We start from the raw sequence: 53,965 nt of genomic DNA, 5'->3' as shown, positions 1-53,965 counted from the left end.
GGCGGCCAAGGCAGCGTTACACGGGCGATCACCACATTTGCTCCAGCTCCGCCGGGGGCGGCCGAAACCCCTTTGCCTTGAGCTCGGCCCGCACTGCCTGACGCATCCCCGCCCAGGCCCCGGCTGCTTGCGGGTCGTTCTCGAGCTGGGCGGCCTGCTCCCTGCTGTAGTGCCACCATCCCGGCGTCATGGCCAGCGTCACCAGCCAATCGCGTGTCTTCTGGAATTCGGTCATTTTTCTTATGCATCTGCTGCGTCCATCTGCGGAGTCATGCCGCGCGAAAATTTCAGGTTGCCGAGGCTGTTGCGTTCCAGGTAGCCGTGGCGTAGCAGCCAATCGATGTGGTACTGCGCGGCGTTGGGGGAGCGAAAGCCAAAGTGCTTGGCAATCAACGCCATTGGCGGGGTTTGGTCGTTGTCCTTAAAAAAGGCCTGCATGAAGGTCAGCACCTCCAACTGGCGGGGTGGAATCGTCTTCATGCCTTGCCTTCCTCTGCCAGGCGCTGCTGCACGCGCTGGTTCAGCTCGCGCTTGTAGCGGGCCTGCTTGATGCGCTCCAGGCGCTGCACGGCGCCGGTGCGGCTGCGGCGGTTGGCCAGGTCATCGCGCAAAGATTTGAGGCGGGCGCGCAGCTCCGGCGTCAGGCCTGCGCCCGGCGTCTCTTCAACACGGCCTGTCAGCAGGGCAACGGGGTTGAAGACGGGCGGCGGCAGCGTGATGGTCATTTCCTGCGCAGCGCGCTCAGGCGTGATGTAGCCCAGCTCCAGGGCCTTCTCGATTGCCGGGTTGCGCCCTTCGGCATCCCAGCCGATGGAAACGGTGACGGTGGGCATGGCCTTGGCCTCACGCGCGCCGCGCACGACCCGCTCGTAGGCGGTGATGAACGCCATGCGCGCGCCCACCATGTCACCAGCCTCGGCCACCGGGCGGGCCAGGCTCCAGGCGGCGGCCATTTCGTTGGTCCACACGACGGTGGCCCGTTCGTCCAGAGCAGTCGATGCAATGGCCCATGCCTCATTTGCGGCAGGCCGGCCGACAGCCTCATCGATGCGGTCCAGAATCGCCTTGGGCGTCAATCGCCCCGCGTGCTCGTTTCTCACCCGGCTCAATGCGCGGGCCAGGACCAGCTGAGGAAAGCTGCTCAGGTCTTCAGCCATCATGGCTGCAGCGGTGGGGCTCAAAGTCTGACCAAGCACCTCAGCGGTGCCCATCAGCTGCTTCACAAGCCATTGCATCTCTAGCTCGTTCATGCTCTTGCTCCCTGGTTTTCACGGTTTGCGCGGATGATGGCCATGGCCTCATCAGCAGCGTCGAAGTTGGATTGGGACTGGTCGATCTGCTTGGCGCGCGTGCTGGTGATGGTCGCGTTCGTCTTGAACTGCGTTGCCCACTTCTCGGCGTCGGCCAGCAGCAGCTTTACGGGGTGCATTTGCTTGACCACGAATTCCTCGTTCACGCGGCGCACGAAGTGGACAGCTACCCGGGGGGCCAGCTCTGCGCCAATGCGCTTGATGAGGTTGGTGATCTGCCCGCCGACAGTCGCATTCCAGATGGGCCAGGTGTTGTAGCGGCCGTGGTAAGCGATGGCGTAGGCGATCCAGGTCTTGTGCGATTGGGTCTTTTCGCCGGGGTAACGAAGCTCTCCGGGAATGGTGTGGATCGCCCCACCCGGTGCCACGATGACCATCGGGACGGCGGGTGCGTCAGCCCCGTCCGAACCTTCATTGGTGGTTCCTTTACGGTTCTTCTTACGGTTCAATGTAGATTTGGGTGCGCCATCTGCACCACCCGGGTGCGCCATTTGCACCCCAGGGGTGCGCGATTTGCGGGGGGGTGGTGCGCCATCTGCACCACCTGGTGCGCCATTTGCGGGGGGTGCGCCATTTGCACCAGGTGCGCCATCTGCACCGGTGAGTCGGGCACGCTTTGACGGTGCGTTTTCAGGCTTGTACCCATCCGGCGTGATGGTGTAGCTCGTACTGGTGTTGAGGCGGTACTCCCGGAAAACCAAGCCGACAGCCTGCAGCCACGCCAGTGCGTCTTGCACTGCACGCTCCGACAGACAGGTGCGCTTTGCAATCGTGGTGATACCTGGCCAGCAGACGCCATCGTCATTTGCTTGATCGGCCAGCGACACAAGCACTGCCTTCTGCGCCGGCGACATGCCCTGCAGTGGCCAACATGCTCCCATGAGAATCGTGCTCATTCGTGTCCCTGCTCCAAGGGCACCGAAACCCACACGATCGCATTGCGTCCACCCAGGGTCTTGCGGCGCTGGCCGCTGTCCACCACCAGCTTCTCCTCCACCAGCTTCACGCGGCGCGGACGCTGGGTGTTGGGGTCGAGCAGCAGTTGCCGTGCGCACTCTTCGTCGGTCATGCCATTGGCACCGGCCTTTTGGATGGCGTCCAGAACCTTGGCCTTGAACGTGTGCGCGACATCAACGATGGCCTCTGCCGCTGAGCGGGAGGTGTCGCTGTGGTTTTGGTAAGGGGTTTCGATCATCGCTGGCCGCTCCCCTCACCGGTCTGGCGCTTGTCAGACAAAGAGAAGACCCGGCCGTAGCGTTGCTGGATCAAACTGCGTACATGGTCAACACCACACACATCAACAGCGACGACGAATTCGAGGTACTCGGACTCGGACTGGAAACCCTCGTCCATCCATTTGCGGCGCGCAAGCTCCTTGAGCTCGTCGGAAATCCGAGACTCCAGCTTCTCAGTTTTCTTGCCGCCGATGAGAGAGCGAGAGAAGGGTATCGGGGTGAAATCGTCTGTCATAGCGTGATCCTTGTGGACAGCGCAGGCGTAGCCCGGCCCGCGTATCGGTTTGAATTTGTTGGTGAGAAGGTGTCTGCAAGCAGCGCTGCCCGTAGAGCGCTCTCACGGCGTATGCGCCGCCAAAGTGGCGCAGCAGGGGAAAAATGAGCCCCGGTTCTGAAGCTCTGTGTACTGTTCGCGGATGTCTCCGCTAGGCTTCAGCGGTTTCATCTTGGCTGGCAAGTTCTGGCCAGAAGCGAAGCCAGTCACTGGGCTTCAAATCCTTCCGCGTCACCACACCTGAAGTAGCAGCTTCAATGGCTACACAGCGTCCGATGGGTACGGGACGTTCTCCGGACACCCAACGCGACACGTCGGGGGTAGGTGCGCCGATCTGTTTAGCGAGGGCGGTAATTGCGCCCCGGCCCTGGGCGTTGATGTATTCGGATAGGGTCATTCACGAATTATTAGCCTTAGGCTAACCAAAGTCAATAGCCCTGCGCTCATTGCCAATGTTAGCTTCACGCTAAATACTGACGCCATGCAACCGATAGACGTAACTCGACGTGAAAAACTGGGCCTGCTCATCAAGGAGGCGGGGAGTCAAGCCGCTCTTTCCGACACCATCGGGAAAGCCCCGGCCCAAATCAGCCAATGGCTCAACGCGTCGTTAAACTCAAAAACTGGCAAGCCGCGAGTGATGAGCAATGCCGTCGCTCGAGAGATAGAGGCCAAGGCCGGTAAGCCTGAGGGCTGGATGGATGTTCCCGCCGAATCAGGTGATTTGTCCATGCCAGGCGGATCCAATGTGGAGTTCAAGTTACCCAAAGGCTCGCGCTTGATCCCTCATATTTCATACGTGCAAGCAGGAGCATGGACGGAAATTGCAAACAGCTTTCAGCTGTCGGATGCATACGACTGGCTCATCTCCAGTGATGCCCATTCTGTGGAGACCTTCGCTCTCACTGTGCGTGGCAATTCGATGGAGCCGGATTTCAGGGACGGTGATTTGATAATCATTGATCCCTCCGTGCGTCCTCGGCCAGGCTCGTTCGTTTTCGCAAAGAATGGTCGCGAGGAAGCTACTTTCAAAAAGTATCGCCACCGATCTGTTGATGTGCTCGGGAACGATATCTTTGAGTTGGTGCCACTGAACGATGACTATCCAACCATGCGCTCAGACGAGCAAGCTATAGAGATCATCGGAACGATGGTTGAACATCGCCGGACCTATAGGTAGGCCCTTGACCAGAGCCTCTCCCAACTTCATCACCAACGCCCGATCGGGCGTTTTTTTTGGCTCGAAAAAGCTCGACCGTGAAAAATTTCGAGAAAGTTAGCCTAGAGCTATTGACGAAAATATTAGCCTCAGGCTAAGATGCATCCTACCGAAGCTAATGAGCTTCGTAGGGAGCCAGGATCACCAGCCCCCGAAGACCCCGGGGGGATCGCCCGGGCTTCCAAGAGTCGGGCAAGAACCCGCAGGGGGGCGAAAGGATCACGCAGCTAAGGCTAGTAGGCTGGTGAGAAACCAGATAGGACCGTGGATACGGGGAAACAAACGAACGAGATGGCAGCTGCGGCACCAGCCCCTGGGTGTGTACGGGGTGAGGCAAACAGGGTTGCCAAGAACAGCAAAGCCCAGCGAGTAAACGCACCGCCCTTGGAGACAGGGGCATCACATTGATCAATTGGGGTAGTTGATCAATGTGATGGCGTGACAGGTATTGGCCTACCTGCAAGCAGTGAAAGTCTGCAACCTCCTGAAAAGCAACCTGGGGCGCACACAGGAAGCCATCAACCAACCTATTGCGCAATTTTTTGGAGCAAGAGTTCGTTTGGCAATAGAACTTTGATGACCAAGTAAGAAGAAATGCCGATAGCCAGTGCAGTGTTTATCCAAACCAATGCCAGCACTTCGATACGAGCAATAGGCCCAGGCCGCATGCCAATGGCGGTGCTTAGAAATACGCAAGCAATCAGTATGGCTAACATGCCCCAACCCGAGAACCCCATGAAGCTCAAGATCGAACCAGAAAACGCCAGCGCTACACCGACGTTTGCCAATCGAGTCTCTATAGGGGCTTTAACCCTGCTTTTATCAACATCCATCTTTTTGTATGCCATCCAGGCAATCCATGCGCTCAATGCTGATATGACTATCTGCACCCAAGAGATCAATGTTGTGTCGTTCATGATGCTCATACAAAGCCTCCTGAACGCGCTGCTTGGAATACTTTTCTACATGGCTGCACGCCAATGCAAGCAGAAAATTGACGAATTGACATAGAACCTCCTGAAAGCAGCTTTGTAACGTACTTTTCATCCAGACTATGGCTGCATCAAGGAATTTCTCCACGGTGCACTGTTTCGGAACATTCATCGCCTTTGCCCGCCCAGTGCGGGCTTTTTTATTTGGGGCTTCACATGACCTATGCACTCTCCCGCGCTCAAGACGACTACGACGGCATGCTGCCCGACGATCCACTGGCTGATCCAGTGCGTGAGCGACTTGAAGAGCAGAACGCCCAGCTGCTGGCAATCATCAAGGGCTATCAGGAAATTGTCACCGAAGCAGCGGACAAGCTGGACCGCGTGACTCCTGCCGGCGGCCACCGCGTGCGCCGCGTGCTGGGTGAGCTGCAGGAGGATCTTGCTTGCGTCATCCACTGAACCGCCCTACCCCTCGAACGATGGAAGAAGCATGGGGCCAGGGTGCCTACTTTGACCCGTTTGAACGCTACACCAGGCCGCTGCACAAGCGGCCTTTCATTTGGCTGGGCCTGGCCGTCGCGCTGGGCCTGATCGCAATTCTCTGGAGCCGCTATGCGTAAAAACGCAATCCACACAGCTTGGATGCTGGCCGCCCTGCTGGCAGTGATCTTCTTTTCCGACCCTGGTACCGACCTGGCCGTCGAGCAGGCTACCGCCGCTGATGTGCAGGACGCGATGCACGCCGCCCAGCAGGTGGCACTGAGCACCAAGAAAGGAACCGACCAATGAAGCTCCCCCTCTGGGTCTTGCTCTATATCGCGCTGAACGTGACGGCCATCGCGGCCGTGAACCTCATCGCCAAAACCAACATCGCATTCCTGTAACGCCATGAACGAAGTCACCACCCGCCCCCCTGCCCCTGCACTGCCGCTGCACGCGGACAACACCGAAGCCGCGAAGCTGACCCGGGCCATCATCGCCGCGGCGAAGAACCCAGAAATCCAGATGGACAAGATGGAGCGCCTGCTGGACCTGCATGAGCGCATCACGGCCAAGGAGGCCGAGCAGCAATTCAACATGGCCATGGTGGGCGCGCAGTCGCAGATGGGCCGGATCGCCGCAGATGCGGTGAACCCGCAGACGCGCAGCCAGTACGCCAGCTATGCGCAGCTGGACCGTCACCTCCGACCCCTCTACACCTCCTACGGCTTCTCCCTCAGCTTTGACGAAGGCGAAGGCGCTGCAGAAGGCTTTGTGCGCGTGGTCTGCTACGTCGCCCACATTGGCGGCCACACCCGCACCTACCACTGCGACATCCCGGCTGATGGCAAAGGCGCCAAGGGTGGCGATGTCATGACCCGCACGCACGCCGTGGGCTCGGGCAAGAGTTACGGAAAGCGCTACCTGCTCAAGGACATCTTCAACGTGGCCGTGGGCGAAGACGACGACGACGGCAACGCTGCTAGCCCGCCCGGCACCGCACCGCCCAAGCCCGTCTCGGAATTCACACAGGGCTGGATCGACTACGCGCTCAGCGTCAAGGGTACGCCAGAGTTCCAGGCCGCCTGCAAGCAAGCGCGCGCCGAAATCAGCAAGGCCCGCGACATCCAGGGCCTCAAGGACTTCAACGCAGCAATGGGGGTTGCCAATGCATAACACTCTCTTCCGGTGCCACAGCCTGGGCCGCATCATGACCGAGCCTAAGACCAAGGCCGAGGGCATCCTGTCGGTGGGCGCAAAGACCTACATCCGCAGCCTGGCCCAGCAGGAAATATTCGGCATCGACTTCGAGTTTTCCAGCAAGGAAACCCAGAAGGGCATCGAGGTCGAGCAGGAATGCATCGAGCTGCTCAACCGCGTGCGCGGCCTGGCCCTGGTGAAGAACACCGAGCGCCGCACCAACACCTGGCTGAGCGGCGAGTGCGACCTGTTCGACGCGGCCAACCGGCGCGGGCACGACATCAAAGCGTCCTGGTCGGCCAAGACCTTCCCCGGCTGGCTCAAGGACTGCATGGACCCCATCTACGAGTGGCAGATGCGCGCCTACATGATGCTTTGGGACGCTGACGAATGGCAGGTCGATTACTGCCTGGTCAACACCCCGGACAAGCTGATCGGCTATGAGCCCCTGCCCATGCACATCGTGGACCACATCGCCGAGCACCACCGCGTCACCAGCTGGACCATCAAGCGCGACCTTGCCAAGGAAGCACTGATCCAGCAACGCCTGGAAGCCGCGCAGGAATATTTCCGCCAAGCGCTGACCGAGTTCGACCAGACCCACTCCCACCACACGGACATGGCCGCTGTTTACCCGCAGGCCCAGGCCGCCGTCGCCCAGGCCATGGGCAACGCCGTGATCGCCGACCCCTTTGCCGCATGAGGACACCATGAGCAACGAATTGACAACCACCGCCCTGGGCACGCCCAGCATCAACGACGCCGCCCTGGCGCTGTTCACGCCCTTGGCGGCCCATATGACGGCGCTGGCCGCCAAGTACCACAATGTGGCCTACGACATGACCACCACAAAGGGCGCCAAGGCTGCGCGCGATGCGCGTCTGGAGCTGCGCGAGTCTGGCCGCTTCGCCATCCAGCGCCTGCGCGACCAGACCAAGGGGCAGCTGAACGACTGCAAGACGGTGATCGAGACTGAGGCTACCCGCCTGATCGCCATCGTGGAGCCCGCAGAGGTTGCGATCGACAAGCAGATCAAGGCCCATGAGCAGAAGCTGGCCGACGAGAAAGCCGCTAAGGAAAAGGCCGAAGCAGAGCGCGTACAGAAGCACACCGATGCCATTGCCACAATTGCGGGCTACTCGGACAAGGCGCGCGGCCTGGCGGTGGAGCGCATCGAGGCGGGCATTACCTACGTGCGCGGCATCGACGTGAGCGCGGCAATGTTCGAGGAATTCGCCGACCGCGCCGCCGCCGAGAAGGCCGCGACCATCAGCCGACTGGAGCAGATGGCCGCCGACCGCCGCAGGGTAGACGCGGCAGAGGCCCAGCGGCAGGAAAACGAGCGCGTAGCGGCCGAGCTGGCCGCGCAGCAGCTCAAGCTGGATGAGCAGGCCACCGAGCTGGCCCGCCAGCGTGAGGCCCTGGCGCCCTCGCCGCAAGCGGCACCAGTGGCAGCACCTGCAGCACCAGCGCCGGCGCCCGCCGCCGCTGCTGCGCGGCTAGCTACCGCCGTCATGCCCACACCTGCCGCGCGTGCCGCCGCCGGGGCCGCGCCTGCCGCCGAGGTGCATACAGATGCGCGCGTGTCTCTGGTCCAGATCAAGACCCTGATTGCCCCGCTGAGCATCGATGCCGCCGGCCTGGAGCAGCTGGGTTTTCCTCATGTCGCCACCGACAAGTCAAAGCGACTTTATCGCGCCTGCGATCTGCCGGCCATCCGTGAGGCCATGGTCCAGCACCTAGCTGGCCTGGGGCTTGAACTGCCATTGGCACCCTGACAATCCCCACCCTTTCCCAGGCCCGCCAACGTGTGGGCTCGATGCACTTCTGTAACACAAATGTTTAAAAATATGAACATCTATCGTATTTCCGAAAGCTGGGAGCCCGACCTGATGCAACTCGACCATGCGATGGCCAAGCAGAAATTTGAGGCGTGTTGCGCCACGCAAGAGCAGTCCACCGACTGGATGGCGCCGCGCTGCCAGTCTGCTGAAAGCCATGGAGCACCAGAGCATCGTTTCAAGGATGGTTAACTTGGGAAGGAGAGAAATAATCGTATGACACGGCCAGCCACTCCACCCAACCCTGCATCCAACAAGACTGCACGCAAAAGTTGGACAGATGAGGATCTCACTACGCTTCGCAGAATGTATGGCAATCACCCCGTAAAGGAGATTGCTGAGAGGATAGGTCACTCGTTCTTCAGCACTGAACGGAAAGCTGCAGATCTTCGGCTCTTCAAGCGTAATGATCTACGCGTATGGACCAACGCTGATGACGAATTTCTGAGTCGTCAATACAGCGAAGGAAAACGCCCAGTTGAAATTGGGCGTTATATGGGCCGAACCGCAAAGTCTGTATGCCAGCGTCTAGAGCGAATAGGAATTCGCCGTCCAAAAGACACAAGGCCAGTTGGTTATGAATATTCCGACCCAAAAACCGGTTTAACCCGGAGAAAAGTAGCAGATGCACCTTTGAGCCGCACAGCGAACTGGAAGCGTGTCGATGTTATTCAGTGGGAGGAAATCAACGGACCGGTGCCCGATGGCTACACGTTGATGATCGCTAACAAATATCTTCCCCGGGCGCCGAGCAATTTGCGGCTAATCAAAAAGGATGAACTATGGCCGACTCTGATAGGGGTGCACCTGCCGCCAGAGGTACAGGAGTTAGCGCAGTTAAAGCGCCAAATCGTAAGAGAAGCGAAGAAGCTAAAAGGGAAATGATGGCCACCCTGCGCGCTATACGGTCAGGTCGAGTTCCTGCCGAGCGCATTACAGCCGTGCTCGGCGCAGTCTCAACTATCGTGGATTCGTTTGTTTTGGACTACTTGGACGCTACAAAAAATGAACATCAGCAAAAACACCGGTGAACACCTCCGTCAAATGCTTTTCAAGCAACTCGAAGCGCTGACCGATCCAGCAAAGGACATAGACCTCAAGCGAGCAGAAATCGCCAATAACACGGCGCAGGTCATCATCAACAGCGCGAAGGTCGAAGTGGACTATGTGAAGGCCATCGACGGCGCTATCACGCTGCCCTACGTCGAAGGCCAGAACGGGGTCACTGAGCGCCCCTACCGCCCCGCTGTGCCGATGGCAGAGCCTGCCCCGCAGCTTCCCGATCCTGAGCCGCGCACGCCCGAAGAGCGAGAGCAGGCCATCTTGAACTCCGGCCCTCGGCCAGGCCACCCCTGGCACGGCCTCGGAAGTCGCAAGCACTTTATCAAAGGATAGGCATGACCCAAACACCCAGCCATTCAGCAGCCCCAGTGATCCTCAACGGTCACCAGCTGCTGGACGCACTCAATGCCATCGCTCCAGAGCGGACGGAAAAGCAGCTAAATGACCGGGTTTGCATCGGCCCTGATCCAACCATAGCCTATGTCGCACCTGGCGTCCACAGCCTGCACTGTTGGCTGGCTGACTATCCAGAGAGCGGCAGCATCCTGTTGCACCAAACCATCCCGGCAGGTGGCAAGGCGCCCTGCGACGTGGTGGGCATCGCCCTGCAGCTAATCGCCGCTGCACGCTGGGTAGGCATGCACGCACACGCACGTAGACAACCAGAAGCGAGGGCGCTAGCAAGGGCCATTCTTAAGCTCACTCGTCCAGTCATCGACGAGTATGTAGATTCCCGAGGTGGATATCCGTCTGATCCCAATCTAGTGACCATACCTGCCGACGCCGGTATCTTTTTCAGTCCAGCCAGCGATTAGATTTCTATAGAACTGGGATGCTTACTGAGCTCACGTCTTACTGTGAGCGAATCCCAACCGAACCCCGCCAAAAAGCGGGGTTCTTTTTTTTGCACAGAGGAATTTAAATGAACACGGCATTTCTGCTTATGGCTCAGTACAACGCCATGGCGGTGATTCCGCTCGATCAGGTGGTCAAGGACTACTTCCCGCATTTGGGAACGCAAAAGTTCCTGCGCAAGATCGCGACGGGCGAAATTCGCCTTCCCCTCACCCGCATCGAGCCCAACTCGCAAAAGGGGGCCAAAGGGGTCCATCTCACAGATTTGGCCACCTACATTGACGCTCAACGCGCAGCCGGCGTTAAGGAATCGAAGCAACTAAATGGCGAACGGGTGCAACAATAAAGCAACATGCAAAAAGAGAATCCCCATAAGTCTTTGTACTTATGGGGATTTTTTTCGTTCGTCTGTCCGATCCATCATCGGCGCGACGGACATGCGCCAAGGGCTGTGGGAGAGAAAATCAGTCATGGTGGTTGCGCGGCCAATGCATGGCCCAAGAAGGGGTGGCGTGCAGTTGAGGCAGGGACTCATGCAGGCAATGGTGTATTTTAAATGTTGCGCCACCCGGGCGCTGACCGGCCTCAAAAAGGCCTGCGCATGCGCCTTCTGCCACCCGGAGGCCCGGCTTTGTCAAACGCGGTGGCGCTGCATGTTGGACGCGCGCCGCAGGACGATGCAGATCTGTACGACGAAGACCTGCTGCGGGTCGTACACAAAAGCAAACCGCTGGCGGTGGCTGATCTGGAAGGCCTGGGCGCTTTGCGCGCTAGGGCTGGGCCGCCGCTGCCACGCGCGGCGGCCGGCCGGGTGATTCGCTAGTAGTAGTTCCCCAGCAGCGACCCGACCTCAATGAGCAGCAGCACCGCAAACATGCGCGCCAGACCGCTGAGGTCGGATGCGGGGCCCAGGGTTTCGTTGCGGTCCATGCCGTAAGGCCGGTACATGGCCGATGCAGTGGGAATCAACGCCACGGCCAGTCCGAACAGCACGGTCTTGAGCCCGAACAGCCAGGTCACCATCGGTGTGAATACACTGGCAAACATGCGCGTGTAGAGATCAAACCCGACCCAGCTGAGCCCATAAACGCTGAAATACACCATGACCAGCGACACCACGCACGACAAGGCCGCCAACGTGATCGAGGCATACATGCTGGCCACCACCAGCGGCAGCATCTCGGTGCGTACTGGGTCATAGCCGTGTTGGCGCAGACGCTCAAAATGCCCGTCCTCACGCATCTTGGCCAAGGAGGCCCCCGCAGGGATGGAGCAGCGCATCGCCACAAACAGCGCGGCCGTCAGCGGAATCAGCTCCAGCACCAGCACGCGGATGACCATCTCGACGGCCACGCGCGAGAGGCCATAGCTGGTCGCGGTAACAAAGACGATGCGCGCCACCACCAGGCACAGCAACGCGGCCAGCGCGGTAAAGCCCAGCAGGATGGGCGCCGTGTCGACATACATGCGGCGCATCAGGCGCGCGCGCGTCTGCGGGCCATAGCTGCTGGGTGACATCAGCATCACCAGCACCACGGCGCCCAGATAGAAAATGCGCCACCAGGCCACCGCCCAGCGGCGCGCGGTGCGCCAGGTCCGGTGGGGCCATTGGGGTTGGAGCAGACTTGCCAGCATCAGGCGATCATAGGCGATAGATGCCAGCATGGGCAGTGTTCAGCAGCATGCCGGCAGCGCCCAGCACGGCTGCCGCCCGCAGCCGCAGCAGCTCAGGACTTCTGGCGCGCCTTCCAGTCCTGCACCGCCTTCAAGGTCTGCTGCACGTGTTCGAGCGGATCGCTGCCCTCATGCGCATAGATCACCTTGCCGTCCGGAGCGATCACATAGGAAATGCGCGATGCTGTTCCGGGCCGTGCGGCCGAGCCCGCGTCATAGGCTTTGATGGCCTTGGCATCGGGATCGGACGCAACGCTGAACTGGTCGCGGCAGGCTTCGCTGGAGAAGCGCTGCATCGTCGCGATGTCATCGTGCGAGATGCCGACGACCTGGGCACCGGATGCCGCAAAAGCAGGCGTGGCTTCGGCAAACGCATGGGCCTCGATGGTGCAGCCCTGGCTGAAGGCCTTGGGGAAGAAGTACAGGACCACGGGGCCGCGCTTCAAGGCATCGGCCATGTCAAAACGCTGCACCTTGCCGGCCAATGCCGACTGGGTGCTGAAGAGCGGCGCCTGGGCGCCAACAGCCAGTGCCGCATGGCTGGGCAGGCTGACCAACGCCGCACAGCCCATGACTACCGAGGCCAGCGCCCCCACGAGTTTTGCTTTCATAGTCGATCCTTCTGTTGTCACTGTTGTCATCTGCATACGCCCAAGGCGGGGCTGTCAGCCGCTTGTCATGTTTTGCATGCTGCAACCTGCCTGCGCAACATCGCCCAACACCACAGCCCCTAGAATATGCCACCTGGCGTGATGGCATGCATCATCACCCCTTTGACCGTTTATGCAACTACCTCCTTGGCCGCCTCTGCGAAAGCCATGCGAAGGTGTCACTCTCAAGGAGACAACACAATGATGAAACAGATTCTGCAATGCGCCGCCGTGGCCCTTACGGTGGGTGCAGCATCGGGTGCCATGGCCCAGGGCCCGGGGGCAGACTACCCCGGCAGCAAGCCCGTACGCATGGTCGTGCCCTTTCCGCCAGGCGGCGGCACCGATATCCTCGCGCGCATCATTGCACAAAAGCTCAGCGAGCAGAACCACTGGACCGTGGTGGCGGACAACCGTGCGGGCGCCGGCGGCACCATCGGTATCAGCGAAGTGGCCAAGGCCCAGCCCAGCGGCTATGACATCGTCATGGGCCAGAAGGACAATGTGGTGCTGGGCTACTACCTGTACAAGGGCCTGCCCTGGAACCCCGGCAAGGACCTGACGCCCATTGCCCATGTGGCCTATTCGCCGGTGATCATCGCCACGTCGGAAAACAGCAAATTCAAGACCTTGAACGATGTGATCGCCGCAGCCAAGGCCGATCCCGGCAAGATCACCTACGGCTCTCCCGGCAATGGCACGAGCATCCACATCGCCGGCGTGCTGTTTGAGAAGGCGGCCGGCGTCAAGCTGACCCATGTGCCTTACAAGGGTTCCAACCCCGCGCTGCTCGACACCTTGTCCGGCAATGTCGACCTGCTGGTCTCTTCGGTGCCCTCGGCCATCGGTCAGATCAAGGCTGGCAAACTGCGTCCGCTGGCCGTCACCTCGGCCAAGCGCAGCACGTCGCTGCCGGATGTGCCCACCGTCGCCGAGCTGGGCATGAAAGGCTTTGATGTGAGCACCTGGTATGGGCTGTTTGGCCCCAAGAACCTGCCCGCCCCCATCGTCAGCAAGCTCAACACCGAGGTGAACAAGCTGCTGGGCCAGAAGGAAGTGCAGGATTCCATCCTGGCCCAGGGCGCCGAGCCGCAAGCCATGTCGGTGTCTGACTTCGACAAGTTCTTCCACAAGGACTTCCAGGATGCCAAGGCCATCGTCGAAGCCTCCGGCGCGACCATCCAGTAATCCGAAGGCTTCGGCACGACAAGGGCACCTTGCAGGTGCCCTTTTTTTGTGGCCACGCCCAGTGGCCCACGGCGCTGCAGGCGCTCAGGCGCCGTCGCCCTGGAATGCCTCGCGCCGCAGGGTCACCACCAGCGTGTCGCGGTGGCCGGCAGCCTCGCCCAGGGGCTGGATCGGCGTGCTCTCATGGATCATGCGGGCATCATCGAGCAGCATCAGCGACCAGGGCTCCGTCAACGTAAAGCGCAGGCCTTGCGGGCCCTGGGCATCAAACACCCGGGTCTCCCCGCCTTTGATGCCTTCGCGTGCCACCAGAAACACCGCCACCAGGTCCACGCCATCGCGGTGCGCGCCTTCAGGGGTGGGCCGGCCAATGCCCTCGGCGGTGTCGATGCGGAACTGGTGGGCCTCGGTGTACCAACGCGCGTGTTCAGCGCTGGGAAACAGCGCCTGCGCCGTGTGCCCCAGCGCCCGCATGATCTGGCTCCATGCCGGCAGCGCCTGCGTGGTGTCCGTCACCGGTTCAAACCAGCGCTGCATGCCGCCATGCAAGGCGTTGTATTCCACCGGCTGCCAGTGGGCACGGTGGGCCACCGCCTGCACCTGGTCATCCTGCACCACATAGCAGGAATGGCGGCGCTTGCGGTACCGGCCGCCATCCTTGAGGTACGCATCGTGGGGCATCGCCTCCCAGTGGCCGCTGAGCGCCGCCAGCTCCTCTGGCTGGCAGGCGGCCCACTGTGCAACCGCTGCGGGGCTCAGCACCGCATAGCCATAGGCGCGCAAGGTGCCGTCTACTGTGTCGGCATCGCAATAGGGAGGGGGAAAGGACTGCATGTAAAACTCCGTCAAGCGGGCGAGCTTACGGCGGTCTCAAAAGCATTGCGTGCTACACAACTTTGGGCAGCGCCGCAGCACTGCCCGCTGGCATGCCGTAGCACGCGCATGGGGCCCGGTTCGCGCCATCCCTGTCGCCGGGCGGCGCGCGCGGTCTTACTGGCGCACGACCAGCACCGGGATCAGGCTGTCGCTCAGCACCCGCTGGGTCACGCTGCCCAGCACCAGCTTTTCCAGGCCCTTGCGGCCATGCGACCCCATGACGATCAGGTCGGCACCGGTGGTTTTGACGGCTTCCATCACACCGTCGTGTACGGAGTGGCCTTCGCCCATCACGGTGTCGACGGGGATGCCCGCTTGCTCCATCGCGGATTTGACGGCGTCGAGCGCGGTGTGCGCATCGGCCGTGGCGGCCGACAGGTACTGCGCCTGGCCATAGGCAAAGTCGGCGCCCACGCCGGTAAAGGGATAAGGATCGATCACATAGACCGCCGTGACCTGGCTGCCAAAGGCCTTGGCAAGACCGGCGGCCTTGTTGACTGCGAGCATGGAGGTGGCAGACCCATCGACCGGCACCAGAATATGTTTGAACATAGTGTCACTCCTTTTAGTTGTTCCATGCATAACTTACTCTAAAACGCATGCCCCGGCAAACGGACGCGCACCGGTTGCGCGGCAGCGCCCTGCAGTGGTTGCGCGGGGTTTGTGCTGCATCAAAGGGTGGCCGGGCCCGCTGCCCGCGCCGCATAATGTCTTCTCCGCCCTGCTGGGCAGCTACGCCTCTTGAAACCATGACAACACCGCTGCGCTCTCTTGGTCGATCCCCGCTGCAGGTCTCTTCTCTGTGCCTGGGTGGCAATGTATTTGGCTGGACGGCCGACGAGGCCACCAGTTTCAGGCTGCTGGACGCCTGGCTGGATGCCGGCATGAACTTTGTCGATACCGCTGACGTGTACTCGCGCTGGGCGCCAGGCCACAGCGGCGGCGAGTCCGAACGCGTGCTGGGCAAATGGCTGCGCAGCTCGGGCAAGCGCGCGCAAGTGGTGCTGGCGACCAAGGTCGGCAAGGACATGGGCGATGGCAAGGTCGGCCTGCGCCCGGAGTACATTCGCCAGGCGGTCGATGCCTCACTGCAGCGCCTGCAGACCGACTACATCGACCTCTACCAATCGCATGACGACGACGCGCAGGTGCCGCTGGCCGATGTGATGGGCACCTTTGGCGAGCTGATCGCCGAGGGCAAGGTGCGGGCGGTAGGTGCCAGCAACTACAGCGCTGCACGGCTGGCAGAGGCGCTGCAGACCAGCGAGCAGCATGGTCTGGCACGTTATGAGAGTCTGCAGCCGCTCTACAACCTCTACGACCGTGCCGTGTTCGAGAAAGAGCTGCAGCCGCTGTGCGTTGCGCATGGCGTAGGCGTCATCAATTTCTACAGCCTGGCCGCCGGCTTTTTGACCGGCAAATACCGCAAGGCCGAAGATGCCAGCAAAAGCCCGCGCGGCGCCAAGACCACCCAGCTCTACCTCAATGACCGGGGCGTGCGCATTCTGGCCGCGCTGGAACAGGTCAGCGCCCGTGTCGCTGCACCGATGGGCGAAGTGGCTGTTGCCTGGGTCATGCGCCAGCCGGCCATTGCATCGCCGATTGCCAGTGCCAGCAACCTGGAGCAGCTGCAGTCGCTGATCCGCGCCAGCCAGTTGCAGCTGGATGCCGATGCCATGGCCACGCTCAACGCCGCCAGCGCCGAGGCTTGATGCCCCTGGGCTAGACAGGCTAGGCCAGCAGAGCCGGCAATATCTGCGCCGAAGGCAGGCGCCAGCACTGGTCAGCCACGCTGTCCAGTTCGGTGGGCTCTGGGTTGATGACCACCACATGGGCGCCACCCCGGGCCGCAATATGGGCCAGGCCAGCCGCAGGGTACACATGGCCAGAGGTGCCAATCACCAGCATCAGGTCACAGCCCTTGGCCGCATCTTGCGCCTGCTGCAGCTCGGCCTGTGGCAGAGCTTCGCCAAACCAGACGACACCCGGGCGCAGGTAGTTGCCGCAACCAGGGCACTGGGGCGGCGCATCGCCTTCGGTGAAACGGGCATCGCAACAGGCCTTGGGCGGCAGCAGCCAGCGGTTGTCCATCAGGTTGCCGTGCAGGCACAGCACCGGCCTGCTGCCGGCACGTTGGTGCAGGCCATCCACATTCTGTGTGACCAGGGTTATCCGATCAGGATGGCGCGCCTGCCATTGCGCCAGCGCCACATGGCCGGCATTGGGCATCACCCGGCCGATGAGATCACGGCGGTACTGGTACCAGTCCCAGACCCGCTGCGGATGAGCCAGAAAACCCGCCTCGCTGGCCATCTCCTCCGGGCTGAACTGGGCCCAGTAACCCGTCTGCGCATCCCGAAACGTGGGAACACCCGACTCGGCACTCGCCCCCGCGCCCGTCAGCACCAGCACATGCCGCGCGTTTTGCAAGCGCTGTCGCAGGCTGGCAATTTCTGTATCAGCAATAGGCGGGCCTGCGGGCGCATGCAAGGAGTCAAAAGTCATATATGCCAAGTCAAATTCGGAGTGCCCAGCATACGGCAAGCCGCAAGCACTGCCGCCGCACTGCGGCTTGGTGTTGGCTGCCACCGCAACGCGGCTTACATTCTGAAACGGCCGCTGCCATTTGGTGATGGACAGATGCCCGCGCTGGCGCCCAGAATGGCTGACCATAACAAGGAGACAAAGATGCAATTCATCCCCTATCTGAACTTCGATGGCCATTGTGCCGAGGCCATGGCTTTTTACGCCCAGCTGTTTGGCGGCCAGATCATGCACCAGATGCGCTTTAGCGACATGCCGCCCAGCGAGGGCATGCCGCCGCTTCCGCCTGAAGCGCAATCCCGGCTGATGCACGCGCATCTGCAGGTGGGCAGCCAGGCCATCATGGCCTCGGACACGATGCCTGCAGTGCCAGGCGGCGGTCCCGAGACCTGTGGTGGCGGCTATGTCAAACCCCAGGGCATGTGGGTGTCCATCGGTGTGGATTCCGCAGCCGATGGCCAGCGCATCTTCAACGGCCTGGCGGACGGTGGCCAGGTCGCGATGCCATTCTCCGCCACCTTCTGGTCACCGGGCTTCGGCATGGTGACCGACCTTTTTGGCACGCCGTGGATGGTGAACGTCCAAACGCAGCCCGCTGCCTGATCCCGCTGTCTGAGGCCCAACCACCGCACCGAGCCACCCACCATGTCTGTACAGCCCCATCTCCATGATCTGGTACTCAGCCGCCTGATCAACGCCCCTGCCGCCACCCTCTACCGCTGCTGGACCGAGCCTGCACTGCTTAGCCAATGGTTTGTGCCCAGGCCCTGGACGATTGCCAGCGCCGACATCGATGTGCGCGTCGGCGGCGGCAGCCAGATCGTCATGTGCGACCCGCAAGGCAACGAGTACCCCAATGCCGGCGTGTACCTGGAGGTGGTGCCGGACCGCATGCTGGTCTTTACCGATGCCTACACCGCTGGCTGGGTGCCCAGTACCAAACCTTTCATGACCGCCATCATCGAGTTTGAGCCCGATGGCGGCCAGACCCGCTACACCGCTACCGTGCGGCACTGGAGCGAAGAGACCCGCAAGCAGCATGAGGCCATGGGCTTTCACACCGGTTGGGGCTTGGCCACCGACCAGTTGGTGGCCCTGGCTGCCACGCTGTAGCCAAGGCGTGGCCGCTGCCGTTGCCATGTAGCGGCTATGCATCACAGCGCCGTTGGGCGCCAAGGAGACCCCCATGCCCTATGTCGATGGATTTGTAGTGCCGGTGCCCCGCGCCCAGCTGGATGCCTACCGCGCCATGGCCGAGGCAGCCGGCAAAGTCTGGATGGAACATGGCGCGCTGCAGTACTGGGAATGTGTGGGCGACGATGTGCCCGATGGCGAAGTCACCTCGTTCCCGATGGCCGTCAAGCTGCAGCCTGATGAGGTCGCCTGCTTTTCCTGGATCGTCTACACCTCACGCGCCGAGCGCGACCGCATCAATGCCGCGGTGATGGCCGACCCGCGCCTGGCCGACATGCAATCGGCGAACATGCCGTTCGATGCCAAGCGCATGATTTTTGGCGGCTTTACACCGGTCGTGCAGCTGGGAACCTGATAGGCCCGGCCCCGGCCCGGCCAAGCCAGGCTGAGCGCCGTCAGCCCAAAACCCCGGCCATCTCGGCCCGCACCAGCAGCCCTTTCAAGGCCTCGCTCTTGCGCAGCTGCAGCTGGCCCTCATAGCCCTGCACAATCTGCTGCGCAATCGCCAGGCCCAGGCCCGTGCCTGCGACCGTCTCGTCAAAGCGCTTGCCCCGCGCACCGGCCGCCTGCATCTGTGCGCCCGTCATGCCCGGACCATCGTCCTCTACCTGCAGCACCAGGCCCTGGGTGGCGTTGCCCTGCACCGTCAGCCGCACCTGGGAGGCAGCCCACTTGCCGGCGTTGTCCAGCAGGTTGCCCAGCAACTCTTCCAGATCGGCGCGCTCACCCCGCCACCACAAGGCGTTGCCCGCTTCCACCATCTGCCAGTCCAGGCCGCTGGCCTGGTGCAGCTGGCGCAGCATCGCCAGCATCTGCCGCGCGCAGGCCAGCACGTCGATCGGCAAGCCCGCGCTTGCGCCATGTACCAAGGTCGCATCGCTGAAGGTACGGGCCTGGTAGCGGTCAATCAGCCGCGCCATCGCCGTGGTCTGCTGCTGCACCAGCTGCGCTGGTACGGTTGCGCCGCTGCCGGCATGGGCCATCAGCAGCGATAAGGGTTTTTTCAGCGCATGGTTCAGGTCGGCCGCGTGCGAGCGCGAGCGCTCCACCACCTGGGTGTTGCGTGCCAGCAAGGCCGCCAACTCCTGCTGCAAGGGCTGCAAGTCCGTGCCCAGCGGCAACTGGGCAATCTGCTCGGTGGCAGACGGCGCCCCTGGCAACGGCTTGCCCAGGCCGGCAATCACATCGACCAGGCGCTTGAGCGGGGCCAGGCCCACGCGCAGCTGCAGCCAGACCAGCGCGCCAATCAGCAACAGCAGTACCGCGCCGGTGACCCCGAGGATCTGGTCGATGCGGCGCAGGCTGGCCATCAATGGCTGCGCGGGACCAAAGACCTGCAAATACATCGGCGCTGCGCCTGCGCCCAGTGGCACCGGAAAATGCTGCACCAACAGCGCCTCCCGCTGTGGGCCGGCCGCCTGTTGCAGTCGTTCGCTGCCCCACAGTCCGCCCTGCTCCACCACCAGGTCCGGCTGGTCCCACAGCGATCGCGAGCGGGCCAGCACTACCGGTGCAGCCGCCGTGCGCAACTGCGCCGGTGGCTGGCCCTGCAGCTGCCAGTACCACCCCGAGAAAATGGCACTGAACTCGTCACTGCCGCCGGCCGCCTCCTGCACCTTGCCATCGGGCAGCAACGCCAGGCGGGCATTGATGCGCTCGGATTTCTCTTCCAAGGTGCGCGACATGCTGCCCAGCAGGCTGGCATGCACCTCGTAGCGCAGCCACCATCCGCCCAGCACCATCACCAGCAGGCTGGGCACGATGACCAACGCAGCCATGCGCGCAGCGAGCGACCAGCGCCGCACATGCGGGCGCCGGGAGGCAGGGCTCAGAGGCAAGACCATGGTGCTGGGCATCGGCAGCGCTAGCTGGGCGCGTTCAGGCGAAAGCCCTGCCCGCGCTCGGTTACCAGCAGATCGGACTGGCGCAGCTTGCGCCGTATGCGGCCGATCAGCACGTCGATGGTGTTGGAGTCCGGGTCCAGATCGCGGGCATAGACATGCTCGCTGATCTCGGTGCGCGACAGCACCCGGTTGGGGTGGTGCATCAGATAGGCCAGAATCTTGTGCTCCTGCGCCGTCAGTTGCAGACTCTGGCCGTCCTGCAAGAAGCGGCCGGCCGTCACGTCGTACTCCAGGCAGCCTGCCCGCAGCACCGTGGCAGCACTGCCCGAGGTGCGGCGCAGCATGGCGCGCAGGCGCAGCACCACCTCATCGAGCATGAAGGGCTTGGTCAGGTAGTCGTCGGCGCCCGCACCAAATCCCGCCACCTTGTCGCTCCAGCGGTTGCGGGCGGTCAGGATCAGCACGGGCCACTGGCAGCCCGCCTCGCGCCAATCGCGCAACACCGTCAAACCATCGCGCTGGGGCAGGCCCAGGTCCAGCACGGCTGCATCGTATTGCTCGGTGCTGCCGGCAAAGGATGCGGCATCGCCATCGGCCTCCACATCGACCGAAAAGCCAGCACGCACCAGCGCCTGCTCCATCTGCGCTGCCAGTTCGGCATCGTCTTCCACGACCAGAATGCGCATCCGCCGTCAATCCTCTATTTTTTGCTTGAGCACCTGCAGGCTGCGAGCGTCTACCTTGAGCTTCAAGGTGTTGCCGTTGCCCTGCAGCAACTCGATGTCGTAATAAGAGCCCTGGCGCTCGTCATGCTCCAGTTCCACCTCCAGCACCTGGCCGGAAAACCGGGGCGCCAGCGCGTGCAATACCTCGTCCACCCGCTTGAGCGGCGCCGGGTTGCGGGCCTTGGCCTGGGCCGATGGCAGCACCTGGCCAGTGGCCGCATCCATCACCAGCTTGCGGTAGCCCTGCTGGTCCGCGCTGAGCTTGATTTCATAGACGCCCCGGCCCTGGCTGTCGCGCTCGAACTCCACATCGGTGATGCGGCTGGTGTGCTGCTGGGCCAGCTTGGCCAGGTACTGGGCCAGCTCCAGCATGCCCAGTGCCTGCGAGCGGTCCTTGGCAACTTGCTGCACGGTCTGGCCGCTGGCTGCGTCGATCAGCAGCTCTTGCTTGAGGCCCTGGTGGTCCACCAGCTTGATCTCGTAGCGCAGCTCGCCCTTGGGGCCGCGCTTGGTCTCGACATCCACCACGCGGCCGGCCTGGCTGGCGGCAATATCGCTCAGTATGGCCGACAGGGGCTTGTACTGGCCGGTGGCTACCGCCGCACGCACGGCATCATGCTCGGCGGCCTGGCTGGCGCCGCCCAGCAGCAAGCTGCCGGCCAGCGACCAGGCAGCAATGCAAGAAAAGCGGGGTGGAATTTGCGCCATGGCTGGCATTATGACAAGCGCGATTAAACAGACCATGAACGGCCGCTTCACACTGCGTTTAGGGCCGTTTTTCAATACTTCAGTCCATGACGAATCAGCCACCTGCTGGTTTGCATGCCAACACATTGAAGGGATTGAACCATGAAGAAGACCACCATTGCCTGGATCCTGGGTGCCGCCAGCGTCGCTGCCAGCCTGCCGTTTGCCGCCCAGGCCTACAACGCCCAGGAAGTGCTCAACAGCATCACCGCCAGCGGCCTGGTTGCCCCCCAGGACCTGGAAAAGCAATACGGTTACTGGACCGCGAAGGCCACCCAGCAGGACGGCAACCGCGCCTATGTGCTGGTTAACGATGCTGACGGCAGCCTGCTGGCCATCCGCAAGGCCGAGCTGGGCACCACCTACCCAGGTGCCAGCCAAGTCACTGCCAAGCTGCAGTCGCTCGGCTATGGCCAGATCAAGGAGGTGGAGTTTGACGATGGTTTCTGGGAGGCCAAGGTGCGCGGCGCCAATGGCATCAAGCAAAAGCTGGTGCTGCACCCGGTAAGCCTGGAGGTGCTGTCCCAGCCCGGCCAGCCTGCCCCCAACCCTGGTGCCGGTGCGGGCAGCGCCATGCTGAGCGCAGCGCAGATCCACCAGCTGCTGACCCAGGCGGGCTATACCCATATCCGCGACCTGGAGCTCGATGACGGCATCTGGGAAGCCGATGCGATCAATGCCCAGGGTTTCCGCGTGGAGCTGAAGATCCACCCCGAAACCGGGGTGGTGCTGCGTGAAAAGCTGGACGACTAAGCCGCCCCCACAAAAGCAAAAGGCTGAGCCCGATGGGGTTCAGCCTTTTTTCTTTGGCGCAGCGCCTGGGACGCTGCGCAGTGGGACGGGGTTGTTAACCCGCCTTGGCAGGCGTGCGCTGGCGCAGCGCTTCATACAGGCAAACGCCGCTGGCCACCGACACGTTGAGGCTGGAGACGGCCCCCATCATCGGGATGCCGATCAGCTCATCGCAGGTCTTGCGCGTGAGCTGGCGCATGCCGTCGCCCTCGGCGCCCAGCACCAGGGCCACGGGGCCCTTCAGGTCCACCTGGTACAAGGTGTTGGGGGCGTCGTCACTGGTGCCAATGATCCAGACATTGCGCTCCTTGAGCTCCTTCAAGGTACGCGCCAGGTTGGTCACCATGAAATACGGCACCGTCTCGGCGGCACCACTGGCCACCTTGGCCACCGTGGCGTTGATGCCCACGGCATGGTCCTTGGGCGCAATCACTGCATGGGCGCCGGCACCATCGGCCACGCGCAGGCAGGCACCCAGGTTGTGCGGGTCGGTCACGCCGTCCAGCACCAGCAGCAGCGGCGAGGTGACGCCGGCTTCTTCCAGGTCGTCGAGCAGCTCATCCAAGGTGCGGGTGTCCTTGATCTCTTCGACGCGGGCAGCCACGCCCTGGTGGCCATGCGAGCCTGCCAGCTTCGCGATGCGTGGGGCATCCGCTTCGATCAGCCGCACCCCCGCCTCTTTGGCGCGCTCAAGGAACTGGCGCATGCGCGCATCGCGGCGCGTGGACTCGAAATAGACTTCGATGATCGATTTGGGCGCAGTCTTCATGCGCACACCAACGGCATGGAAGCCGAACAACACTTTGGGGGATGACATAGGCCAGCATTATCGCTGCTTGCCCATACCCCGGGGGCGCAGCGACAATCCTGCGCAAGGGCGACCAGCCGCGCCTTCGCAAAACGGCTCACTCTGCGACGCTCCCAGCCCATGACCTCTACCCCCTCCGCAGCCTTTGCGGCCCACGTGATCGATATCCATGGCAGCGATGGCGCCCAGTCTGTGCCCGATCCCCATCTGCATCCCCTGCCCTTCCTGCAGTACCTGTACCGGGTGGCGGTGCGCGATGCCCTGCCGCTCGAAGGCCTGCGCCAGCATTTGCCCGCAGTGCCCAAGGGCCGCACCCTGGTGATTGGCGCGGGCAAGGCGGGCGCGGCAATGGCGCAGGCGATGGAGCAGCTCTGGCCCCTGCAGGCGCCGCTGTCGGGCCTGGTCGTTACCCGCTACGGGCATATACCGCCGCGCCCGCCGGGCCTGGCCCAGCGCATCGAGGTGGTGGAAGCCGCCCACCCCGTGCCCGATGCCGCCGGCCTGCTTGCGGCAGAGCGCATGCTGGCGCTGACTGAAGGGCTGAGCGCCGATGACCTGGTGGTCTGCCTGATCTCGGGCGGCGGCTCCGCGCTGCTGACCTTGCCGGCCGAAGGCCTCAGCCTGGCCGACAAGCAGCGCATCAACCGGGCGCTGCTGGAGAGCGGCGCCCACATTGGCGAGATGAACTGCGTGCGCAAGCACCTCTCGCGCATCAAGGGCGGGCGCCTGGGCGCCGCCTGCCACCCGGCGCAGGTGGTCAGCCTGCTGATCAGCGACGTGCCTGGTGATTCGCCCGCCATCATCGCCAGCGGCCCCACGGTGCCCGACCCCAGCAGCTGCGCCGATGCGCTGGCGATTTTGGAGCGCTATGCGATTGCGCTACCCGAGCCTGTGCGTGCAGCGCTGCACAGCGGCGCGCTGGAAACCCCCAAGCCCGGCGACCCGCGCTTTGCCGGCCACCAGGTGCAACTGATCGCCACGCCGCAGCAGTCCTTGCAGGCAGCGGCCGCTGCCGCACGCGATGCCGGCATCGCCTGCCATGTGCTCAGCGACGAGATGGAGGGTGAATCGCGTGAGGTGGCCAAGGTGCATGCGGCGCTGGCCCGTGCCGTGGCCTTGCATGGCCAGCCCTTTGCACGGCCCTGTGTGATTCTGTCTGGCGGTGAGACCACGGTGACGGTGCGCAAATCGGCCGACGGCGCCGCGCGGGGCCGGGGCGGCCGTGCGGGCGAGTTCTGCCTGGGCCTGGCCCAGGCGCTGCAGGCCGTGCCCGGCGTATGGGCGCTGGCCGCTGATACCGATGGCATTGATGGAGTGGAAGACAATGCCGGCGCCGTGGTGACGCCGGACACGCTGGCCCGGGCCGCTGCGCTGCAGCTTAAACCTGCCGCCTACCAGGACCGCAATGACAGCTATGGCTTTTTTGGCCCGCTGGGCGACCTGGTGGTGACCGGCCCGACCCACACCAATGTGAATGATTTTCGGGCGCTGCTGGTGCTGCAGCCGATGGATGCCGCGATGAAAAAAGCGGCCAGCTGACGCTGACCGCTTCGTCATCGTTGGCCTGGCTCAGCGGCTGCCAAAACGGCCACGGCAACCGCGCGTGACCCAGATGCGGCGCGCGCGGTCGTCATAGCCCCAGGTGTAGCCTTCGCGGCAGCTGTCGCTGGACAGCTGCTCCAGCAGCACCGGGCGGCCCCAGCGCGCATTCCACTCGCAGCTGTTGTCGCGGCGGTCATCGCTGCTGCAGGTCAGCTCACGGCCCTGGCCATAGCCGGGGTTGGGCCGGCCACCACCGTAGCCGCTGCTGATTGCAAAGTCGGCGCGGCAGCCACGGCTGACCCAGACCGAATCACCGCTCTGGCCCCAGCTGCGGCCCTCATCGCAGCGCGAATCCGAGAGCTGGCGGGCGACCTCGACCCGGGTGCCACGTGGAATCGCGCACTCGCGCATGCGGCCGTCATTGCTTTCGCAGCGCACCCGCTGGTTGCTGCCGCCGCCTCCCCAGCCACCGCCACTCCAGCCGCCACCACCTCGGCCGTCTGCAAAACGGGCGCGGCAGCCGTCGGTCACCCAGACCACGCCTCCGCCACGGTGGCCCCAGCTGCGGCCTTCCACGCAGGAGGCGCTCGACAAGGTCTCGCTCACCACCGGGTCGCGGAAGGGAGTGCGGCATTCGCGCGTGCGTCCGTCCTGGCTCTCGCAGGTCACCTCACCATCGCGCCCGTATTGCGCCTGCGCCGCAGGGGCGATGGCCGCCAATGCCAGTGCCAACGCGCCCAGCGCGGCGCCGCTCCATGTCGTTGTCGCCATTGCTCTCTCCTCGTTGTTGTCGTCGATGGGGGCCAAGGTTAACCCGAAATCAGCGGCGGTTTTGTAAGCCAAGCCAGCAAAAAAGGCGAGCCGTCGCTCGCCTGGGTCACGGTGGATTGCCACCCAATGATGCTCAGGGCATCACCGGCGGAATATAGGCCAGCGTCTGGCCCAGGAACCACAGCAGGAACAGCACCACCGGGATATGCACCAGCAGCTGCACAAAGGTGAAGCCGATCAGATCGCGTGCCTTGAGACCCAGCACGCCCAACAGCGGCAGCATGTAGAAGGGGTTGATCAGATTGGGCAAAGCCTCGGCGGCGTTGTAAATCTGCACGGCCCAGCCCAGGTGGTACTGCAGGTCGTTGGCCACCTGCATCACATACGGTGCCTCGATGATCCACTTGCCGCCGCCCGAGGGGATGAAGAAGCCCAGGATGGCCGAGTAGACGCCCATCAGCAGCGCATAGGTGTCATGCGTGGCGATCTGGGTGAAGAAGGTCGAGATGTAGTGCGCAATCGTATGGCCATCCACGCCCTTGACCTCGGTCATGATTGCGGCAATGGAGCCATACAGCGGGAACTGGATCAGCACCCCGGTGGTGGTCGGCACGGCGCGCGCCACCGCATCCAGAAAGCTGCGCGGGCGCCAGTGCAGCAGGGCACCCACCATCAGAAAAATCAGGTTGTAGGTGTTGAGGCCCGAGATGGCCTGAATCGCCGGCTTGCTGGAGAACTCTTCCACCATCCAGCCGACCGCCAGCAGCACCAGAAAAATGATCAGGATGGGGCTGTGCTCCAGCCATTCACCGGGGCGGGTGGGCTTGGTCACCGGTTGCGCTTCGGCGCTGATGTCCACCTGGCAGGCGGCGGCATCCTTGGCGTTGGCAGCGCCGGGCGCCGTCACGTAGGCAATCACCAGCGAGATCAGCACCAGCGCCAGCAGCATCACGCCCGATTGCCACAGAAAAATCGTCTCGGTGAACGGGATCACACCGGTGATCGCCAGGATGGACGGCGGCAGGCTGGACGGATTGGCCTGCAGCTGCGCTGCCGACGAGGAAATGCCCAGCGCCCAGACAGCGCCCAGGCCCAGGTAGGCGGCGGCACCGGCGGCGCGGTAGTCCATTTTCAGATCGGTGCGGCGGGCCAGTGCCTTGACCAGCAGGCCGCCAAACACCAGGCTCAAGCCCCAGTTGAGCAGCGAGGCGACCATCGAGATCAGTGCCACCCAGGCCACCGCGCTGCGGCCATTGCCCGGCACCTTGGCCAGCGCTTCAATCAGCCGCGATGCAGGCTTGGAGCTGGCCACCACATAGCCGCCAATCACCACAAAGGCCATCTGCATCGTGAACGGGATCAGGCTCCAGAAACCCTTGCCAAAGGCCTTGCTGGTCTCTTGCACCGGCACACCGATGGCCAGCGCAGCCAGCACCACGATCGCAATACCCACGACCGCAAACACCCAGGAATCGGGAAACCACTTCTCGGCCCAAGCCGCACACCGCATCGCAAACCGCGCCGAACGGCTCTCTTCCAATTGCACCGACATAGTCACCTTTCTGTCTCTCGTTAAATTCAAAGCGCGGCGATCTTCTCACGCGGGCAGGTCAATTTCGTTAAGTGCGACTACGTACCGCCATGCGAAATAGTCAGAGTGGCGAAGGGATGGCTGCCGTGCAGACGCAAAAAAGCCCCCTGCACTGCAGGAGGCTCGTTGGGAAGTGCGAAGCGGGTTGAAGCGCGATCAGACCCGCTCGGCCACCCATGCCTGAACGCCCGCCAGCGCTTGCGCCAGGCCCGCTGGGTTGGTGCCGCCAGCCATCGCCATGTCTGGCTTGCCGCCGCCCTTGCCGCCCACTTGCTGGGCGACAAAGTTCACCAGTTCACCGGCCTTGACCTTGCCAATGCTGTCCTTGGTCACGCCTGCGGCCAGCTGCACCTTGTCGCCGTCTACAGCCGCCAACACGATGGCGGCGGTGCCCAGCTTGTCCTTGAGCTTGTCCATCGTGTCGCGCAGCGCCTTGGCATCGGCGCCATCCAACGTAGCGGCCAGCACCTTGATGCCCTTGACGTCCACCGCCTGGCCGGCCAGCTCATCGCCCTGGCTCGAAGCCAGCTTGCCCTTGAGCTGCGCCAGCTCCTTCTCCAGCGCCTTGATCTGGTCGAGCGCGCCAACGATGCGGTGGTTCAGCTCGGCCACAGGCGCCTTCAACGTGGCGGCGGCTTCGTCCACCGTCGATTCCAGCGACTGCAGGTAGGCCAGCGCGTTCTCGCCGGTCACCGCTTCGATACGGCGCACGCCAGCGGCCACGCCGCCTTCGGCGACGACCTTGAACAGGCCAATGTCGCCGGTGCGCTGCACATGGGTGCCGCCGCAGAGTTCACGGCTCGAACCAATGTCCAGCACGCGCACGGTCTCGCCGTACTTTTCGCCAAACAGCATCATCGCGCCGGTCTTTTGGGCACTCTCGATGTCCATCACGCGCGCGCCGGTTTCAGTGTTCGCCAGGATCTCGGCATTCACGCGCTTTTCGATCTCGCGCTTTTGCGCATCGGTCACCGGGCTGTTGTGCGCAAAGTCAAAACGGGTACGTTCTGCGTTGACCAGGCTGCCCTTTTGCTGCACATGGTCGCCCAGCACTTCACGCAGCGCCTTGTGCATGATGTGGGTGACCGAGTGGTTGCGCATGGTGGCGGCGCGCAAGGCGGTGTCCACCTCGGCTTGCACTGCATCGCCCACTTTGAGGCTGCCCGCAGCCAGCTGGCCATGGTGGCCAAACACATCGGCCTTGATCTTCAGCGTGTCTTCCACGACAAAGCGGTTCGCACCGGCCGAGATCACGCCCTGGTCGCCCACCTGGCCACCCGATTCCGCGTAGAACGGGGTGGTGTCCAGCACCACCACGGCCGTCTGGCCCGCTTCGATCGCGTTGACGCTGCTGCCATCGACATACAGCGCCACGACCTTGGCGGCCTCGCTCAGCTGCGTGTAGCCGGTGAAGGCATTGGCCGCGCCGGTGTATTCGAGCGCGCGGTCCATCTTGAACTTGCCCGCTGCGCGGGCCTGGCTCTTTTGCTGCTCCATCGCTGCATGGAAGCCTGCCTCGTCCACGCTCAGGCCGCGTTCGCGCGCCACGTCGTTGGACAGGTCCAGCGGGAAGCCGTAGGTGTCATGCAGCTTGAAGGCCACATCACCGGGCAGCACCTTGGCGCCACCGGCCAGCGCGCTGTCCAGGATGTCCATGCCATTGGCCAGGGTCTCAAAGAAGCGCTCCTCCTCGACCTTGAGCACCTCAGTGATACGTGCTTCCTGCTCGCGGATCTTCGGGTAGGCATCGCCCATGACGGCGACCAGGTCCTTGACCAGCTTGTGGAAGAACGGCGTCTTCTGGCCCAGCTTGTAGCCGTGGCGGATCGCGCGGCGGATGATGCGGCGCTGCACATAGCCGCGGCCTTCGTTCGACGGGATCACGCCATCGGCCACCAGGAACGCGGTCGCGCGGATGTGGTCGGCGATCACCTTCAGCGATGGGGTTTCCAGATCGTCGATATGGGTCTCGCGTGCAGCGGCCTTGATCAGTGCCTGGAACAGGTCGATCTCATAGTTGCTGTGCACGTGCTGCAAGATAGCGGCCAGGCGCTCCAAGCCCATGCCGGTATCGACGCAAGGGGCGGGCAGCGGCTTGACCGAGCCGTCTTCGGCCATGTCGAACTGCATGAACACGTTGTTCCAGATTTCAATGAAACGATCACCGTCTTCATCGGGCGAGCCGGGAGGGCCGCCGGCAATGTGCGGGCCGTGGTCGTAGAAGATCTCCGAGCAAGGGCCGCAAGGGCCGGTGTCGGCCATCATCCAGAAGTTGTCGCTCTTGTAGCGGCCACCCTTGTTGTCACCGATGCGGATCACGCGCTCGGGGGGCAGACCGATTTCCTGGGTCCAGATGTCGTAGGCCTCGTCGTCCTCTTCGTAGACGGTGGCCAGCAGCTTCTCGGCCGGCAGCTTGTAGACCTCGGTCAGCAGCTCCCAGGCCCACTTCAGCGATTCGCGCTTGAAGTAGTCGCCAAACGACCAGTTGCCCAGCATTTCGAAGAAGGTGTGGTGGCGCGCGGTATAGCCCACGTTTTCCAGGTCGTTGTGCTTGCCGCCGGCGCGCAGGCAGGTCTGCACGCTGGTCGCCCGGGTGTAGGGGCGCTTGTCGGTGCCCAGGAACACATCCTTGAACTGCACCATGCCGGAGTTGGTGAACATCAGCGTGGGATCGTTGCCCGGCACCAGCGGGCTGGACGGAACAATGGTGTGCCCCTTGGACGCGAAAAAGTCCAGAAAGGTCTTGCGGATCTCAGCGACGGAAAAAGTGGGTGTACTCATGGTGTGAAGCGGTGGTGGCGCCTGCCCGGCTTCCGTTGAAGCGGTGCAGGCGCGAATCTTCCATTATAGGGTTTGGTCGTTACCAGAGGCGCAGCCCGTACCGGGCCCTGCGCTGCGGTTTACTGGGGCACGGGCAGAGGAGCCGCCTTGCGCTTGCCCTCGTGCTCCTTCATGCGTTTTTCATGGGCCTCCAGCCGCCGCTGCGCGGCCTGCTGCTTGGCATCGTATTCTTCTTGGGCTTCACTGATGTTGTCGGGGCGCTCTGCATTCTGGCGCTGCTGCGCGCGCTGCTTGCTGTCGAGCTTGCCCGCCTGGCTGGTAGCGCGGCGGGCAGCGTCCTGCTCGCGGCGCTGCTGCTGCTCGGCAATACTCTCGGCATTGCGCTTGGGCGCATGGCTGCTGCGCTTGGCAGCCTGCTCATCATGCTCCTTCTGGCGCTGTTCCAGATCGGGCTGGTTCAGCGCACCACCATCCAGTGTGGGGTGCTTGCGCTCAAAATCGTTTTGCTTGGACGCACGCGAAGCACGCTGGTTGGCGGTTTTCTCTTCGCGCTCCTGCGCGTTGATGGCGAGTTCGCGCTGGCGCAGCGCGCGCTCTTCGGTGTTGTACTGGCTGCGCACCTTCTGCAGGCAATCCGTTACCGCAAAGTGCTGGTAGCAGATCTTTTCATTGTTGGCCAGACGCGCTTCGCTGTCCTTGCGCTCCTGCGAAATCTGGGCACGCGCCTGCGTGCGCTCCTGCGCATTCGAGGTCTTGCCGGAGGCCGCATGGGCCAGGCTGCCGGCAGTCAGCAGCAGCAACAAAGTCAGGGTGTTCAAACGAGGCATGGTGCCCTCTCCTGTCAGGTCAGCGCAGTGTCGACCACGCGCCGCTCCAGCGACAAATACTCCTGCGACTGCATCTCGTTGAGGCGCGAGACGGTGCGCGGAAACTCATGGGACAGCGGCCCTTCGGTATAGAGCTGCTCCGGTGGCACCGCCGCCGACATGATGAGCTTGACCCGGCGGTCATAGAGGACATCGACCAGCCAGGTGAAGCGGCGGGCGGGCGAGGCCATGTTGACGAACATCTGCGGCACATTGGACAGCAGCACGGTGTGGAACTGGGTGGCCAGCTCCAGGTAGTCGTTCTGCGAGCGCGGATTGACGCAGAGCTCATGGAAATCGAACCAGATCACGCCCCCCGCACGCCGGCGCGGCTTGAGCTCGCGCGACTCGATCTTGAACACCGGCTTCTCGTCGGGCACTTCGGCGAGCTGGCCAAAGGTCTGCTCCATCGCCGCATCGGCCTCGGGCCCCAGCGGGCAGTGGTAGAGCTGGGCCAGCTCCAGTGCGCGGCGGCGGTAGTCCGTGCCATTGTCGACGTTGATCACATCCATGCGCTCGTTGAGCAGATCGATGGCCGGCAGGATGCGGTCGCGGTGCAGGCCGTCGGGGTAGAGGCCATCGGGCGTGAAGTTGGAGGTGGTGACAAAGCCCACGCCGTTGTTGAACAGCGCCAACAGCAAGCGGTAGAGGATCATCGCATCGGTGATGTCCGCCACATGGAACTCATCAAAGCAGATGAGCTTGTACTTCTTGGCGATCCTGGCGCCCAGCACATCGAGCGGGTCCTGCGTGCCCTTGAGCAAGGTCAGCTCGCGCTGCACCTCGCGCATGAACTCATGGAAATGCAGACGCACCTTGCGGCGCAGTGGCACGGCATTGAAAAAGCAATCCATGATGAAGCTCTTGCCGCGCCCCACCCCGCCGTACATGTAGACCCCGCGCGGAATGTCGGGGTGGTTGATCAGCTTCTTGATCGGGTTCGAGCGCTTGTTCTTGTACTGCTCCCAGGCATCGGCACAGCGCTGCAAGGCCTCCACCGCACGCATCTGTGCCGGATCACTTTGAAAACCCTTGGCCTTGAGTTCGGCCTCGTATGCATCTCTTACCGCTGTACCCATGGGTGTCTCAATCTCTTGTTGCTCTAAGAACCTGTTGACGGTCTTCTAAATGACATAGCCTCTGGCGCAGAACCCATCTGCACCAGAGGCTATTTTCACCTAAATCTTCAGGATCAGAAGTTCAGGGTGCGCTTGTCCACGGCCAGTGCCGCTTCCTTGGTCGCTTCCGACAGCGATGGGTGGGCGTGGCAGATGCGGGCGATGTCTTCGCTCGATGCCTTGAACTCCATCGCCACCACGGCTTCGGAGATCAGCTCCGAGACCATCGGGCCTACCATGTGCACGCCCAGGATTTCGTCGGTCGTGGCATCTGCCAGGAACTTGACCATACCGGTGGTATCGCCCAGCGCACGTGCGCGGCCATTGGCCAGGAACGGGAAGGTGCCTGCCTTGTAGGCGACGCCGTCGGCCTTGAGCTGCTGCTCGGTGCGGCCCACCCAGGCGATTTCAGGGCTGGTGTAGATCACCCATGGGATGGTCGCAAAGTTCACATGGCCGTGTTGACCGGCAATGCGCTCGGCCACGGCAACGCCCTCTTCCTCGGCCTTGTGGGCCAGCATCGGGCCACGCACCACATCGCCCACTGCCCACACGCCAGGCAGGTTGGTCTTGCAGTTCTCGTCGACGACAATCGCGCCACGCTCGTCCAGCGCCAGGCCCACGGCTTCGGGGTTCAGACCAATGGTGTTGGCCACGCGGCCGATGGACACGATCAGGCGGTCCACGTCCAGTTGCTGGGCTTCACCCTTGGCGTTGGTGTAGCTGATCTGCACACCCTTCTTGTCGGCCTTGATGTCGCCGACCTTGACGCCCAGCTCGATCTTCAGGCCTTGCTTGTCAAAGGACTTCTTGGCTTCCTTGGCGATTTGCTCGTCCACGGCTGGCAGGAACTTGTCCATGCCTTCGAGCACCGTCACTTCGGTGCCCAGGCGGCGCCAGACCGAGCCCATTTCCAGGCCGATCACGCCAGCACCGATCAGGGCCAGCTTCTTGGGCGCGGCGCCCAGACGCAGTGCGCCATCGTTGGACAGGATGCGGTCTTCGTCGAAAGGCGCGCCAGGCAGCGCGCGGGCATTGGAGCCGGTGGCCACAATGATCTGCTTGCCGGTGATGGATTCCTCTTCCTTGCCCGCGACCTTGATTTCATAGCCGCCATCGGCGGCCTTCACGAAGGAGCCACGGCCGTGGAAGAAGGTGACCTTGTTCTTCTTGAACAGGTACTGGATGCCGTCGTTGTTCTGCTTGACGACGTTATCCTTGCGGGCAATCATCTTGGCCACATCCATGCTGACCTTGCCGGTCGAGATGCCGTGGTCCGCAAAATGCAGATTGGCGTGCTCGAAATGCTCGGACGACTGCAGCAGTGCCTTGGACGGAATGCAACCGACGTTGGTGCAGGTGCCGCCCAGTGCAGGGCCGCCGGCTGCGTTCTTCCACTCGTCGATACATGCCACCTGCATGCCCAGCTGGGCTGCACGGATGGCCGCTACATAACCGCCGGGGCCGCCGCCGATCACGACGACATCAAATTGCTTGCTCATGATTAATCCAATGGTGTTAGTTCAAAACTGCCCTGGTGCAATGCCACACCGAAGAGGCCCGTCTTGGTAGTCAGTTGTTCGTCGTTTTGGCGACCGAACGTCAAGGTGGTGCCGGGATGGGTGCGGCAGACGAACATGAAGGAGCCGGACTCCAGACACGCAATCTTGCCGCCAGCGCGCATCGCGGCCCAGCCCATCTCTTCATAGCCCCTGGCCTTGAAAGGGATGAGCGGCAGCGGCGCTCCCGGCTCACCGACAAACGAAATGGCCCATTGCGGGCCATTTCCGTCCGCCTTCGCGCCGGGCACCTCCTTGGCGGATGTGATCGGGCGGATGCGAACCTGTGCGGGAGCGGGCACACCACGGCGCGCGGCCTGTGTGCCTGCTGCCCACTGGAAGCGGTAGTCACCACTCCAGCTTTGCGTGGCCACATCCTGCGCAGCAGGACGGGGCAAGGTACCGCAAGCGCCCAGCACGAGTGCGGACGCTGCAGCCACCAGAACGCGTCGCATCACTGCCCGGCGACCCGATTACAGGTCGAACAGCAGACGCGATGGATCTTCCAGCGCATCCTTCATCGCCACCAGGCCCAGCACGGCTTCGCGGCCGTCGATGATGCGGTGGTCGTAGGACATCGCGAAGTAGTTCATCGGACGCACCACTACCTGGCCGTTTTCGACCACAGCGCGGTCCTTGGTCGCGTGCACGCCCAGGATGGCCGATTGGGGCGGGTTGATGATGGGGGTGGACATCATCGAGCCGAAGGTGCCACCGTTGGAGATGGAGAATGTGCCGCCGGTCATGTCTTCGATGCCCAGCTTGCCGTCAGCAGCCTTCTTGCCGAACTCGGCAATCTTCTTTTCGATGTCGGCGAAGCTCATCTGGTCTGCATTGCGCAGGATGGGCACCACCAGACCGCGTGGCGAGCCCACGGCGATACCGATGTCGAAGTAGCCGTGGTAGATGATGTCGGTGCCATCGACCGAGGCGTTCAGCACGGGGTACTTCTTCAGCGCGTGCACTGCGGCCTTCACGAAGAAGGACATGAAGCCCAGCTTGACACCGTGTTCCTTGGTGAAGTCGTCCTGGAACTTCTTGCGCAGCGCCATCACCGGTGCCATGTTCACTTCGTTGAACGTGGTCAGGATCGCGTTGGTCGACTGCGATTGCAGCAGACGCTCGGCAATACGGGCACGCAGACGGCTCATCGGCACGCGCTGCTCTGGACGCTCGCCCAGGTCCTGGGCAGCGGCGGGCGATGCCACCTGGGGCAGCGACTTGGTCGGTGCGCCGGTCGGGATCACGCCAGCAGTGGACTTGACGCCACCGGCCACAGCGGCCAGCACATCACCCTTGGTGACGCGGCCATCCTTGCCGGAGCCGGCCACGGCGCCGACCGACAGGTTGTTGTCCGCCAGCAGCTTGGCAGCGGCAGGCATCGCGACGTCGCCCTTGTTGCCACCGGCAGCTGCAGGCGCAGCGGCGGGGGCTGGAGCGGCGGCAGCGGGTGCAGGTGCTGCGGCAGCAGGTGCTGCAGCGGCGCCGGCCACAGCTTCGGTGTCGATCTTGGCGATCAGCTGGTCAGCGATGACGGTAGCGCCGTCGCCTTGCACGATCTCGGTCAGCAAGCCAGCGGCGGGTGCTGGCACTTCGAGCACGACCTTGTCGGTTTCGATCTCGATCAGGATTTCGTCGACAGCAACAGCTTCACCGGCTTTCTTCTTCCAGGTGAGCATGGTGGCTTCAGCGACCGACTCGGACAGCTGGGGGACTTTGACTTCTACGATTGCCATAACAATTCTTTCTGTATTCGTTAAATGCTGAGGTCGTGCTTACTTGGTCAGCACAAAGCCCTTGAGCTTGCCGAATGCGCCTTCGACCAGCGCCTTTTGCTGCTCCTGGTGCAGGTGCGAATAGCCCACTGCAGGCGATGCCGAAGCGGCACGGCCGGAGTAGCCCAGCTTTTGGCCGTCGAGCATGTTCTCGTGGATGTAGTGCTGCACGAAGAACCATGCACCCTGGTTTTGCGGCTCGTCCTGGCACCACACCACTTCCTTGGCGGCGCTGTACTTCTTCAGTTCAGCGGCAAAGGCCTTGTGGGGGAACGGATAGAGCTGCTCGACGCGGATGATGGCCACATCGGTGCTGCCTTCTTCGGTGCGCTTCTTGACCAGATCGTAGTAGACCTTGCCCGAGCAGGCGATCACGCGCTTGACCTTGGCGGCATTGGCGACGATGGCCTCATCGCGCTCACCGATCACCGTCTGGAAGCCACCGGAGGTGAATTCCGACACGGGCGAAGTCGCGTCCTTGTTACGCAGCAGCGACTTGGGGGTCATGATGATCAGCGGCTTGCGCAGCGGACGCACCATCTGGCGGCGCAGCAAATGGAAGATCTGCGCAGCCGTGGTGGGCTGGGTCACTTGCATGTTCTGGTCAGCCGACAGCTGCATGAAACGCTCCAGGCGAGCCGAGCTGTGCTCAGGGCCCTGGCCTTCGTAGCCGTGAGGCAGCATCAAGGTCAGACCATTGATACGGCCCCACTTGACTTCACCGGAGGCAATGAACTGGTCGATCACCACTTGGGCGCCGTTGGCGAAGTCGCCGAACTGCGCTTCCCAGATCACCAAGGTGTTGGGATCGTTGGACGCGTAGCCGTATTCGAAGCCCAGCACTGCCTCTTCCGACAGGATGGAGTCGATCACGGTGAACGGAGCCTGGTTGTCGGCCACGTTCTGCAGTGGGATGTAGGTGCCTTCGTCCCACTTTTCACGCTTTTGGTCGTGCACGACCGAGTGGCGGTGGGTAAAGGTGCCACGGCCGCTGTCTTCACCCGACAGGCGGATGGGGTAGCCCGACGCCACCAGCGACGCGTAGGCCATGGTTTCACCCATGCCCCAGTCGACGTTGATGTCACCACGGCCCATCGCTGCGCGGTCGTCGTACACCTTCTTGACCAGCTGGTGCGGGTTTACCGAGTCAGGCAGGGTCGTGACGCGCTCGGCCAGACGCTTCCACTCGGCCACTGGAATGGCGGTGTCGGCACTGTCGGTCCACTTCTGCTTGAGGAAGGGGCTCCAGTCCACGGCGTACTGGCTCTTGAAGTTGGTCAGCACCGGATCCACCGTGTGCTTGCCCGCATCCATGGCAGCGCGGTAGGCCTTGACCATGTCGTCGCCCAAGGTCTCGCCCAGGCCTTGCGTGGCCAGCTTGTCGGCATACAGCTTGCGCGTGCCGGGGTGCTGGGCAATCTTCTTGTACATCAGCGGCTGGGTCAGCGCAGGGGTGTCCTGCTCGTTGTGACCGAGCTTGCGGTAGCAGATGATGTCGACCACGACGTCCTTGGAGAACTCCATGCGGAAGTCCAAAGCCATCTGCATCGCCAGCGCCACCGCTTCCGGATCATCGCCGTTCACGTGCAGCACGGGCGAGTCGATCATCTTGACGATGTCCGTGCAATACGTGGTCGAGCGCAGATCGCGGGGATCGGAGGTCGTGAAACCAATCTGGTTGTTGATGATGATGTGCACCGTGCCACCCGTGGTGTAGCCACGGGTTTCGGACAGTGCCAGCGTTTCCTGGTTCACGCCCTGGCCGGCAAAGGCCGCGTCACCGTGCACCAGCACGGGCAGCACTTGCTTGCCCTGGGGATCGTTGCGGCGGTCCATGCGCGAGCGCACCGAGCCTTCGACCACGGGGTTGACGATTTCCAGGTGCGAGGGGTTGAAGGCCAGCGACAGGTGGACGGGGCCGCCCACGGTCGACACGTCGGAGCTGAAGCCCTGGTGGTACTTCACGTCGCCCGCGGTCAGCTCTTCAGGAGCGGTGTGGTCGAACTCGGCAAACAGGTCCTTGGGCATCTTGCCCAAGGTGTTGACCAGCACGTTCAGACGGCCACGGTGGGCCATGCCGATGACGATTTCCTGCACGCCGGTCTGGCCAGCGGCATTGATCAGCTGGTCCATCGCAACGATGAAGGACTCGCCGCCTTCGAGCGAGAAGCGCTTCTGACCCACATACTTGGTATGCAGGAAACGCTCCAGGCCTTCGGCCGCCGTCAGGCGATCGAGAATGCGCTTTTTCTGGTCGGCGTTGAAGGCGGGCTTGCTGCGAATGGTTTCGAGCTTTTGCTGCCACCAGCGCTTCTGGTTCTGCTCGGCGGTGTACATGTACTCCGCGCCCAGCGTGCCGCAGTAGGTTTCGCGCAGTGCATTGAGCAGCTCGCGCAGGGTCATCGATTCCTTGCCGAAGAACGTGTTGCTGATGTTGAACACGGTTTCCTGGTCGGCGTCGGTGAAGCCGTAGAAGGCGGGATCGAGCTCAGGAATTTCGGGGCGTTCTTGGCGCTTGAGCGGATCCAGATCGGCCCAGCGTGCGCCAACGTTGCGGTACGCAGCGATCAGCTGCTGCACAGCCGTGCGCTTGCGGCCCAGTTCCGAATCAGCACCAGACGCTACCACCACCTTGGTCACGCCCTGCTTGGCGCGCTCGGCGAAGGCATTGACTACGGGAAGATGAGGGACGTCCTTGGCGTTGCTGCCGTCCAATGCGGGGACGTTTTGCAGTGCATCAAAGTAAGCGCGCCAGGTGTCTGGTACGCTGCCTGGGTTGGCCAGGTAGTTCTCATACATCTCTTCGACATAGGGGGCATTGCCGCCGAAAAGATAGGTGTTGCCTTGGTAGGCTTGATACACAGAGTTTGTATCGCTCATTTTCTCCGCTGACCTCCGCTTTCCTCTGGAAAGCATTAGCTGGTGCATATAAACAACCTTCCGCGACACGGCTGAACCGATTGGCGGATGCGACTGTGGCTGGGAAGGGCCGATCAACCGGTATTGTGCCACTTCCATCTGGGCTTGTCCTTCGATGGCCTTGCGCCAGCGGACACAGGCCTGGAATAGCGTAGGTTTATGCAGGAACCAGATACATTTGCGCTATCCATTCACACCGATGCGCTCGATGTTCAACAACCACTCTCTTCACGACAAAGCATTCATCTTGCTGCTAATAGGCGTCAGCATTGCTTTTTTTGCCGTGCTTTTCCCCTTTCAGGGCGCCGTTTTCTGGGCCGTGATCTTCGCTGTTGTGTTTACGCCTCTACACAAAAAAATACTGGTTCGCCTCCCCAAATACCCGACTATCGCGGCCTTGATTACGCTGATTCTGTGCCTGGTGCTGGTGATCCTGCCGCTGATCCTGCTGAGCATCTCCCTGGCCAAGGAAGCGGCCACCATCTATGAAAGCGTGCACTCGGGCGAAATGAATTTCGGCCAGTACTTCCAGCAGATCTACAACGCGATGCCCCAGTGGGTGCTGGACCTGCTGGCCCGCTTCAACCTGAACGATCCCAAGGTCGTGCAGGAGAAGGTCTCGGGCATCTCGGTGCAGGCCAGCCAGTATGTGGCCACCAAGGTGCTGGCCATCGGCCAGAACACGATGGGCTTTCTGGTGAGCTTCTGCATCATGCTCTACCTGCTGTTCTTCTTCCTGCGCGACGGCAAGACATTGATCCGCAAGATCCTGGCCGCCACGCCGCTCGATGACGCGCACAAGCGCAAGCTCGGCGCCAAATTCATCACCGTGGTGCGCGCCACGGTCAAGGGAAACCTGGCCGTTGCTGCCACCCAGGGCGCGCTGGGCGGCATCATTTTCTGGATCCTGGGCATTGAGGCATCGCTGCTGTGGGGGGTTGTGATGGCCTTCCTGTCGCTGCTGCCTGCCGTCGGTGCAGCCATTGTCTGGGGCCCCGTCGCCATTTATTACTTTGCGACAGGCTCCACGACTGAAGGTCTCATTCTGGCGGCCTACGGTGCCGGCATCATGGGCATGGTCGACAACGTACTGCGGCCGCTGCTGGTGGGCAAGGACACGAAGATGCCCGACTACCTGATCCTGATCTCCACGTTGGGCGGGTTGTCGCTGTTCGGCCTCACCGGTTTTGTCATCGGCCCGCTGATTGCCGCGCTGTTCATTGCCGTCTGGGATCTTTTTGCGCCCCAGGCCCACATCAGCGATTCCGCTGAGGTAGACAATAGCGCCAGGTAACCTCTTCTTCTGGTGGGCGCACGGCGCCTGCCCATTCTTTGCTGCCCCGACCCATGCCCGCTCGCGATTTTGAATCCCGCAAACAGGAGTTCCTGGATTTCTATGCCGCCCAGTTGCCCACCCTCAAGGCAGCGGCGGCTTCGTTCAATGCGCTGATCCACGCCATTTTGAGCAACCTCGAAGGCGTCAACATCGCCAAGTTCGAGTGCCGGGTGAAGACTGCCGATGAATGCGTGCGCAAGTTCAAGCGCAAGTACCGCAACTTCGTCGAAGACCAGTCCGAAGACTATGCCATCCAGGACTACATCACCGACCTGATCGGCGTGCGCGTGGTCTGTCTCTATGAGGACGAGCCACCGGCGATCATGTCCCGCGTGCGCGAGTACTTTGATGTGATCGAGATCACCGACAAGACCTCGCCGATGGAAGACTCGGAGTCCGAGTTTGGCTACAAGGGCATCCACATGGACCTGCGGCTCAATGCGCAGCAAGCGCAGCTGACCGAACACCAGGCCTATGCCGACCAGGCGTTCGAGCTGCAGATCCGCACGATCATCCAGGACTCCTGGAGTGAGCTGGACCACAAGATCAAGTACAAGAAGTCCATCCCGACCAATCTCAAGCGCCGCATCAACATCCTGTCTGCGCTGTTTGAACTGGCGGACCGCGAGTTCCTGCAGATCCGCAACGAAACCAGCCAGGCCCTGGCGCTCTCGCGTGCCGAGGACGAGGCCGAGGGCGCCTTTGGCGACGGACTGAGCGACAACAACGAACCGCTCGATGCCTTCAGCTTTGTCGCCTTTGGCCACAAGCACTTTCCGGGCTATGAGTTCGACCCGCAGAAGGTGGAGTTCTTCCTCGACGAGCTGCTGCATGACTTTGCCGTGCGCCACGCGGGCTGGCTGTTTGCCGTGGTGCAAAAGCATGTCACCACAGTGCGCCATTACAAGGCAGACTTCCAGCACCGCTATCCATCCAGCAGCTTCAACCCCTTCACGGTCATGCGCCACTGCCTCTATCTGGAAGACAAGCAGCGCTTTCGCAAAACGCTGCGCAACTCCGCCCGCGAGGCCTTTGAAGAGTGGCTGCAGCGGCAGCCGGCCAACAGCACCAGCGAAGATTAAGCACCGCAGCGCTGGCCGCCTCAGGCCGTGCGCCAGGGACCTACGCATACGCCGGAACAATACTCTAGCAAGGCTCTCAGCCATTAGCTAAAGTCAATCTTTGTCAACCGGGCCAGCCGCCCTGCCGCATTGCAGCGGCCATGCGGCTGCCAGGCGCGGTTAGCACAATGCAGACAAAGGCGCAGAACCCGGTTTTCAGGCCTCTCCCCGTGTTTACGAGCATGCACGACCGTGCTTTTTGACACAGGCTGCTGCTATATTGCAACGCAACATCCACGGAGTTTTGATGCTGTACCAACTGTATGAAACCCAGCGGGCCCTGATGGAGCCCTTCGCAGAATACGCCCACGCCACATCGAAGATGCTGAGCAATCCGCTGTGGCCGATCAGCCAGACCAACACGGCCCAGCGCGCCTCGGCGGGCTTTGACCTGTTCTACCGGCTCGGCAAGGACTATGAGAAGCCCGCTTTCGGCATCAACACCGTCGAGGCCAATGGCCATGAGATCGCGATCCACGAGCGCGTCGAGCTAACCAAGCCCTTTTGCGAGCTGCGCCGTTTCAAGCGCTTCTCCGATGACCAGACCAGCCTGGCGGCGATGAAGCAGCAGCCCGTGGTACTGGTTGTGGCACCGTTGTCGGGCCATTACGCCACCTTGCTGCGCGAGACCGTGCGCACCATGCTGGCGGACCACAAGGTCTACATCACCGACTGGACCAATGCGCGCCTGGTGCCGCAAAGCGAAGGCATCTTCCACCTCGATGACTATGTGAACTACGTGCAGGAGTTCATCCGCCACATCCAGGGTATCTATGGCAACTGCCATGTGGTGAGCGTCTGCCAGCCCACGGTGCCGGTGCTCGCTGCCGTGTCGCTGATGGCCAGCCGTGGCGAGAAGACACCGCTGTCGATGACGATGATGGGCGGCCCGATTGATGCCCGCAAATCGCCCACCACGGTGAACAACCTGGCCACCACGCACGACCTGCAGTGGTTCGAGTCGAATGTGATCCATCCGGTGCCAGGCAACTTCCCGGGTGCCGGCCGCCTGGTCTACCCCGGCTTCCTGCAGCACATGGGCTTTGTCAGCATGAACCCCGACCGCCATGCGATGAGCCACTACGACTACTTCAAGGACCTGCTCAAGGGCAACGAAGACAGCGCCGAGCACCACCGCAAGTTCTACGACGAGTACAACGCCGTGCTCGACATGGATGCGGCCTACTACCTGGAAACCATCAAGACCGTGTTCCAGGACTTTGCGCTGGTCAAGGGCACCTGGGAGGTGCGTTCGCCCGAGGGCAACCTGGAGCTGGTCAAGCCGCAGGACATCCGCCACAGCGCGCTGCTGACGGTCGAAGGCGAGCTCGATGACATCTCCGGCTCCGGCCAGACCCAGGCGGCGCATGATCTGTGCACCGGCCTCAAGGCGGTCGACACCCGTCACTTCGAGGTCAAGGGCGCAGGCCACTACGGCATCTTCAGCGGCAAGCGCTGGCGCACCATGGTCTACCCGATGCTCAAGGACTTCATCCTCGCCAACAACCGCGTCGAGGAACGCCCAGGCAACGTAAAATCGGCGACTTCCAAGCAAAATACCTTGCACACGGTGTGACCGACTTTCTCAAAACCAGCCACCAGCCAGCCTCTGCGCTGGCTGTTTTCATTGGCGCCATTGATGCGGCCCTGCCGCAGACCCAGTGCACGCGCTGCGGCTACCCCGATTGCCACCACTATGCCCAGGCCATTGCTCAGGGCCAGGCGCCGATCAACCAATGCCCGCCCGGCGGCCAGGAAGGCGTGGTACGCCTGGCGGCCATCACCGGTCAGGCCGCGCTGCCGCTGAACCCGGACAACGGCCTCGAAGCCGTGCGCACGGTTGCCCGCATCGATGAGAACTGGTGCATCGGCTGCACCCTGTGCATCAAGGCCTGCCCGACCGATGCCATCCTGGGTGCGAACAAGCGCATGCACACCGTGATCCCAGAGGCCTGTACCGGCTGCGAGCTCTGCCTGCCGGTCTGCCCGGTCGATTGCATCGTGCTGGACAATGCCAGCGGCGAAGCCACCGGCTGGGCCGCCTGGAGCCCCGCACAGGCCCAGCAGGCCCGGCTGCGCTACCAAAAGCACCAACAGCGACTCGGCCATGCCGACCGGACGCCGGCGCCCAGCCCGGCAGCCGATGCACCGCTCTCGCCCCGTATCGCCAGCGCAGCCATCAGTGCCCAAGCGGCCCAGGCCGCAGCCGTCAGTGCAGCCGCCGCGCAAAATAACGCGGCCAGCAAGGCCACAGTGGCAGCCCCGGCCGCAGCAGACAAAAAGGCAATCCTGGCCGCCATTTTGGCCAAAGCCCAGCAGCAACAAGGCGGCAACCGCTCGTCTTAATGGCCGCTTGGCGCTGGGACGTCGCCCAAGGCCGCCAAGCCCCTACCCGGCATGACAGAACGGCGCAAAAAAACGCGCGCCTGTGCACCATAATGGCTGGCTTATGAACCCCTTGCTCCAGAAACTGCAGCCCTACCCGTTTGAGCGCCTGCGCCAGTTGTTTGCCGGTGTGACACCGCCCGCAGACCAGGCGCCGATCAGCCTGGGTATCGGTGAGCCCCGCCACCCCACCCCCGCATTCATCGAACAGGCGCTCTCGGGCAATCTGGCCGGTCTGTCGGTCTATCCGGCCACTGCGGGTACGCCTGCACTGCGCGAAGCCTTTGCCAACTGGCTGTCCACGCGCTATGGCCTGCAGGTCGATGGGCACAAGCACACCCTGCCGGTCAATGGCAGCCGTGAGGCGCTGTTTGCCTTCACGCAAACGGTGGTGGACAGCAGCAAGCCCGACCCGGTCGTGCTCTGCCCCAACCCCTTCTACCAAATCTACGAAGGCGCGGCCCTGCTTGCAGGCGCCACGCCCTATTACGTGCCCAGCATCGCCAGCAAGAACTTTGCCGTGGACTGGGCCAGCGTGCCCGAGGACATCTGGCAGCGCACCCAGCTGATCTTTGTCTGCTCGCCAGGCAACCCCACCGGCGCCGTGATGCCGCTTGGCGAGTGGAAAAAGCTGTTTGAACTCTCCGACCGCTATGGCTTTGTCATTGCCTCGGACGAGTGCTACAGCGAAATCTACTTCCGCGACGAGCCACCGCTGGGCGGCATGCAGGCGGCAGCGCAGCTGGGCCGCAGCGATTTCCGCCGCCTGGTCTCGTTCACCAGTCTGTCCAAGCGCAGCAATGTGCCGGGCCTGCGCAGCGGTTTTGTCGCCGGTGACGCCGAGTTGATCAAGGCCTTCACGCTCTACCGCACCTACCAGGGCGGCGCGATGAGCCCGCCGGTGCAGGCGGCCAGCATTGCAGCCTGGGGCGACGAGCGCCATGTCGAAGACAACCGCGAGCAGTACCGCCGCAAATTTGCCGAAGTCACGCCGGTGCTGTCGGCGGTGATGGACGTGCAACTGCCCGATGCCAGCTTCTACCTCTGGGCCGGCGTGCCCGCGCATATGGGCTTGTCAGACACCGAGTTCGCGCGCGAACTCTATGCCCAATACAATGTCACGGTTCTGCCAGGCAGCTATCTGGCCCGTGACTTCAATGGCAGCAATCCTGGCGCTGGCCGCATCCGCATGGCCCTGGTCGCCCAGACCGCCGAATGCCTGGAAGCCGCCCAGCGCATTGCCCAATTCATTCAATCCTGGAAAAAAGCCTAAACCATGACGCAACAACTGCAAACCATCATCGAATCCGCCTGGGAAGCCCGCACGACGCTCTCGCCTGCCTCGGCACCCAAAGAAATCGTCGATGCAGTCGACCATGTGATCAACGCCCTGGACAAGGGCGAGCTGCGCGTGGCCACCCGTGAAGGCGTGGGCCAATGGACCGTGCACCAGTGGATCAAGAAGGCCGTGCTGCTGTCGTTCCGCCTCAAGGACAATGCGCTGGTGCAGGCCGGCGACCTGAACTTCTACGACAAGGTGCCGACCAAGTACGCCGGCATGTCCGAAGCCGACATCGCCGCCACCGGCGTGCGCGTGGTGCCGCCTGCCGTGGCACGCCGCGGCAGCTTTGTGGCCAAGGGCGCCATCCTGATGCCTTCCTACGTGAACATCGGCGCCTATGTGGGCGAAGGCACGATGGTCGACACCTGGGCCACCGTGGGCTCGTGCGCACAAGTGGGCAAGAACGTTCACCTGTCGGGCGGTGTGGGCCTGGGCGGCGTGCTCGAACCCCTGCAAGCCAACCCCACCATCATTGAAGACAACTGCTTCATCGGTGCCCGCTCCGAAATCGTTGAAGGCGTGATCGTCGAAGAAAACTCCGTCATCTCGATGGGCGTGTACATCAGCCAGTCCACGAAGATCTACAACCGCATGACCGGCGAAGTCAGCTACGGCCGCGTGCCTTCGGGCTCGGTCGTGGTGAGCGGCTCCATGCCTGCCAAGGACGGCAGCCACAGCCTGTACTGCGCGGTGATCGTCAAGCAAGTGACGCCCGAGACCCGCGCCAAGACCAGCATCAACGACCTGCTGCGCGACTGATCTGCCGCCGAGGCGATCAACAAGCCCTGCAAGCTTTGCGCTGCAGGGCTTTTTTGTCGCCGCTTTGCACCGCGCCAGGCTGCGGCGAGGACGCAACATCGTTTATTCAGCGCCTGGCTAAGCCTACAATCCAAGATCGTGTTTACGATGTCCTGGCGCCGCGACAGCAGTTTTGCGGGATGGGACACGCTCGGGCGGCACCGGGCCGGGCATTTCAACGCCACGGTCCCCACGGACTGGAGTGAATTTGTAAATACGTTCTAAGCACAAATCACTGGAGGGAACTGACATGGGAACCATGGAGCGAATCTTGCGCCTGATGGCGGACAACAAAGCCTCGGATGTCTATCTGTCAGCCAATGCGCCCGCGCTGGTCAAGATCCAGGGCGAGTGCATTCCCCTCAACAACCAGACCTTGACGCCCGACGCGCCGCGCACCTTGCTGGCCGAGATCGTACCGCCCGAGCGCATTGAAGAGCTCGACGAAACCGGTGAGCTCAACATCGGTGTGCCGCTCGAAGGCGTGGGCCGCTTCCGGGTCAGCGCGATGCACCAGCGTGGCAGCTGCGCCGTCGTCATCCGCTATGTTCCGCAGGACATCCCCAGCCTGGAGCAGCTCGAGCTGCCCGAGATATTCCAGGAACTCATCATGGCCCGGCGCGGCCTGGTGCTGTTTGTCGGTGCCACCGGCTCGGGCAAGAGCACCTCGCTGGCGGCGATGATCGACCACCGCAATGGCCAGCAAAGCGGCCACATCCTGACGGTGGAAGACCCGATCGAGTACCAGTTCTCCAACCGCCGCTCCATCATCAACCAGCGTGAAGTGGGCAGCGATACCGCCTCTTTGCAAACCGCGCTGAAGAATGCACTGCGCCAGGCGCCTGACGTGATCATGATCGGCGAAATCCGTGACCGCGAGACCATGTCGGCCGCCATTGCCTATGCGCAATCGGGCCACCTGTGCCTGGCCACCTTGCACGGCAACAACAGCTACCACGCGCTCAACCGGATCCTGAGCTTCTACCCTGTCGAAGTCCGGCCCACCATGCTGGGCGACCTCGCATCTGCGCTGCGCGCGGTCGTGTCGCAACGGCTGGTCAAGACCGTCACCGGCAAGCGCACGGCGGCCATCGAGGTGATGCTCAACACCAAGCTGGTGGGCGAGATGATCGAGCAAGGCAACTTCTCGGCCGTGCGCGAGGCGATGGAAAAGTCCATGGCCGAAGGCTCGGTCACCTTTGAAGGCGCGCTGGCCGCGCTCATCCACAGTGGCAAGATCAGCCGCGAAGAAGGCCTGGCCAATTCCGACTCGCCCACCAACCTGATGTGGCGCCTGCAAAACGACTTCCAGATGGCGGCCAATGCGGCCAAGGCCCAGGTGGCCGCCAAGCCCGAGCTGGACGACGCGGCCTCGTTCACGGAAATCGTGCTCGACGTGAACCAAGAGTAAGATAGCGGCCGTTGCCCTGCACCACGCCCCCGTGGCAATACGCCTTGAATGCGGCCTGCGGGCCGCATTGTTGTTGACCTCCCCGCCCCCACTCTTTTGACGCCATGTCCAGCACCCTGCAACTGACCGAGCAACTGATCGCCCGTCCCTCCGTGACGCCCAACGACGAAGGCTGTCTGGAAATGATTTCCGACCTGCTCCAACCGCTGGGTTTTGCCTGCGAGCGCATGGACAGCGGCCCCGACAGCTTTCGGGTGAGCAACCTCTGGGCGCTGCGCCGCAGCGGCGTGGCGGGCGCCAAGACCGTGGTCTTTGTCGGCCACACCGATGTGGTGCCCACCGGTCCGCTGGAACAGTGGAACTCGCACCCCTTCACCCCCTCGCACCGCGATGGCAAGCTCTACGGCCGTGGCGCCAGCGACATGAAGACCTCGATCGCCGCCTTTGTCGTGGCCGCCGAGGAGTTTGTCGCCCAGAACGCTGCAGCGCCGCTGGATATTGCGCTGCTGCTGACCAGCGACGAAGAAGGCCCGAGCGTGGATGGCACGGCGGTGGTCGTCGAGCAGCTGCGCCAGCGCGGCCAAGTGCTGGACTACTGCCTGGTGGGCGAACCCACTGCGGTGCAGAAGCTGGGGGACATGGTCAAGAACGGCCGGCGCGGCAGCCTCACCGGCAAGCTCACCATCCATGGCGTGCAAGGCCATATCGCCTACCCGCAGCTGGCCCGCAACCCCATCCACCAGGGCCTAGGCGCGCTGGGCGAGCTGGCCGCCACGGTGTGGGACGAAGGCAATGCCTTCTTTCCGCCCACCAGCTTCCAGATGAGCAATATCCATGCAGGCACGGGTGCTGGCAATGTGATCCCGGGCCAGATGGTGGTGGACTTCAACTTCCGCTTCAGCACCGAATCGACGGCCGAGAACCTCAAGGCACGTGTCAAATCCACCCTGGAGCGCCATGCGCTCGAGTACGACCTCAAATGGACCCTGGGCGGCAAGCCCTTTCTGACCACACCAGGCGTGCTGGTGACTGCCGTGCAGCAGGCCATCCGCGACGAGGTGGGTCTGGAAACCGCCCTCTCGACCACCGGCGGCACCAGCGATGGCCGTTTTGTCGCCGACATCTGCCCGGAAGTCATCGAGATCGGCCCGTCAAACGCCACCATCCACAAGATCGACGAGTGTGTGGCCGTGGCCGATATCGAGCCGCTGAAAAACATCTACCGCCGCATTCTGGAAAACCTGGCACGCTAAGCCAGCTGTCGGATAGCCGTGGCGCCTTGCCGCTGTCATCAAGCCTACAATGGCGGTCTTTGATTTTTGCCTGAGTTGAGCCATGACCACCATCCGCACCCTGATTGATGACAGCGCAGCTGCCCTGCGCACTGCTGGCGTGCATTTTGGCCATGGCACCACCAATGCGGAAGACGAGGCCAGCTGGCTGGTGCTCTGGTCGCTGGGCCTGCCGGTGGACAGCGACACCAGCCCGGATGGCGCCGGCTCGGTCGCGAACCAAGCGGTCAGCGATGAACAGCGCGTCAAGCTCGAACAACTGGTGGCCGAGCGCATCCGCAGCCGCAAGCCCGCCGCCTACCTGACCCAGCAGGCCTGGCTACAAGGCGTGCCGTTCTACATCGACGAGCGCTCCATCGTGCCGCGCAGCCTGATCGCCGAGCTGCTGGCCGATGGCAGCATTGACGACTGGCTGAGCGACAAGACCCGCCTGGTGCTGGACCTGTGCACCGGCAATGGCAGCCTGGCCTGCCTGGCGGCCATGGCCTACCCCGATGTGCAGGTCACCGGCGCCGACCTGTCGGCCGATGCGCTGGCCGTGGCCCGCATCAACGTGGACCAGCATGGCATGCAGGAGCGTGTGCAGCTGGTGCAGTCGGACGGCATGGCCAACGCACGCGGCCCCTGGGATCTGATCCTCTGCAACCCGCCTTATGTCAATGCCCAGAGCATGGTCAGCCTGCCGCTGGAATACCAAGCCGAACCCGTGCTGGCGCTGGCCGGTGGCGAGGATGGCATGGACTTTGTGCGCGGCCTGATTCTGGAGCTGCCCCAGCGCCTGAGCGAAGACGGTGTGCTGGTGCTCGAGATCGGCAACGAGCGTGCTTTTTTCGAGGCCGCCTTTCCCGGCCTGCCGGTGTTCTGGATGGACACCAGCGCCGGTGATGACCAGGTGCTGCTGCTGACCCGCGAGGCGCTGATGCACTGGTCGCAGGAGCAACCCACGCAGCTCTAATCGGATCCAGGTTTGCCTTAGAGCCGCTAACACGACCCAGCAAACCGAAGGTTTGCGATTGAAACGAGGCGTCAAGCCGCAGGCAGTACAGACGTACGACAAGGCTTGGCGCGGCCGGCGAGGCAACGATGTATCAAGGGTTGTGTTAGCGGCTCTTAGTAAGCCAGCATTCTGCAGGCCAGCCGGCTGATAGGCCGGTGCAGGCACGATTCCAGCTTGGGCGGCAGCAGCATGGGCTTGAGCAGCATCTGCACCGCCAGCTGGGCCGGCAGGCCGGTGCTGATCAGGTGGTAGATGCGCTGGGCCACCGCATCGAAGCTGCGCTGCCGGTCGCTGAACAGCTCGCCCTTGTTAGCATACACATGGCGCAGCGCGACATCCGAGTCGCTCTCGCGCAATTCCTTCAGGCGGCTGTACAGCGCCTGGGCAATGCGCAACCGGCCTACCGGCTCTTGGGCCTGCAGGCTTTTAAAGTAGGCCAGGAAATGCTTGAAGTGCCCGACCTCGTCATTGCGGATATGGCCCAGCAGCCCCGTGAGCACCGGCTCGTTGCTGAGCGAGCGCAGGGTATGGTAGTAGGCGGTGGTGCCGGTCTCCACCACGCAGCGTGCCACCATCTCCAGGCGCGGATCCTCCAGCAGCGCTTCCTGCGTGCACAGCAGTGAATACTCGGCGAAAAAGCTGTCATAGGCTTTTTGCCAGTCAAAACTGGGCCACACGGTCTCCACATAGCGCCGCAGCGATTCGCCATGCTGCAGTTCCTCATGCTCCCAGCGGTCTTCCAGCCAGTGCTGGATGTCCGGATAGCGGGCGTAGTGCGCGCCGAGGTTGGCCGCATAGGTGTCCGAGCCGGTCTCGACAAAGGAGGCGCTCATCAGCAGGTAGAACATGTCCTCGTCCTGCGCGACCGCAGCATGGTCGATATGCGCATAGTCAATGTCGGCCATCCGCCAGTGGTGCCGGGCGGAAACCGCCTCTCCTGCATCCTGGTGGTCGTCGGCGGACCGTCCATGTATTTCAGAGGCTGTCGTCATAGCACTGTCCTTGTGATTGCCATCGCTGAAATATGGCGTTTGCACATGGCAGTATGGCCCTGCTGCGGCCGATTGGATAGCCTGAGCATGTGACTGATTCCTACTCCCATTTCCACTGACAACAGGTCGAGGCGGTGGCCTACACGCATTTTGCAAGCGCCAGCGCTAGGGCCGGCCCAGCAACAGCTATGCCCTCCAAGCCCCTGGGCCAAGCCCAGGGCGGCGATAATCGGAGCCATTCATGATTACGCTGAAAAATATCACCCTGCGCCGCGGCACCAAAGTGCTGCTTGACGGCGTCACCACCACCATCAACCCGGGCGAATCGGTGGGCCTGGTCGGCCGCAACGGCGCCGGCAAGTCCACGTTGTTTGCGCTGCTCAACGGCTCGCTGACGGAAGACGGTGGCGATTTCCACATCCCCGCCCAGTGGCGCATGGGCCAGGTGGCCCAGCACATGCCCGAAACCGATGAATCAGCCACCCAGTTCGTGCTGGAAGGCGACACCCGTCTGGTGGAAGTGCAGGCCCAGCTGGAGGCCGCTGAAGCATCGGGCGACGGCATGGCGCTTGCCCAGGCCTATGCCGACCTGGCCGATGCCGGTGCCCACGATGCCGTGCCCCGCGCACAGGCGCTGATCCTGGGCCTGGGCTTCAAGGTGCAGGAGCTGGAACACCCGGTCAACAGCTTCTCGGGCGGGTGGCGCATGCGCCTGCAGCTGGCCCGCGCGCTGATGTGCCCCAGCGATCTGCTGCTGCTCGACGAGCCGACCAACCACTTGGACCTGGACGCCCTCGTCTGGCTCGAAGCCTGGCTCAAGCGCTACCCCGGCACCCTGATCACCATCAGCCACGACCGCGAGTTTCTCGATGCGATCACCAATGTCACGTTGCAGATCCAGGGTGGGCAGCTGACGCGCTACGGCGGCAACTACAGCCGCTTCGAAGAGCTGCGTGCCCAGCAGCTGGAGCTGCAGCAGGCCAGCTTTGCCAAGCAGCAAGAGAAGATGGCGCATCTGCAGAAGTTCATTGACCGCTTCAAGGCCAAGGCCAGCAAGGCCAAGCAGGCGCAAAGCCGGGTCAAGCAGCTCGACCGCATGGAAAAGATTGCGCCGGTGCTGGCCGAGGCCGAGTTCACCTTCGAGTTCAAGGAACCGGCCAACCTGCCCAACCCGATGCTGGCCATCACCGATGCCGCCTTTGGCTATGAGGACGAAGACGGCAAGCAGACCACGATTCTGCAAGGTGTCAACCGCTCGGTGCTGGCAGGCCAGCGCATCGGTATTCTGGGCGCCAACGGCCAGGGTAAATCGACCCTGGTCAAGACCATTGCCCGCGAGATGAAGGCGCTGGCCGGTACGGTGACGGAAGGCAAGGGCCTCAACATCGGCTACTTTGCCCAGCAGGAGCTGGACGTGCTGCGCCCCAGCGAGAACCCGCTGGAGCACATGATCCGCCTGGCCAAGGAAATCGGCAGCGAAGGCAACAGCGCCCGCGAGCAGGACCTGCGCAACTTCCTGGGCACCTTCAATTTCAGCGGCGACATGGTCAAGCAGGCTGTGGGCAGTATGAGCGGTGGCGAAAAAGCCCGTCTGGTGCTGGCGATGATCGTTTGGCAGCGCCCCAACCTGCTGCTGCTCGATGAGCCAACCAACCACCTGGACCTGGCCACCCGTGAAGCGCTTGCGATGGCACTGAACGACTTTGACGGCACCGTCATGCTGGTCAGCCATGACCGCCATTTGCTGCGCGCCGTCTGCGAAGACTTCTGGATGGTCGGCCGGGGCCAGGTCGGCCCCTTCGATGGCGACCTGGACGACTACCAGCGCTACCTGCTGGACGAATCCAAGCGCCTGCGCGAAGAGGCGCGCCAGGCAGATATGCAATCGCGCAGCAAGGATGCAGCACCCGCACCTGTGGCCGCCCCCGTCGCGGCACCGGTTGCAGCACCCGCACCAACCCCTGCGCCTGCGCCAGCCAAGGCCGAGCCTGTGGGCGACCCCAAGGAAGCGCGCCGCCTCGCTGCATTGGCCCGCCAGCAACTGGCCGACAAGACCAAGCCCTTCAAGAAAGAGCTGGAACAGATCGACAAGAAGCTGCCCCAGCTCAACACCCAGCGCGATGCGCTGGAGACCAAGCTGGCAACCCCCGGTCTGTCGGGCGCGGACATCGTCGACGCCGGCAAGCAGCTGAGCGCCGTCAATGGCGAGATCGAGCAGCTCGAAGAGCGCTGGCTGGAACTGTCCGAGCAGATCGAGGCGATCAGCCAGGAGTTGAACGCGACCGCGTAAAGGGCGTGAAGACACCATGCAACGCATCATCCGCAGCCAGGACTTCACTGCCGAACGCCCCTGGGGCGCCCAGGACATTGCCCAGATGGACGGCACCAGCGTCCGTTTGCACTGGACGGACCAGCCCTACATCTGGCATGTCAACGACGGCGAGGAAGTCTTTGCGGTGATGCAGGGCCAGGTGGTGATGCACTGGCGCGAGGCCGGCGAAGCAAAGCAAGCGCTTTTGCAGGCCGGCGATATCTTCCACGCTGGTGTGGGCTGCGAGCATGTGGCCCACCCGCAGGGCGAGGCACGCATCTTGGTGATTGAAAAGGCGGGCAGCGTGTAGCCTGCACCCTACGTCAGGCTTGGCAGCGCAGACTGCATCCGCCTACACTGCCAGGCCCGGCACTGCCCCTCCAAACCATGCATGAAGACCCACCCCGCGACAGCAGCGAGCGCAACGTACGCCTCTTTTTTGGTAGCCTGCTGGGCTTGTTCATTGCCGCTGTCATCGGTTTTCATGCCGAACCCAGCTGGACGGCATGGGCCTTGCTCTGCGTCATCTGCGCAGCGGTTTGCGCCTGGCTCGCGCTCCAGTATGGCGATGGTTTCTGGCACAGGGCGCTGCAGCTGATGCGCTGGTGGTAGCGCATTCCTCCACTGCGCAGACGGGCCGCCTGCCCGCCAATCACTGCTCCTTTTCCTGCAGCAAGCGCCACATCACCTTGCCGCTGCCACTTTTGGGCAGCTGGTCCACCAGTTGCACCAGGCGCGGCGCCTTGTACACCGCCATGTGTTCGCGGCACCAGTCGATGATGTCCTGTGCACTGACCATGCCCTGCTGCTCTGGCCGCAATACCACGACGGCCTTGACGGTCTCGCCCCGGTAGTCATCGCGGGCGGAGATCACGCAGGCCTCCAGGATCGCCGGGTGGCGGTACATGAGGCTCTCGACCTCGGCCGGCCAGACCTTGTAGCCGCTGGCGTTGATCATGCGCTTCAAGCGATCGGTCAGGAAGAAATAGCCATCGGCATCGCGGTAACCCAGGTCACCGGTGCGGAAAAAGCGCTGACCCGCCACCTCGACAAAGCTGGCGGCCGTGGCCGCAGGCTGCTTCCAGTAGCCCTGCAGCACCTGCGGGCCCTGCACCACAATCTCTCCCACCTCGCCGTCGGCCATCGGCTGCCCGGTGTCAGGGTCGATCACCAATGAATGCATGCCGATATGCGGCAGCCCCAGGCACTGCTGCTTGGGGTGCTCATAGGGGTTGGCGTGGGAGGCACCACAGGTCTCGGTCATGCCATAGCCCTCGATATAGTCCAGGCCCCAGACCTCCTTGACCCTTTGCGCCACCGATTGCGGCATCGCCGCGCCTCCGCCGCCCATGTAGACCAGGCTGCGGGTATCCATCTGCGCCAGGTTCGGGCTGGCTAGCAGATCGACCACCATCGTCGGGATATTGGCCCAGTGCGTTACCCGGTACCGCGCCATCAGCGCAGCCGCCAGTTGCCGGTCCCAGCGCGGCATGATCACCAAGGTGGCCCCGGCACAGACCAGCACATGCATGATGGAGACCATGCCGGTGATATGGAACATCGGCGCCACCACCAGATTCACGCTCTCGGTGCTTTGCCGGCCCC

General features: G+C 62.8%; 61 protein-coding genes (2 of these 61 only partly in view). 32 read left to right on the top strand and 29 right to left on the bottom strand.

The genetic code is table 11. The features are described 5' to 3' along the window. The 8 genes from AB7A72_RS04995 to AB7A72_RS04960 all read right to left on the bottom strand — a co-directional run. Positions 1-35, bottom strand: the start of a protein-coding gene (locus tag AB7A72_RS04995) for a RusA family crossover junction endodeoxyribonuclease (RefSeq protein ID WP_369459200.1). Its footprint begins 316 nt before the window's first position; 35 of the gene's 351 nt are visible here — the first part of the coding sequence; it begins with the start codon at positions 33-35; the stop codon falls past the left edge of the window. Next, positions 29-235 (bottom strand): hypothetical protein, encoded by a 207-nt coding sequence (locus tag AB7A72_RS04990; RefSeq protein ID WP_369459199.1) that lies wholly within the window; start codon positions 233-235, stop codon positions 29-31. The genes AB7A72_RS04995 and AB7A72_RS04990 overlap by 7 nt, the downstream gene beginning before the upstream one ends. Positions 236-240: 5 nt before the next feature. Continuing rightward, on the bottom strand, positions 241-480 hold the full coding sequence (locus AB7A72_RS04985) for a LexA family protein (protein ID WP_312530455.1): 240 nt from the start codon (positions 478-480) through the stop codon (positions 241-243). Next, on the bottom strand, positions 477-1,250 hold the full coding sequence (locus AB7A72_RS04980) for a hypothetical protein (RefSeq protein WP_369459198.1): 774 nt from the start codon (positions 1,248-1,250) through the stop codon (positions 477-479). The genes AB7A72_RS04985 and AB7A72_RS04980 overlap by 4 nt, the downstream gene beginning before the upstream one ends. Continuing rightward, positions 1,247-2,206, bottom strand: a complete 960-nt coding sequence (locus AB7A72_RS04975; protein ID WP_312530451.1) for a helix-turn-helix domain-containing protein — start codon at positions 2,204-2,206, stop codon at positions 1,247-1,249. The genes AB7A72_RS04980 and AB7A72_RS04975 overlap by 4 nt, the downstream gene beginning before the upstream one ends. Beyond that, positions 2,203-2,505 (bottom strand): hypothetical protein, encoded by a 303-nt coding sequence (locus AB7A72_RS04970; RefSeq protein WP_369459197.1) that lies wholly within the window; start codon positions 2,503-2,505, stop codon positions 2,203-2,205. Before AB7A72_RS04970 ends, AB7A72_RS04975 begins: the two co-directional genes overlap by 4 nt. Beyond that, on the bottom strand, positions 2,502-2,780 hold the full coding sequence (locus AB7A72_RS04965) for a hypothetical protein (protein ID WP_239812125.1): 279 nt from the start codon (positions 2,778-2,780) through the stop codon (positions 2,502-2,504). Before AB7A72_RS04965 ends, AB7A72_RS04970 begins: the two co-directional genes overlap by 4 nt. A gap of 190 nt (positions 2,781-2,970) precedes the next feature. Continuing rightward, positions 2,971-3,216, bottom strand: coding sequence for a transcriptional regulator (locus AB7A72_RS04960; protein WP_369459196.1), 246 nt, complete (start codon positions 3,214-3,216; stop codon positions 2,971-2,973). An 84-nt stretch (positions 3,217-3,300) separates the two neighbouring features. On the opposite strand from AB7A72_RS04960, the gene AB7A72_RS04955 reads away from it, so the two are divergent. Beyond that, positions 3,301-3,999 carry a LexA family protein gene (locus tag AB7A72_RS04955; protein ID WP_369459195.1) on the top strand — a complete coding sequence of 233 codons (699 nt, stop codon included), beginning with the start codon at positions 3,301-3,303 and terminating at the stop codon, positions 3,997-3,999. A 566-nt stretch (positions 4,000-4,565) separates the two neighbouring features. On the opposite strand, the gene AB7A72_RS04950 is transcribed toward AB7A72_RS04955, so the two are convergent. Beyond that, positions 4,566-4,964 carry a hypothetical protein gene (locus AB7A72_RS04950; RefSeq protein ID WP_369459194.1) on the bottom strand — a complete coding sequence of 133 codons (399 nt, stop codon included), beginning with the start codon at positions 4,962-4,964 and terminating at the stop codon, positions 4,566-4,568. A gap of 222 nt (positions 4,965-5,186) precedes the next feature. Between AB7A72_RS04950 and AB7A72_RS04945 the strand changes: the two genes are divergently transcribed. The 12 genes from AB7A72_RS04945 to AB7A72_RS04890 all read left to right on the top strand — a co-directional run bounded on the left by AB7A72_RS04945 (position 5,187) and on the right by AB7A72_RS04890 (position 11,234). After that, positions 5,187-5,432, top strand: coding sequence for a hypothetical protein (locus AB7A72_RS04945; RefSeq protein WP_369459192.1), 246 nt, complete (start codon positions 5,187-5,189; stop codon positions 5,430-5,432). Between the two features lie 20 nt (positions 5,433-5,452). After that, positions 5,453-5,593 (top strand): hypothetical protein, encoded by a 141-nt coding sequence (locus AB7A72_RS04940; RefSeq protein WP_369459191.1) that lies wholly within the window; start codon positions 5,453-5,455, stop codon positions 5,591-5,593. Beyond that, entirely contained in the window at positions 5,586-5,762 is a 177-nt protein-coding gene (locus AB7A72_RS04935; protein ID WP_369459190.1) for a hypothetical protein, read from the top strand. The genes AB7A72_RS04940 and AB7A72_RS04935 overlap by 8 nt, the downstream gene beginning before the upstream one ends. Before the next feature lie 99 nt (positions 5,763-5,861). Next, complete coding sequence (locus AB7A72_RS04930; RefSeq protein WP_369459189.1) at positions 5,862-6,629, top strand: ERF family protein; 768 nt, start codon at positions 5,862-5,864, stop codon at positions 6,627-6,629. Next, entirely contained in the window at positions 6,622-7,356 is a 735-nt protein-coding gene (locus AB7A72_RS04925) for a hypothetical protein (RefSeq protein ID WP_369459187.1), read from the top strand. Before AB7A72_RS04930 ends, AB7A72_RS04925 begins: the two co-directional genes overlap by 8 nt. A 7-nt stretch (positions 7,357-7,363) precedes the next feature. Continuing rightward, the gene (locus AB7A72_RS04920; protein WP_369459186.1) at positions 7,364-8,431 is read left to right on the top strand and encodes a hypothetical protein; all 1,068 of its coding nucleotides are present in this window, start codon (positions 7,364-7,366) and stop codon (positions 8,429-8,431) included. Positions 8,432-8,503: 72 nt separating this feature from the next. Further along, entirely contained in the window at positions 8,504-8,686 is a 183-nt protein-coding gene (rdgC, locus tag AB7A72_RS04915; RefSeq protein WP_369459185.1) for a recombination-associated protein RdgC, read from the top strand. A gap of 24 nt (positions 8,687-8,710) precedes the next feature. Next, on the top strand, positions 8,711-9,379 hold the full coding sequence (locus AB7A72_RS04910; protein ID WP_369459184.1) for a hypothetical protein: 669 nt from the start codon (positions 8,711-8,713) through the stop codon (positions 9,377-9,379). Positions 9,380-9,499: 120 nt separating this feature from the next. Beyond that, positions 9,500-9,889: a hypothetical protein gene (locus AB7A72_RS04905; RefSeq protein WP_369459183.1), complete on the top strand. Its 390-nt coding sequence runs from the start codon at positions 9,500-9,502 to the stop codon at positions 9,887-9,889. Between the two features lie 2 nt (positions 9,890-9,891). After that, the gene (locus tag AB7A72_RS04900; protein WP_369459182.1) at positions 9,892-10,371 is read left to right on the top strand and encodes a hypothetical protein; all 480 of its coding nucleotides are present in this window, start codon (positions 9,892-9,894) and stop codon (positions 10,369-10,371) included. Between the two features lie 107 nt (positions 10,372-10,478). Next, the gene (locus tag AB7A72_RS04895) at positions 10,479-10,757 is read left to right on the top strand and encodes a pyocin activator PrtN family protein (protein ID WP_182322727.1); all 279 of its coding nucleotides are present in this window, start codon (positions 10,479-10,481) and stop codon (positions 10,755-10,757) included. A gap of 285 nt (positions 10,758-11,042) precedes the next feature. Then, positions 11,043-11,234 (top strand): hypothetical protein, encoded by a 192-nt coding sequence (locus AB7A72_RS04890; RefSeq protein WP_369459181.1) that lies wholly within the window; start codon positions 11,043-11,045, stop codon positions 11,232-11,234. Here the strand turns inward: AB7A72_RS04890 and AB7A72_RS04885 are convergent. Together AB7A72_RS04885 and AB7A72_RS04880 are read right to left on the bottom strand one after the other, a co-directional pair. Beyond that, entirely contained in the window at positions 11,231-12,046 is an 816-nt protein-coding gene (locus AB7A72_RS04885) for an MlaE family ABC transporter permease (RefSeq protein WP_239812699.1), read from the bottom strand. The two genes, AB7A72_RS04890 and AB7A72_RS04885, sit on opposite strands and share 4 nt — an antisense overlap. Before the next feature lie 92 nt (positions 12,047-12,138). Then, positions 12,139-12,696, bottom strand: a complete 558-nt coding sequence (locus tag AB7A72_RS04880) for a peroxiredoxin (RefSeq protein WP_312836263.1) — start codon at positions 12,694-12,696, stop codon at positions 12,139-12,141. Positions 12,697-12,936: 240 nt separating this feature from the next. On the opposite strand from AB7A72_RS04880, the gene AB7A72_RS04875 reads away from it, so the two are divergent. Further along, positions 12,937-13,923 (top strand): Bug family tripartite tricarboxylate transporter substrate binding protein, encoded by a 987-nt coding sequence (locus AB7A72_RS04875; protein ID WP_312409173.1) that lies wholly within the window; start codon positions 12,937-12,939, stop codon positions 13,921-13,923. A gap of 84 nt (positions 13,924-14,007) precedes the next feature. Here the strand turns inward: AB7A72_RS04875 and AB7A72_RS04870 are convergent, their stop codons facing one another. Further along, the gene (locus AB7A72_RS04870) at positions 14,008-14,757 is read right to left on the bottom strand and encodes a 2OG-Fe dioxygenase family protein (RefSeq protein ID WP_369459180.1); all 750 of its coding nucleotides are present in this window, start codon (positions 14,755-14,757) and stop codon (positions 14,008-14,010) included. Between the two features lie 156 nt (positions 14,758-14,913). Continuing rightward, on the bottom strand, positions 14,914-15,351 hold the full coding sequence (locus tag AB7A72_RS04865; RefSeq protein ID WP_239812143.1) for a universal stress protein: 438 nt from the start codon (positions 15,349-15,351) through the stop codon (positions 14,914-14,916). 197 nt (positions 15,352-15,548) lie between these two features. Between AB7A72_RS04865 and AB7A72_RS04860 the strand changes: the two genes are divergently transcribed. Then, complete coding sequence (locus AB7A72_RS04860) at positions 15,549-16,511, top strand: aldo/keto reductase (RefSeq protein ID WP_369459179.1); 963 nt, start codon at positions 15,549-15,551, stop codon at positions 16,509-16,511. A 19-nt stretch (positions 16,512-16,530) separates the two neighbouring features. Here AB7A72_RS04860 and AB7A72_RS04855 read toward each other — a convergent pair whose 3' ends face one another. Beyond that, complete coding sequence (locus tag AB7A72_RS04855; RefSeq protein ID WP_369459178.1) at positions 16,531-17,304, bottom strand: SIR2 family NAD-dependent protein deacylase; 774 nt, start codon at positions 17,302-17,304, stop codon at positions 16,531-16,533. A gap of 183 nt (positions 17,305-17,487) precedes the next feature. Between AB7A72_RS04855 and AB7A72_RS04850 the strand changes: the two genes are divergently transcribed. From AB7A72_RS04850 to AB7A72_RS04840, 3 genes are all read left to right on the top strand, one after another. Beyond that, positions 17,488-17,946, top strand: coding sequence for a VOC family protein (locus AB7A72_RS04850; RefSeq protein ID WP_369459177.1), 459 nt, complete (start codon positions 17,488-17,490; stop codon positions 17,944-17,946). Positions 17,947-17,988: 42 nt separating this feature from the next. Further along, positions 17,989-18,456, top strand: coding sequence for an SRPBCC family protein (locus AB7A72_RS04845; protein ID WP_369459176.1), 468 nt, complete (start codon positions 17,989-17,991; stop codon positions 18,454-18,456). Between the two features lie 73 nt (positions 18,457-18,529). Then, positions 18,530-18,892 carry a DUF1428 domain-containing protein gene (locus tag AB7A72_RS04840; protein ID WP_369459175.1) on the top strand — a complete coding sequence of 121 codons (363 nt, stop codon included), beginning with the start codon at positions 18,530-18,532 and terminating at the stop codon, positions 18,890-18,892. Between the two features lie 40 nt (positions 18,893-18,932). On the opposite strand, the gene AB7A72_RS04835 is transcribed toward AB7A72_RS04840, so the two are convergent. The 3 genes from AB7A72_RS04835 to AB7A72_RS04825 are packed head-to-tail and all read right to left on the bottom strand — an operon-like array spanning position 18,933 to position 21,814. Next, complete coding sequence (locus AB7A72_RS04835; protein WP_369459174.1) at positions 18,933-20,381, bottom strand: sensor histidine kinase; 1,449 nt, start codon at positions 20,379-20,381, stop codon at positions 18,933-18,935. Positions 20,382-20,401: 20 nt separating this feature from the next. Beyond that, on the bottom strand, positions 20,402-21,067 hold the full coding sequence (locus AB7A72_RS04830; RefSeq protein ID WP_369459173.1) for a response regulator transcription factor: 666 nt from the start codon (positions 21,065-21,067) through the stop codon (positions 20,402-20,404). Positions 21,068-21,073: 6 nt separating this feature from the next. Next, entirely contained in the window at positions 21,074-21,814 is a 741-nt protein-coding gene (locus AB7A72_RS04825; protein WP_312451413.1) for a PepSY domain-containing protein, read from the bottom strand. A 141-nt stretch (positions 21,815-21,955) separates the two neighbouring features. Between AB7A72_RS04825 and AB7A72_RS04820 the strand changes: the two genes are divergently transcribed. Further along, entirely contained in the window at positions 21,956-22,606 is a 651-nt protein-coding gene (locus tag AB7A72_RS04820; RefSeq protein ID WP_239812152.1) for a PepSY domain-containing protein, read from the top strand. 94 nt (positions 22,607-22,700) lie between these two features. Here AB7A72_RS04820 and rlmB read toward each other — a convergent pair whose 3' ends face one another. Beyond that, positions 22,701-23,462 (bottom strand): 23S rRNA (guanosine(2251)-2'-O)-methyltransferase RlmB, encoded by a 762-nt coding sequence (gene rlmB / locus AB7A72_RS04815; RefSeq protein WP_116925577.1) that lies wholly within the window; start codon positions 23,460-23,462, stop codon positions 22,701-22,703. Between the two features lie 111 nt (positions 23,463-23,573). Between rlmB and AB7A72_RS04810 the strand changes: the two genes are divergently transcribed. Then, complete coding sequence (locus tag AB7A72_RS04810; RefSeq protein ID WP_369459172.1) at positions 23,574-24,992, top strand: glycerate kinase type-2 family protein; 1,419 nt, start codon at positions 23,574-23,576, stop codon at positions 24,990-24,992. Positions 24,993-25,022: 30 nt separating this feature from the next. Here AB7A72_RS04810 and AB7A72_RS04805 read toward each other — a convergent pair whose 3' ends face one another. The 9 genes from AB7A72_RS04805 to AB7A72_RS04765 form a co-directional block, all read right to left on the bottom strand. After that, positions 25,023-25,766 carry a DUF3011 domain-containing protein gene (locus tag AB7A72_RS04805; protein WP_369459171.1) on the bottom strand — a complete coding sequence of 248 codons (744 nt, stop codon included), beginning with the start codon at positions 25,764-25,766 and terminating at the stop codon, positions 25,023-25,025. Between the two features lie 133 nt (positions 25,767-25,899). Next, positions 25,900-27,318 (bottom strand): short-chain fatty acid transporter, encoded by a 1,419-nt coding sequence (locus tag AB7A72_RS04800; RefSeq protein WP_369459170.1) that lies wholly within the window; start codon positions 27,316-27,318, stop codon positions 25,900-25,902. 195 nt (positions 27,319-27,513) lie between these two features. Further along, positions 27,514-30,138: an alanine--tRNA ligase gene (alaS, locus tag AB7A72_RS04795; RefSeq protein WP_369459169.1), complete on the bottom strand. Its 2,625-nt coding sequence runs from the start codon at positions 30,136-30,138 to the stop codon at positions 27,514-27,516. A gap of 119 nt (positions 30,139-30,257) precedes the next feature. Continuing rightward, the gene (locus tag AB7A72_RS04790) at positions 30,258-30,965 is read right to left on the bottom strand and encodes a hypothetical protein (protein WP_369459168.1); all 708 of its coding nucleotides are present in this window, start codon (positions 30,963-30,965) and stop codon (positions 30,258-30,260) included. 14 nt (positions 30,966-30,979) lie between these two features. Continuing rightward, the gene (zapE, locus tag AB7A72_RS04785) at positions 30,980-32,083 is read right to left on the bottom strand and encodes a cell division protein ZapE (RefSeq protein WP_239812158.1); all 1,104 of its coding nucleotides are present in this window, start codon (positions 32,081-32,083) and stop codon (positions 30,980-30,982) included. A gap of 113 nt (positions 32,084-32,196) precedes the next feature. Beyond that, the gene (gene lpdA, locus AB7A72_RS04780; RefSeq protein ID WP_230778264.1) at positions 32,197-33,624 is read right to left on the bottom strand and encodes a dihydrolipoyl dehydrogenase; all 1,428 of its coding nucleotides are present in this window, start codon (positions 33,622-33,624) and stop codon (positions 32,197-32,199) included. A gap of 2 nt (positions 33,625-33,626) precedes the next feature. Beyond that, the gene (locus tag AB7A72_RS04775; RefSeq protein ID WP_369459167.1) at positions 33,627-34,136 is read right to left on the bottom strand and encodes a hypothetical protein; all 510 of its coding nucleotides are present in this window, start codon (positions 34,134-34,136) and stop codon (positions 33,627-33,629) included. An 18-nt stretch (positions 34,137-34,154) separates the two neighbouring features. Continuing rightward, positions 34,155-35,417 (bottom strand): 2-oxoglutarate dehydrogenase complex dihydrolipoyllysine-residue succinyltransferase, encoded by a 1,263-nt coding sequence (gene odhB / locus AB7A72_RS04770; RefSeq protein ID WP_369459166.1) that lies wholly within the window; start codon positions 35,415-35,417, stop codon positions 34,155-34,157. A gap of 39 nt (positions 35,418-35,456) precedes the next feature. Beyond that, the gene (locus AB7A72_RS04765; protein WP_239812162.1) at positions 35,457-38,336 is read right to left on the bottom strand and encodes a 2-oxoglutarate dehydrogenase E1 component; all 2,880 of its coding nucleotides are present in this window, start codon (positions 38,334-38,336) and stop codon (positions 35,457-35,459) included. Positions 38,337-38,583: 247 nt separating this feature from the next. On the opposite strand from AB7A72_RS04765, the gene AB7A72_RS04760 reads away from it, so the two are divergent. From AB7A72_RS04760 to prmB, 9 genes are all read left to right on the top strand, one after another. After that, entirely contained in the window at positions 38,584-39,669 is a 1,086-nt protein-coding gene (locus tag AB7A72_RS04760) for an AI-2E family transporter (protein WP_239812700.1), read from the top strand. A gap of 53 nt (positions 39,670-39,722) precedes the next feature. Beyond that, positions 39,723-40,793, top strand: coding sequence for a GTP pyrophosphokinase (locus AB7A72_RS04755; protein ID WP_239812163.1), 1,071 nt, complete (start codon positions 39,723-39,725; stop codon positions 40,791-40,793). Between the two features lie 286 nt (positions 40,794-41,079). Then, positions 41,080-42,408, top strand: a complete 1,329-nt coding sequence (locus tag AB7A72_RS04750; protein WP_312409188.1) for a polyhydroxyalkanoate depolymerase — start codon at positions 41,080-41,082, stop codon at positions 42,406-42,408. A gap of 38 nt (positions 42,409-42,446) precedes the next feature. Beyond that, a complete protein-coding gene (locus tag AB7A72_RS04745; RefSeq protein WP_369459518.1) occupies positions 42,447-43,178 on the top strand; it encodes an RnfABCDGE type electron transport complex subunit B in 732 nt (243 codons plus the stop codon). A gap of 103 nt (positions 43,179-43,281) precedes the next feature. Then, entirely contained in the window at positions 43,282-44,490 is a 1,209-nt protein-coding gene (gene dapC, locus AB7A72_RS04740; protein ID WP_369459165.1) for a succinyldiaminopimelate transaminase, read from the top strand. 3 nt (positions 44,491-44,493) lie between these two features. Then, entirely contained in the window at positions 44,494-45,318 is an 825-nt protein-coding gene (gene dapD / locus AB7A72_RS04735; protein WP_312409189.1) for a 2,3,4,5-tetrahydropyridine-2,6-dicarboxylate N-succinyltransferase, read from the top strand. 289 nt (positions 45,319-45,607) lie between these two features. After that, positions 45,608-46,768: a PilT/PilU family type 4a pilus ATPase gene (locus AB7A72_RS04730; protein WP_230778243.1), complete on the top strand. Its 1,161-nt coding sequence runs from the start codon at positions 45,608-45,610 to the stop codon at positions 46,766-46,768. Positions 46,769-46,872: 104 nt separating this feature from the next. Next, the gene (gene dapE, locus AB7A72_RS04725; RefSeq protein ID WP_369459164.1) at positions 46,873-48,021 is read left to right on the top strand and encodes a succinyl-diaminopimelate desuccinylase; all 1,149 of its coding nucleotides are present in this window, start codon (positions 46,873-46,875) and stop codon (positions 48,019-48,021) included. 82 nt (positions 48,022-48,103) lie between these two features. After that, positions 48,104-49,015 carry a 50S ribosomal protein L3 N(5)-glutamine methyltransferase gene (gene prmB, locus AB7A72_RS04720; protein WP_369459162.1) on the top strand — a complete coding sequence of 304 codons (912 nt, stop codon included), beginning with the start codon at positions 48,104-48,106 and terminating at the stop codon, positions 49,013-49,015. A gap of 155 nt (positions 49,016-49,170) precedes the next feature. Here prmB and AB7A72_RS04715 read toward each other — a convergent pair whose 3' ends face one another. Continuing rightward, positions 49,171-49,962, bottom strand: coding sequence for a ferritin-like domain-containing protein (locus AB7A72_RS04715; protein ID WP_407064956.1), 792 nt, complete (start codon positions 49,960-49,962; stop codon positions 49,171-49,173). 328 nt (positions 49,963-50,290) lie between these two features. Here AB7A72_RS04715 and AB7A72_RS04710 point away from each other — a divergent pair, with 328 nt between their 5' ends. From AB7A72_RS04710 to AB7A72_RS04700, 3 genes are all read left to right on the top strand, one after another. Further along, positions 50,291-52,339 carry an ABC-F family ATP-binding cassette domain-containing protein gene (locus tag AB7A72_RS04710; RefSeq protein ID WP_312530600.1) on the top strand — a complete coding sequence of 683 codons (2,049 nt, stop codon included), beginning with the start codon at positions 50,291-50,293 and terminating at the stop codon, positions 52,337-52,339. A gap of 16 nt (positions 52,340-52,355) precedes the next feature. Next, the gene (locus AB7A72_RS04705; RefSeq protein ID WP_239812171.1) at positions 52,356-52,670 is read left to right on the top strand and encodes a cupin domain-containing protein; all 315 of its coding nucleotides are present in this window, start codon (positions 52,356-52,358) and stop codon (positions 52,668-52,670) included. Positions 52,671-52,747: 77 nt separating this feature from the next. Continuing rightward, positions 52,748-52,972: a hypothetical protein gene (locus AB7A72_RS04700; RefSeq protein WP_369459160.1), complete on the top strand. Its 225-nt coding sequence runs from the start codon at positions 52,748-52,750 to the stop codon at positions 52,970-52,972. Positions 52,973-53,012: 40 nt separating this feature from the next. On the opposite strand, the gene AB7A72_RS04695 is transcribed toward AB7A72_RS04700, so the two are convergent. After that, positions 53,013-53,965: the 3' portion of a long-chain fatty acid--CoA ligase gene (locus tag AB7A72_RS04695; RefSeq protein WP_369459159.1), read on the bottom strand. It continues 769 nt past the right edge of the window; the window shows 953 of its 1,722 coding nt (coding positions 770-1,722); the start codon falls outside the window, past its right edge; its stop codon occupies positions 53,013-53,015.

It is taken from the genome of Comamonas sediminis (assembly GCF_041107495.1).
Classification (GTDB): Bacteria; Pseudomonadota; Gammaproteobacteria; order Burkholderiales; family Burkholderiaceae_C; genus Comamonas; species Comamonas sediminis.
The sequence above is the reverse complement of the archived record's forward strand: the minus strand, read 5'-3'. Positions and strand labels throughout refer to the sequence as shown.

Coding starts and splice junctions, on each gene's coding strand:
- AB7A72_RS04990 (WP_369459199.1), bottom strand. CDS start 235: ATGACCGAATTCCAGAAGACACGCGATTGGCTGGTGACGCTGGCCATG.
- AB7A72_RS04985 (WP_312530455.1), bottom strand. CDS start 480: ATGAAGACGATTCCACCCCGCCAGTTGGAGGTGCTGACCTTCATGCAG.
- AB7A72_RS04980 (WP_369459198.1), bottom strand. CDS start 1,250: ATGAACGAGCTAGAGATGCAATGGCTTGTGAAGCAGCTGATGGGCACC.
- AB7A72_RS04975 (WP_312530451.1), bottom strand. CDS start 2,206: ATGAGCACGATTCTCATGGGAGCATGTTGGCCACTGCAGGGCATGTCG.
- AB7A72_RS04970 (WP_369459197.1), bottom strand. CDS start 2,505: ATGATCGAAACCCCTTACCAAAACCACAGCGACACCTCCCGCTCAGCG.
- AB7A72_RS04965 (WP_239812125.1), bottom strand. CDS start 2,780: ATGACAGACGATTTCACCCCGATACCCTTCTCTCGCTCTCTCATCGGC.
- AB7A72_RS04960 (WP_369459196.1), bottom strand. CDS start 3,216: ATGACCCTATCCGAATACATCAACGCCCAGGGCCGGGGCGCAATTACC.
- AB7A72_RS04955 (WP_369459195.1), top strand. CDS start 3,301: ATGCAACCGATAGACGTAACTCGACGTGAAAAACTGGGCCTGCTCATC.
- AB7A72_RS04950 (WP_369459194.1), bottom strand. CDS start 4,964: ATGAGCATCATGAACGACACAACATTGATCTCTTGGGTGCAGATAGTC.
- AB7A72_RS04945 (WP_369459192.1), top strand. CDS start 5,187: ATGACCTATGCACTCTCCCGCGCTCAAGACGACTACGACGGCATGCTG.
- AB7A72_RS04940 (WP_369459191.1), top strand. CDS start 5,453: ATGGAAGAAGCATGGGGCCAGGGTGCCTACTTTGACCCGTTTGAACGC.
- AB7A72_RS04935 (WP_369459190.1), top strand. CDS start 5,586: ATGCGTAAAAACGCAATCCACACAGCTTGGATGCTGGCCGCCCTGCTG.
- AB7A72_RS04930 (WP_369459189.1), top strand. CDS start 5,862: ATGAACGAAGTCACCACCCGCCCCCCTGCCCCTGCACTGCCGCTGCAC.
- AB7A72_RS04925 (WP_369459187.1), top strand. CDS start 6,622: ATGCATAACACTCTCTTCCGGTGCCACAGCCTGGGCCGCATCATGACC.
- AB7A72_RS04920 (WP_369459186.1), top strand. CDS start 7,364: ATGAGCAACGAATTGACAACCACCGCCCTGGGCACGCCCAGCATCAAC.
- rdgC (WP_369459185.1), top strand. CDS start 8,504: ATGAACATCTATCGTATTTCCGAAAGCTGGGAGCCCGACCTGATGCAA.
- AB7A72_RS04910 (WP_369459184.1), top strand. CDS start 8,711: ATGACACGGCCAGCCACTCCACCCAACCCTGCATCCAACAAGACTGCA.
- AB7A72_RS04905 (WP_369459183.1), top strand. CDS start 9,500: ATGAACATCAGCAAAAACACCGGTGAACACCTCCGTCAAATGCTTTTC.
- AB7A72_RS04900 (WP_369459182.1), top strand. CDS start 9,892: ATGACCCAAACACCCAGCCATTCAGCAGCCCCAGTGATCCTCAACGGT.
- AB7A72_RS04895 (WP_182322727.1), top strand. CDS start 10,479: ATGAACACGGCATTTCTGCTTATGGCTCAGTACAACGCCATGGCGGTG.
- AB7A72_RS04885 (WP_239812699.1), bottom strand. CDS start 12,046: ATGCTGGCAAGTCTGCTCCAACCCCAATGGCCCCACCGGACCTGGCGC.
- AB7A72_RS04880 (WP_312836263.1), bottom strand. CDS start 12,696: ATGAAAGCAAAACTCGTGGGGGCGCTGGCCTCGGTAGTCATGGGCTGT.
- AB7A72_RS04875 (WP_312409173.1), top strand. CDS start 12,937: ATGATGAAACAGATTCTGCAATGCGCCGCCGTGGCCCTTACGGTGGGT.
- AB7A72_RS04870 (WP_369459180.1), bottom strand. CDS start 14,757: ATGCAGTCCTTTCCCCCTCCCTATTGCGATGCCGACACAGTAGACGGC.
- AB7A72_RS04865 (WP_239812143.1), bottom strand. CDS start 15,351: ATGTTCAAACATATTCTGGTGCCGGTCGATGGGTCTGCCACCTCCATG.
- AB7A72_RS04860 (WP_369459179.1), top strand. CDS start 15,549: ATGACAACACCGCTGCGCTCTCTTGGTCGATCCCCGCTGCAGGTCTCT.
- AB7A72_RS04855 (WP_369459178.1), bottom strand. CDS start 17,304: ATGACTTTTGACTCCTTGCATGCGCCCGCAGGCCCGCCTATTGCTGAT.
- AB7A72_RS04850 (WP_369459177.1), top strand. CDS start 17,488: ATGCAATTCATCCCCTATCTGAACTTCGATGGCCATTGTGCCGAGGCC.
- AB7A72_RS04845 (WP_369459176.1), top strand. CDS start 17,989: ATGTCTGTACAGCCCCATCTCCATGATCTGGTACTCAGCCGCCTGATC.
- AB7A72_RS04840 (WP_369459175.1), top strand. CDS start 18,530: ATGCCCTATGTCGATGGATTTGTAGTGCCGGTGCCCCGCGCCCAGCTG.
- AB7A72_RS04835 (WP_369459174.1), bottom strand. CDS start 20,381: ATGGTCTTGCCTCTGAGCCCTGCCTCCCGGCGCCCGCATGTGCGGCGC.
- AB7A72_RS04830 (WP_369459173.1), bottom strand. CDS start 21,067: ATGCGCATTCTGGTCGTGGAAGACGATGCCGAACTGGCAGCGCAGATG.
- AB7A72_RS04825 (WP_312451413.1), bottom strand. CDS start 21,814: ATGGCGCAAATTCCACCCCGCTTTTCTTGCATTGCTGCCTGGTCGCTG.
- AB7A72_RS04820 (WP_239812152.1), top strand. CDS start 21,956: ATGAAGAAGACCACCATTGCCTGGATCCTGGGTGCCGCCAGCGTCGCT.
- rlmB (WP_116925577.1), bottom strand. CDS start 23,462: ATGTCATCCCCCAAAGTGTTGTTCGGCTTCCATGCCGTTGGTGTGCGC.
- AB7A72_RS04810 (WP_369459172.1), top strand. CDS start 23,574: ATGACCTCTACCCCCTCCGCAGCCTTTGCGGCCCACGTGATCGATATC.
- AB7A72_RS04805 (WP_369459171.1), bottom strand. CDS start 25,766: ATGGCGACAACGACATGGAGCGGCGCCGCGCTGGGCGCGTTGGCACTG.
- AB7A72_RS04800 (WP_369459170.1), bottom strand. CDS start 27,318: ATGTCGGTGCAATTGGAAGAGAGCCGTTCGGCGCGGTTTGCGATGCGG.
- alaS (WP_369459169.1), bottom strand. CDS start 30,138: ATGAGTACACCCACTTTTTCCGTCGCTGAGATCCGCAAGACCTTTCTG.
- AB7A72_RS04790 (WP_369459168.1), bottom strand. CDS start 30,965: ATGCCTCGTTTGAACACCCTGACTTTGTTGCTGCTGCTGACTGCCGGC.
- zapE (WP_239812158.1), bottom strand. CDS start 32,083: ATGGGTACAGCGGTAAGAGATGCATACGAGGCCGAACTCAAGGCCAAG.
- lpdA (WP_230778264.1), bottom strand. CDS start 33,624: ATGAGCAAGCAATTTGATGTCGTCGTGATCGGCGGCGGCCCCGGCGGT.
- AB7A72_RS04775 (WP_369459167.1), bottom strand. CDS start 34,136: ATGCGACGCGTTCTGGTGGCTGCAGCGTCCGCACTCGTGCTGGGCGCT.
- odhB (WP_369459166.1), bottom strand. CDS start 35,417: ATGGCAATCGTAGAAGTCAAAGTCCCCCAGCTGTCCGAGTCGGTCGCT.
- AB7A72_RS04765 (WP_239812162.1), bottom strand. CDS start 38,336: ATGAGCGATACAAACTCTGTGTATCAAGCCTACCAAGGCAACACCTAT.
- AB7A72_RS04760 (WP_239812700.1), top strand. CDS start 38,584: ATGTTCAACAACCACTCTCTTCACGACAAAGCATTCATCTTGCTGCTA.
- AB7A72_RS04755 (WP_239812163.1), top strand. CDS start 39,723: ATGCCCGCTCGCGATTTTGAATCCCGCAAACAGGAGTTCCTGGATTTC.
- AB7A72_RS04750 (WP_312409188.1), top strand. CDS start 41,080: ATGCTGTACCAACTGTATGAAACCCAGCGGGCCCTGATGGAGCCCTTC.
- dapC (WP_369459165.1), top strand. CDS start 43,282: ATGAACCCCTTGCTCCAGAAACTGCAGCCCTACCCGTTTGAGCGCCTG.
- dapD (WP_312409189.1), top strand. CDS start 44,494: ATGACGCAACAACTGCAAACCATCATCGAATCCGCCTGGGAAGCCCGC.
- AB7A72_RS04730 (WP_230778243.1), top strand. CDS start 45,608: ATGGGAACCATGGAGCGAATCTTGCGCCTGATGGCGGACAACAAAGCC.
- dapE (WP_369459164.1), top strand. CDS start 46,873: ATGTCCAGCACCCTGCAACTGACCGAGCAACTGATCGCCCGTCCCTCC.
- prmB (WP_369459162.1), top strand. CDS start 48,104: ATGACCACCATCCGCACCCTGATTGATGACAGCGCAGCTGCCCTGCGC.
- AB7A72_RS04715 (WP_407064956.1), bottom strand. CDS start 49,962: ATGGCCGACATTGACTATGCGCATATCGACCATGCTGCGGTCGCGCAG.
- AB7A72_RS04710 (WP_312530600.1), top strand. CDS start 50,291: ATGATTACGCTGAAAAATATCACCCTGCGCCGCGGCACCAAAGTGCTG.
- AB7A72_RS04705 (WP_239812171.1), top strand. CDS start 52,356: ATGCAACGCATCATCCGCAGCCAGGACTTCACTGCCGAACGCCCCTGG.
- AB7A72_RS04700 (WP_369459160.1), top strand. CDS start 52,748: ATGCATGAAGACCCACCCCGCGACAGCAGCGAGCGCAACGTACGCCTC.